Raw genomic sequence first — 56,805 nt, 5'->3', positions numbered from 1 at the left:
CGGCGAAATGGGCCGAGAAGTGCTCCACGATGACGCGGTCGATGCCGTTGTCGGACAGCGATTGCAGCTTGTCGCGCAGGTTGGCGATGCGGGGCGGGGCTTTCGACAGGTCGCCGGCCTTCTGTGCGAAGAATTCGCGCGGGTGCGGTTCGAAGGTCATCACGGCCGCTTCCAGCCCGAGGCTGGTGGCGGCGGCGCGCACGCGGCCGAGCAAGGCCTGGTGGCCGAGGTGGACACCGTCGAAGTTGCCGATCGTGAGCGCGCAGGGCGCGCGCGCCGCTGCATTGGGTAGACCTCGAAATACCTTCATGGGAATATGGGGGAAACTGTCACTAAATGGAGGATTATACGGTTTGTTTGCCGTAGCCGACAGTTATCGAGGGAAATGCGGAGGCAAAGCATAAAAAAAGCGCTGGCCGGCGCGGGGCCGGACAGCGCTTGTGCGCATCGCAACGCCCGATTACATCGGGTGGTTGATGTTCAGGGTCCAGTAGCGGGCCAGGTCGGCGGTGCCGTCCTTGCCTTTGACCGTTTTCAGGGTGGCCAGCGCGGCAGGCTTCTTGCCGGCGATGGATTGGGCGATACCCTGGTGCAGCTTGACGGCGTCAGGATTCTTCGCGGTGCCCATCTTCACAGCCTGGTCCAGCAGCGCCAGGCCCTTGTCGGCCTTGCCCTGGGAAACCAGCGCATAGCCCATGTTGGCCAGCGCGTCGGCGTCCTTGTTCTTGACGGCTTCGGCTTCCAGCGTGGCTTGCTTGGCGTCGAACTCGGTCTGGGTCTTGGCGGCCAGGTCTTTCAGACGCTGGTGGCGTGCGGCGTCGGAGCCGGTGCCCAGCGCGCCTTTCTTGTAGCCCTGGTCGATGATCTTGATCGCTTCGGCTGGGTTACCCGCCTGCAGCGCCAGCTGGGACATTTCCATGTACTCGCCCGGCTTGGTCAACAGGCCGTTGGCCAGGCGCAGGCGCAGCACGTCCAGCGACAGCGACGACGAGAAGCCTGGCTTGCCCGATACGCGGTTCAGCAGGTCGGCCCAGTAGCTGGTCTTAGGATAGCCGCCGGCCAGTTTTTCCAGGGTCTGGACATAGCCTTCCTTGTCGTTCTGCTTGAGCTGGATGTTGGCCAGCATCTGCAGCGACGATTCCGAACCGGCCTTCGACGATTGCAGTTCCTTGGCAGCTTCGTTGAGCTTGCCGCTGATGTAGTAGGTCTGGATCAGCAGGTCGTGCATCTGGCCGTCGCTAGGATTGTCCTTGAGCGCGCGCTGGATCCAGGTGATGGCCTTCGGGTAGTCCTTGGCGCGGTAGTAGATGCCGGCCAGGGCCTGGGTGAATTTTGGTTGTTCGGCAGGCGACAGCTTGCCGGAGTTGATGACCGCTTCGAAGGCGCGGGCGGCCGTGTCGTTATCGCCTGCGGCCACAGCGGCCGAAGCGCGGGTGCGTTCGATCAGATAGGATTCGTGGGGCGATTTGCCACCGACAGCATCGGCTTCCTTGAGTTTAGCCAGTGCTTCTTTATTTTTGCCTGCCGCAGCCAGTTTCTGTGCTTCTTGCAATGGTTTGCCGATTTCAGCGCGCACCGCGTCGGCCGCGTAGGCAACCGAGGAAAAACCTGCCAAAGGAGCTGCTGCAGTAAAACCAATAGCGGCCATTACCAGGCCGAGATGAGCGAGACGAAACTTGGTCATGGGTAAGTTTTCTTTCATCAAAATGCGAAATAGGCAGGAATGGTCCTGCCTATCGTTGAACATAGAACTGATTATTGGAACTGTTCGTTGCCGACCAGGCCAATCTTGGTCACGCCCAGACGCTGGGCCGCGGCCATCACGCCTGCCACGACTTTGTACGACACCAGCTTGTTCGGACGCAGATGCACTTCCGGCTGGTCAGCTTGCGCTGCGACATCGGTCAGTTTCGCTTCCAGGGTGCCGCGGTCGGGAACGACAGCGTTATCCCACAGAATCGTACCGTCGAAGTCGACGTCAATCGTGATGACCACAGGTTCCTTGACTGGCGGCGGCGGGGTGCCGACCGGCATGTTCAGGTTGACCGAGTGGTTAGCCTTTGGAATCGTAATGATCATCATGATAATCAGCACCAGCATCACGTCGATGAGGGGCGTCATATTCATTTCCATCATTGGTTCCGGGTCCGCGCCACCGCTGGCTGGGGAGCCGACATTCATACTCATGGTGTTTCCTTTTAAGAAGGGCAGGCCTGGGCTCCAGGCCTGCGATGCACTATCGGGGATTAACCCTTATCAGGCGGTTCGGTGATGAAGCCGACCTTCTGAATACCAGCGCGCTGGGTAGTGTAAATAACCTTGCCGATTGCTTCGTAGCGTGTTTCTTGGTCGCCACGAACATGTACTTCTGGCTGAGGCAACTTAACTGCTTCCACCTTCAGAAAATCGAACAACTCATTCGCGTCGCGCATTTTCTTCTGATTCCAGTAGATGTCGCCATCCTTGCTTACAACGATGTTGACATCTTCCGGCTTGGTCTGAATAACCTGGTTGGCTTCTTCTGGCAGCTTGATCTTGATCAGCTTCAGAACAACCGGGCTCGTGATCAGGAAGATAATCAGCAGAACCAACATGATGTCCACCAGGGGCGTCGTGTTGATTTCTGACATGACTTGATCTTCGTCTCCGCTATCGGAGCCTACGGACATCGACATGATTAATTATCCAATCTTTTTAGCGCCGGCGGCACGGCCAGCTTCGCTGGTGGACATAGCGCCCGAGATCAGTACCGAGTGCACGTCAGCGGAGAACGAACGCACGTCTTCCATGGCCGACTTGTTACGACGCACCAGCCAGTTGTAACCCAGAACGGCAGGAACTGCAACGAACAGACCGAAAGCGGTCATGATCAGCGCTTCACCCACTGGACCTGCGACTTTGTCGATCGATGCGTTACCCGACATGCCGATGGCGATCAGTGCATTGTAAATACCCCAAACGGTACCGAACAGACCGATGAACGGTGCGGTCGAACCAACGGTTGCCAGGAACGACAGGCCGTCTTGCAGACGCGATTGAACTTTGTCAACAGCGCGCTGGATCGACATGGTCACCCAGGTCGACAGGTCGATTTGTTCCAGCAGGGCGCCGTCGTGGTGCACGGTGGCCTTGGTGCCGGTTTCAGCGATGAAGCGGAATGGCGAGCCGTCTTTCAGGGCAGCCGAACCAGCGGCGATCGACGATGCTTTCCAGAACTTGGCCGAGGTTTCTTTCGACTGCTTGAAGATCTTCATCTGGTCGATCAGCTTGGTGATGATGATGTACCACGAACCCATCGACATCAGCGACAGGATGATCAGGGTGCCGCGCGATACGAAACCACCGTTCCAGACAGCTTCGAAGCCGTATGGATTGTCCACTTCTTCTTTGCCGCCCTTGGCAGCTGGAGCTTCTGCTGCCGGAGCTGGTGCGGCTGCCGCATCCGCTGCTGGAGCGGCTGCTGGTGCCGAAGCGGCGGCCGAGGCTGGCGCGTCAGCGAAGGCTGGGGCGCTTACCAGGGCGGTGGCTGCGGTCACGGAAAACAGCACAGCGGCCAGTACAGCGGACAAACGGGTATTCTTAAACATGCTTCCTCCAAATTGATAAAATAATCAGATCGCTGAACGTAATGACAACGAAAATTACTAAGTGAGACGCTACTGCCGCCTCGGTTTTACTCCAGCGTCCAGACGTATTGCATCTGCATCCACGCTTCCGTCGGTTTCCCGTCGGTCAGACCCGGTTTGAATCGGCATTTGCTGATCCCGTTAACCGCGGCCTTGTCCAAGTCCCTAAAGCCACTGGATTTGACGATTTTGGAATCGGCGACGTGGCCGTCGGTTCCAATCAAGAACGATAACGTGACCGTACCGGTTTCTTCGTTACGCAGGGAGGATTTTGGCCACTCCGGTTTTGCGCAAGTGCTGAAGTCAGCAACAGCAGCTACGTTCACCGATTTGGCCGGTCCCGGTGGCGCTGCCGGTGGTGCTGGTGGCGCTTTTTGCAGTTCGTTCGTCGCAGGCTTCACGTTGGTCGCGTTCGCGATCGTGTTTTGCGGCGGCGGAGGCTGCTGCACGTTCACCTCAACTGGCGGGATGAATGGCGGTGGTGGCGCTTTCATCTCTGGCGGAGGTGGTGGCGGTGGGAGTTCTTTCGGTGGAGGAGGCTTGACCTCCTCAATGATCTTGGTCTCCACTGGTGCGATCATCTTGCTCACCAGACGTTTACCCAAGCCCGTCACGATCCCATAAGCAACCAGGAGGTGCAACAAAACGACAATGGTAATGCCTGTAAAGTTCTTCCCGGTGCTTTTCTCGTTGTGCGTGAAATTCATGCCTGCTTTCTCCAATACCAACTCTTTTTTGTTGCTACTAAACCCCAAAATGGCGACACAAAACAACAGCCGCATCCGGGACGTCGGCGAATTATACATACGAATTCTTGATTTTACATAGAATTTTCATCCCTAAAACCGGTTAAATTTCATAGGGTTTTCCTATGCCGCAGCGCACTCTTTGCACCGTTCTAGCTCAATTTGCAAGACTCCCCGGCGCAATTTTGGGGCGAGACGCACCACGACATTACTTAGTTTTCCCTTAAGCCCAAAAACGGAATATTATGTACGTAATTTTACTACGAACAATTGATAATTTGGTCGCAAATGTTTCTTTGATGAAATTCTTGCGAGCAAGCCTCTACAAGCAGTGGCAAAAAATTGTTGACTTTTGCGCTGCGTCATGCTTTGGCTAAAAAAACCGGGGCCAGAGCGGCTTCTCTGACCCCGATTCATCCCTTGCAAGAGCCATGCCCGACCGCGGCAAAAGCCCTATATATATGTTGCTCAGCTTCCGCGCGCCCGTTTCTCCCGTTTGACCTCCAGCGTACTGACGATCTCGCCGTTCGGCGCCACGGTTTCCAGGTGCACGTCGAAGCCCCACAGCCGCGCCACGTGCTTGAGCACCTCGCCGGCCTGCTGGTTCAGCGGCCGCCGCTGGAACTGCGTATGGCGCAGCGTGAGCGCGCGGTCGTCGCGGGTATTGACCGACCACACCTGGATATTCGGTTCGCGGTTGCCCAGGTTGTACTGCTCGGCCAGCTGTTGGCGGACGTAGCGGTAACCCAGGTCGTCGTGTATGGCGGAGATTGCCAGTTTTTCGTTGTTGTCGTCGTCCAGTACCGCAAAGAAATGAAAGTCGCGGATCAGCTTAGGCGACAGGTACTGGGCGATGAAGCTTTCGTCCTTGAAATTGCGCATGGCGAAGTCGAGCGTCTTGTGCCAGTCGCTGCCGGCGATGTCCGGGAACCATTCACGGTCCTCGGGCGTCGGGTGCTCGCAGATGCGGCGGATGTCGGTCATCATGGCGAAGCCCAGCGCGTACGGATTGATGCCGCTGTAGTAGGGGCTGTTGACCGGCGGCTGGTACACCACGTTGGTATGGCTCTTCAAAAACTCCATCATGAAGCCGTCGCCCACCACACCCTCGTCGTACAACTGGTTGAGGATGGTGTAGTGCCAGAAGGTGGCCCAGCCCTCGTTCATCACCTGGGTCTGGCGCTGCGGGTAGAAGTACTGCGAAATCTTGCGCACGATGCGCACCATCTCGCGCTGCCAAGGTTCCAGCAGCGGCGCGTACTTCTCGATGAAGTACAGCAGGTTTTCCTCGGGCTCGGGCGGGAAGCGCGGCGCGGCCTTTTCCTCCTCCTCTTCCTCGCGCCGGGGCAGGGTGCGCCACAGCTCGTTGATCTGCGACTGCGCGTAGGCTTCGCGCTCCTTCTGGCGCGCGCGCTCCTGTGCCATCGACAGCTTGGCCGGGCGCTTGTAGCGGTCCACGCCGTAGTTCTGGATCGCGTGGCAGGAGTCGAGCAGCAGCTCGACCGCGTCGATGCCGTGGCGCTGCTCGCATTCGGCGATGTAGTTCTTGGCGAACACCATGTAGTCGACGATGGCGTCGGCGTCGGTCCAGGTACGGAACAGGTAGTTCCCCTTGAAGAAGGAGTTGTGGCCGTAGGCCGCGTGCGCGATCACCAGCGCCTGCATGGTCAGGCTGTTCTCCTCCATCAGGTAGGCGATGCAGGGATTGGAGTTGATGACGATCTCGTAGGCCAGCCCCATCTGCCCGCGCTTGTAACCCTTTTCGGTCGACAGGAAGTGCTTGCCGAACGACCAGTGGTTGTACGACACCGGCATGCCGACCGAGGTGTAGGCGTCCATCATCTGCTCGGCGGTGATGATCTCCAGCTGGTTGGGATAGGTGTCCAGCCCGAACGCCTCGGCGACGCGGCGGATTTCCTGGTGGGCCTGCTCGATCAGTTCAAACGTCCACTCCGACTGCTCGGGCAGGGCGCGCGGATGGCGCGGCTTTGGTGTCATGTCGTTCATGGCTCGGCTGCCTATTTCGGCTGTTTCTTGAACAGTTCACGGAACACCGGATAGATGTCGGCCGGCGTGACTATTTTCTGCATGGCGAAATGCGGGTGATGATTGGGGATCTGCGAGTACTGCTCCCACAGGTTCTGCGGCGGCCCGTCGGTGATCTCGACATAGGTGTAGTACTGCACCTTGGGCATGATGGTGTTGACCAGCAGCTGCCGGCACAGCACGGAATCGTTGTCCCAGTTGTCGCCGTCGGACGCCTGGGCCACGTAGCTGTTCCAGCTGCCGCCGCCGTAGCGCTCCTCGATGATCTTGTCGAGCAGGTGCAGCGCCGACGACACCACGGTGCCGCCCGACTCGCGCGAGTGGAAGAATTCCTCCTCGTTCACCTCGGCCGCGGCCGTGTGGTGGCGGATGAACACCACGTCGATCTTGTCGTAGGCGCGCTTGAGGAACAGGTACAGCAGGATGAAGAAGCGCTTGGCGGTGTCCTTGCGGGTTTCGTCCATCGAGCCGGAGACGTCCATGATGCAGAACATCACCGCCTGCGTCATCGGCTTGGGCACCTTGATGCGGTTGCTGTAGCGCAGGTCGAACGGGTCGATGAAGGGGATGGCCAGCAGCCGCGTGTGCAGATGGTGGATCAGCTTCTTGAGCTCCAGCACGCGCGGCGCGTCCAGCGGCGCGCCTTCCAGCAGCAGCTCCTCCAGCTCGCGCTCGGCCTCGATCACGCGCTTGCGCGAACTGCCGCCGACCGCGATGCGCCGCCCCAGCGCGCCGCGCAGCGAACGCAGCACGTGGATGTTGGACGGCGTGCCCGACATATTGTAGCCGGCGCGCTGGTTCTTGAATTCGGTGGTGGCGGTCAGCTGGGTCTTGACCAGGTTGGGCAGCTCCAGGTCTTCGAAGAAGTAGTTCATGAATTCTTCGCGCGAGAGCTCGAAGATGAAATCGTCCTCGGTCAGCTGGTCGCTGTTGCCGGCCTTGCCGCGGCCGGCGCCGCCGCCGCCCTTGGGCCGGTTGATCAGGTCGCCCTTGAGGTATTCCTGGTTGCCGGGGTTGATGGTTTCCCACACGCCGCCATGGGCGTGGCCGAACGAGGGCTCGCCCACGTCCTTGACCGGGATGGAGACTTTTTCGCCGTTCTCAATGTCGGTGATGGAGCGGCCTTTGATGGCACGTCCCACCGCGTCCTTGATCTGGGCCTTGTAGCGCCGCAAGAAGCGCTCGCGGTTGACCGCAGACTTGTTCTTGCCCTGCAAACGTCGGTCGATGAGGTAAGTCAAAAGATGCCTCCTGCTGCTATTGGTCGGCGCCGCGCCGCCACCGCCTTATGCGGGGCGGCGCGCAATGCTACTTAAGACGACTTCCTCACACGCAAATACCATTCGCACAGCAACCGCACCTGCTTGGCGGTATAGCCTTTCTCCACCATGCGGGCGACGAAGTCGGCGTGCTTGTTGGCGTCTTCGGCGCTGGCCTTGGCGTTGAACGAAATGACCGGCAGCAGTTCCTCGGTGTTGGAGAACATCTTCTTCTCGATCACGGTGCGGAACTTCTCGTAGCTGGTCCAGGCCGGATTCTTGCCGCCATTGTTGGCGCGCGCCCGCAGGCCGAAGTTGACGATCTCGTTGCGGAAGTCCTTGGGATTGGAAATCCCGGCCGGCTTCTCGATCTTCTCCAGCTCGTTGTTCAAGGACTCGCGGTCGAAGCTCTCGCCGGTGTCGGGATCGCGGTATTCCTGGTCCTGGATCCAGAAGTCGGCGAAGGTGACGTAGCGGTCGAAGATGTTCTGGCCGTATTCGGAATACGATTCCAGATAGGCGGTCTGGATTTCCTTGCCGATGAACTCCACGTATTTCTGCGCCAGGTGTTCCTTGATGTACGAGAAGTACTTCTGCTCGGTCTCGGGCGGGAACTGCTCGCGCTCGACCTGCTGCTCCAGCACGTACAGCAGGTGCACCGGATTGGCCGCCACCTCGGTGTTGTCGAAGTTGAAGACCTTGGACAGGATCTTGAACGCGAAGCGGGTGGACAGGCCGTTCATGCCCTCGTCGACGCCGGCGTAGTCCACGTACTCGTGCATGGACTTGGCCTTGGGGTCGGTGTCCTTGAGGTTCTCGCCGTCGTACACCAGCATCTTGCTGAAGATGCTGGAGTTCTCCGGATCCTTCAGGCGCGACAGGATGGCGAACTGCGCCATCATGCGCAGGGTTCCGGGCGCGCACGGCGCCTGGTACAGCGAGGAGTTGGCGATCAGCTTGTCGTAAATCTTGATCTCGTCGGTCACGCGCAGGCAGTACGGCACTTTGACGATGTAGATACGGTCAAGGAAAGCCTCGTTGTTGCGGTTGTTCTTGAAGGTCTTCCATTCCGACTCGTTCGAGTGCGCCAGGATGATGCCGTCGAACGGAATCGCGCCGAAGCCTTCCGTGCCCTTGTAGTTGCCTTCCTGCGTGGCGGTCAGCAGCGGGTGCAGCACCTTGATCGGCGCCTTGAACATCTCGACGAATTCCATCAGCCCCTGGTTGGCCAGGCACAGGCCGCCCGAGTAGCTGTAGGCGTCGGGATCGTCCTGCGAATAATCTTCCAGCTTGCGGATGTCGACCTTGCCGACCAGCGAGGAGATATCCTGGTTGTTCTCGTCGCCCGGCTCGGTCTTGGAGATGGCGACCTGCTTGAGCACCGACGGATAGCGCTTGACCACGCGGAACTGGTTGATGTCGCCGTTGAATTCGTGCAGGCGCTTGACGGCCCACGGACTGGGGATGTTGCGCAGGTAGCGGCGCGGGATGCCGTAGTCTTCCTCGAGGATCACGCCGTCCTCTTCCTCGTTGAACAGGCCGAGCGGCGATTCGTTCACCGGCGAGCCTTTCAGGCAGTAGAAGGGTACATGCTCCATCAGCGACTTGAGCTTCTCGGCGATCGACGATTTGCCGCCGCCGACGGGACCGAGCAGATACAGGATCTGCTTGCGTTCCTCCAGCCCCTGCGCGGCGTGGCGGAAGTAGGACACCACTTGCTCGATCACTTCCTCGGTGCCGTAGAACTCGCGGAAAGCCGGATATATCTTGATGACCTTGTTCGCGAAGATGCGAGACAGCCGGGTGTCGTTGCGGGTATCGACCAACGTCGGTTCGCCAATGGCGGCCAGCATGCGTTCCGGAGCGCTGGCGTAGGTGAGTCGATCTTTTTTGCAAAGTTCGAGATATTCCTTCATGGACATCTCTTCTTCTTTGGTCCGTTCGTACCGTGCGGCGTAGTTGTCAAAAATGGTCATTTGGATGTCCTTTAATGTAAACCTGCTTGTCACGGGTCACCGGCAGTTCGACTGCCCTGGCCCTGGTCCGTGCATACCCTTTCCGTTTTTATTTTTCTTATCACCAGCTTCTTTTTTGTGGCGCGGATTGCCCGCGCCGGTGAGCTGGCTTTATCGCCGGTTGGCGGCTTTTATGTGTTGGTCGTAACGCTTCTTACGTCTATGAAATTGATTATTGCGCTATTGGTGCTGGAAGTCAAAAGATATGTCGCAATATGCTTAATACTCTTTCGTAAATCATTGATTTTAAAGGTTATTTTTGCGAAAATTTGTGTCCTTTTCGCGGTTTTCAAGGTGTTTTTTCATGCGCGTTTATGCCACAGTATCACGCTTGCACGCGCCGTGCTGATCGCGCTTCAAACGGATAAATTCTGCCGCAACTTGGCCGCTGCTGTCGCACTCTCGCGGCATGCGCTAAGATGCGTTGATCCAGCTAACTGTCAGAGGAAAAAAGAATAATGTTGAACGAACAATTGCGCACGGTGCTGCAGCAGATGCCGAAAGCCGAACTGCACATCCACATCGAAGGATCGCTGGAGCCGGAGCTGATCTTCGCGCTGGCCCAGCGTAACAACGTCAAGCTGGCCTACGGTTCGGTGGAGGAGCTGCGCGCCGCGTACGCGTTCACCGACCTGCAGTCCTTCCTCGACATCTACTACGCCGGCGCGAGCGTGCTGTTGCAGGAGCAGGACTTCTACGACATGACCGCCGCCTACCTCAAGCGCGCCGAGCAGGACAATGTGCGCCACACCGAAATCTTCTTCGATCCGCAGACGCACACCGCGCGCGGCGTGCCGATCAAGACCGTGATCGACGGCATCCACCGCGCCTGCCAGGACAGCCCGGTCAGCGCCACGCTGATCCTGAGCTTCCTGCGCCACCTGTCGGAGGAGGACGCGTTCGCCACGCTGGAGGAGGCGCTGCCTTACCGCGACAAGTACATGGGCATCGGGCTCGACTCGTCGGAGGTCGGCAATCCGCCGGAGAAGTTCGCGCGCGTGTTCGCCAAGTGCCGCGAGCTGGGCTTCCATCTGGTGGCGCACGCGGGCGAGGAAGGCCCGCCGGCGTATATCGAAACCGCGCTCGACGTGCTCAAGGTCGAGCGCATCGACCACGGCGTGCGCTGCCTGGAGGACGCGGCGCTGACGCAGCGCCTGGCGCGCGAGCAGATCGCGCTGACGGTGTGTCCGCTGTCGAACGTCAAGCTGTGCGTGTTCGAGCGCATGGAGCAGCACAACCTGCTGCAGCTGCTGGACGCCGGCATCGTCGCCACCGTGAACTCGGACGATCCGGCCTACTTCGGCGGCTACATGAACGCCAACTTCATCGCCACCTTCGAGGCTTTGCCATTGGGCCTGTCCCACGCGCAGCGCCTGGCGCGCAACAGCTTCTCGGCGGCCTTCCTGCCGGCCGGGCAGAAGCAGAAGTTCCTCGATGAAGTCGACGCGTATTTCGCCGCACTGTAGAAGACCCCCATGCTCAAACTCGCCTTGAAGATGACGGCGCGCGACTGGCGCGCCGGCCAGTTGCGCTTTCTGCTGATCGCGCTGACGGTGGCGGTGGCCGCCTTGTCCGCCACCGGCTTCTTCATCGACCGCCTGCGCAGCGGCCTCGATCGCGACGCCCACCAGCTGCTGGGCGCCGACGTCGTCGTCAACGCCGACCTGCCGGTCAATCCGGCCTGGCGCGCGGAGGCCGCCAGGCGCGGCCTGCTGATGACCGACACCGTCGGCTTCCCCAGCATGGCGCAGGCGGGCGAGGGCGAGCAATCGACGTCGCTGCTGGCGTCGTTGAAGGCGGTCGGCCCCGGCTATCCGCTGCGCGGCCAGCTGAAGATCACCACCGATCCCGAACAGGCCGAGCAAAGCTACGGCGCTGCCGCCAACGGCGTGCCCGCGCCGGGCACCGTGTGGATCGACGCCGGCCTGCTGGGCAGCCTGAAGACCACGGTCGGCGGCCGCATCAAGCTGGGTGACCAGAGCTTCACGGTGGCGCAGCTGATCGCCTCCGAGCCGGATCGCGGCGCCAACTTCCTGGCCTTCGCGCCGCGCGTGATGTTCGCGCTGGACGACCTGGCCGCCACCAATTTGATCCAGCCCGGTTCGCGCGTGTCCTACCGCCTGCTGGTGGCGGCGCCGCCGTCGCTGCAGAACGGCGCGGCCGTCGCCACGGCCTACGAGCAATGGCTGCAGGCGCAGATCAAGCAAAACAATATCAAGGGCGTGCGCGTCGAGTCGCTGGAAAACGGCCGGCCCGAAATGCGCGCCACGCTGGACCGCGCCGACCGCTTCCTGTCGCTGGTCGGCCTGCTGTCGGCGATGCTGGCGGCGGTGGCCGTGGCGATGGCCGCGCGCCGCTTCATGCAGCGCCACCTGGACGCCTGCGCCATGCTGCGCTGCCTGGGCCTGACGCAGAACGAAGTCACGCTGATGTATCTGACCGAATTCCTGATGGTCGGCCTGGCCGGCAGCCTGATGGGAGTGGCGGTCGGCTTCGGCGGCCATTACGTGCTGTTGGAGGTGCTGGGCAAGCTGGTCTCGGCCAGCCTGCCGGCGCCGACCATCTATCCCGCTCTGCAGGGCGTGGCCACCGGCATGCTGCTGCTGGCCGCGTTCGCGCTGCCGCCCATCCTGCAGCTGCGCAAGGTGCCGCACAACCGCGTGATCCGCCGCGAGCAGGACCCGCCGCAGGTGGCGGCGCTGGCCACCTACGGCCTGGGCCTGGCCGGCTTCGTCGTGCTGCTGCTGTGGCAGGCGGGCGACGCGCAGCTGGCGCTGTACACGGCGGCCGGCTTCCTCGGCGCCTTCGCGCTGTTCGGCCTGGTGGGCTGGGGTGCGCTGGCCGCGCTCAAGCCGCTGCGGCGCGCGATCAACCACCAGAGCTGGCGCTTCGCCATCACCTCGCTGCAGCGCCGCCCCGGCGCGACCGTGGTGCAGATCGTCTCGCTGGCGCTGGGCATGATGGCGCTGCTGGTGCTGACCGTGGTGCGCGGCGACCTGATGACGGCCTGGCGCAACGCCACGCCGCCGGACGCGCCCAACCGCTTCATCATCAACATCCAGCCGGAGCAGGCGGCCGACATTGGCCAGCGTTTGCGGGCGGCGGGCGTGAGCTACGCGCCGCAGTATCCGATGATACGCGGGCGTTTGACCGCCGTGAACGGCAAGCCCGTCACCGCCGACACCTACACCGAGGACCGCGCCAAGGGCCTGGCCGACCGCGAGTTCAACCTGTCGACCATGGCGGCGATGCAGGCCGAGAACAAGATCAGCGCCGGCCGGTGGTTCGCCGACAAGCCGGGCGCGCCGGAAGCGTCGGTGGAGGAGGGCATCGCCAAGACGCTCAAGTGGAAGCTGGGCGACAAGCTGCGCTTCGACATCGCCGGCACGCCGGTGGACGCCACCATCACCAGCCTGCGCAAGCTGGAGTGGGGCTCGATGCGGGTCAACTTCTTCGTCATCATCAACCCGGCGGCGATGACGGAAGTGTCGCAGAGCTGGATCACCGCCTTCCACCTGCCGCAAGGGCAGGGCGCGCTGATGAACGCCCTCACGCGCGACTATCCCAACCTGACCATCGTCGATGTCGGCGGCCTGCTGCGGCAGGTGCAGGCGGTGCTGGACCAGGTGGTGACGGCGGTCGAGTTCCTGTTCGTGTTCACGCTGGCCTCCGGCGTGCTGGTGCTGTACGCGGCGCTGATGAGATCGCAGGACGAGCGCACCCGCGAATCGGGCCTGCTGCGCGCGCTGGGCGCGACCCGCCGGCAGCTGTCGCAGGCGCAGCTGATCGAGTTCTCGCTGGTGGGTGCCTTGTCCGGCGTGCTGGCGGCGAGCGGCGCGGCGGCCTTGGGCTGGGCGCTGGCCACCTACCAGTTCAAGTTCGCCTGGAGCTTCAGCCCCGCCGTGTGGCTGGTGGGCCTGGTGGCGGGCGCGCTGTGCGCCATCGCCGGCGGCTGGCTGGGCCTGCGCAACGTGCTGCGCCAGCCGCCGCTGCAGACGCTGCGCGAGGCCTGAAGCTTAGGCCGCGATGGTGTCCAGCGCCGCCCGCTCCTTGAGGAAGTCGGCGTAGGAGTAGGGCTGCTGGTCGAAGTAGTGCGGCGGCAGGTCGAACAGCGCCCAGTAGTAGGTCTCGCGCCCCTGGCACACGCGCGGCGCCGCGCAGTAGCGGTGCCAGTTGTCGCCGACGCGGCGCGAGTACATGCCGTCGCCGTCCGGGTCGGAGAAGAACGGCAGCACGCGCCGCTCCAGCAAGGCATCCATCAACGACGGCGGCGCGTCGCTGTCGCGCGCGATCTCGTACTGCGCATACATCCCCTGTTCGGTTTCTATCATCATCAGGCTGGCCTTGCCGTGCTTGTCGAGGAACAGGATGCCGGTCGGATTCGGGAAGATGTAGTGCTCGACGAAGCCCATGCTGGCGCTCAGTTCCTGCACCAGCCGCGCCAGCGCGGGGTCGCCCAGGAAGTGGTAGTTATGCAGCAGCACCAGCTCGCGCAGCGTTTCGGACTGGGTGTCGAAGTAGTCGCGCTGCAGCGCGGCGATCTCGAGCTCCAGGATGTCGAGCGCGTGGTCGTCGCTCTTCTTGATGTAGCGGTCGATCAGGCCGCGGTTGAAGGCGCTGACGGCGATCTTCTCGTCGGCCGCGCCGGTGAACAGGATCTTCTTGCACGGCAGGTGCGCCACCGCCTCGCAGAATTCCAGCCCGTTCATCTGCGGCATCGAGTAGTCGACCACCAGCACCGACGGCGTCTCGAAGCGGTGGCGCTGCTGGCCGATGCGGTAGATGCGTTCCAGGTCCAGCGCCACGTTGCATTGGTCGGCCGGCAGGTTGTGCATGTCGAAGTTGACGTGCAGCGGCACACAGCCCGATTGCGGTTCCCTGCGCAGCCATTGCAGCGCGGTGGTGGTGTCGTGGAAGGTCTGGCTGGCCAGCATCGGGTCGAGCTGGAACGACAGGCTGCGCAGGAAGGAGTCGCTGTCGTCGACCAGCACGGTCAGCGTGGGATGGGAATAAACGGGCAAATGCATGTGTCACCTCGGTATGGGCTGCTGCTGGGGAAATTCAAGAATAAAAATGGCGTACGCGCCCTCGCGCGATACGCACCGGATGTTGGCGCTCCACGCGTGCATGATCTCCTCGCACAAGGCCAGGCCGATGCCGGCGCCGTTGTGCGGCGGATGGGAGTAGAAGCGCCGGAAAATCATCGGCATCTGCTGCGCCGGGATGCCGCAGGCGGTGTCGATGAACAGGAGCCGCGGCGGCGCGTGCGCGCCGTCGACCACGATGCGCACGCGCCCCTTGCCGGCGCGCTGCACGGCCTTGAGCGCGTTGCGCAACAGGTTAAGCAGGATCACCACCGACAGCTCGGTCTGGCCGGCGAAGGTGAAGTTGCGCCGCACTTCCAGCGTCACCAGTTTCTGCTGGGTGGCGTTGGAGAACGGGTAGCGCTTGAGCACCGCCTCCACCACGCCCTCCATCGTCACCTTTTCGACCGGCCGCAGGTTCTGCCGCACCGCCGTGGCGCTGAGCAGGAACAGGTCGATCATGTGGTTCATGTGGCGCACCTCGAACTGGATGCGCGCCAGCGCGTCGATGGCGCCGAGGCGGTCCTCCTGCGTGCGGCTGCCGGCGTCGGCGTACATGCGCAGCAGGCCGCGCACGTTGGCGTCGACGCTGGTGAGCGGCGTGCGCAGCTCGTGCGCGACGGTGGCCAGGCCGGCGCCCAGGCCGGCCAGCTTCTCCTGCGCCAGCACCTGACGGCTGATCTTGGCCACCGACAGCACGGCGATGGTGAACAGGTGGATGGGCAGCTGCTGCAGCACCTGGCTGCTGAGCAGCGTGTCGCCTTCGCCCAGCATGGCGACGGCGGTGCAGGCCACGCTGGTGCCGGTCAGATAGGCCGTCATCGCCAGGCTGGTGTCGAAATGGAACAGCACCACCAGCCCGATCAGCAGGGACTCGCTCCACACGCCCGAGGCGTGGTTCATCAGGAACATGAAGGTGAAGAAGAACGGGAAGATGTAGCTGAGCGTCACCAGCAGGTACAGGTGCAGCATGCGGCGGCTGAACTGGCGGGCGAACAGGCCCAGCGCGCACAGCAGGATGCCGAGCAGGCGCAGCGACAGCGATTCGTATGCCTGCGGGAAGAAGCTTTGCCAGATCACGTAGTACAGCGGCATGCCCACCGTGCCGATGCTCGCCAGCAGCAGGACGCGCACGGTCGCATGGTCCTCGCGGCCATGGTAGTGCAACAGCGACTGGACCAAGCCGTGCTGCCAGCGCTTCCAGCGTTCTTGCAGGGTTTGCGTCATGGTGAGATTGACATTTATCAAGGTCCCATGATCGCCTGAAATTACAACGAGCTTCTGCATATCAAAACAATAATTGATCAGTATCAATCACTGCTTGTTTTTTTGGCCTCAAGGTTGGCATCGGACTCATAAAAAAACAACCATTTCCAAAACGACGAAAGGAACCTGAAAAATGTCCAAAGCGATTGCTCAAGATCATGGCCGCACCCCTGTTTTTGCCACGCCGGCTGAACAACACATGCCCGATTTCGTGACCCGGCGCATGGACGAACACTATGTCACCCGCATCGAACAACTGTTGGGCGGCGAACATCCGCACGCCTGGCAGCCCACGCCGGCCGGCGCGGTCTTCCTGGCGGGGAACGACTACCTGTGCCTGGCCGGCGAGCCGGCGCTGATGGGGGCGCAGATGGCGGCGCTGGCCTGCAGCCAGGGCGAGCTGCTGATGTCGGCCGTGTACCTGCAGGAGGGCAGCGCCCAGCACCGGCTGGAACGCAAGTTCGCCTGCTTCATGGGGGCGCAGGACGGCATCGTGGCGCAATCGGGCTGGGCCGCCAACGTCGGCCTGGTGCAGACGCTGGCCGCGCCGGGCATCCCGGTCTACCTGGACATGCAGGCCCACGCCTCGCTGTGGGAGGGCGTGCAGTCGGCCGGGGCGACGCCGCTGCCCTTCCTGCACAACGACATGGAGCATTTGCAAAAGCAGCTGGCGCGCCACGGTCGCGGCCTGATCGTGGTCGATGCGCTGTACAGCACCAACGGCAGCGTGGCGCCGTTGCGCGAGCTGGTGGAGATCGCCGAGCGCAGCGGTTGCCTGCTGATCGTCGACGAATCGCATTCGCTGGGCACGCACGGCCCGCGCGGCGCCGGCCTGGTGGCGGAGCTGGGCTTGAGCGAGCGGGTGCACTTCCGCACCGCCTCGCTGGCCAAGGCCTTCGCCGGGCGCGCCGGCTTCATCACCTGCTCCAGCAAGTTCAAGGGCTACTTCCTGTCGGAGTCGCGCCCGGCCATCTTCAGCTCCTGTCTGCTGGGCCACGAGCTGGCGTGGTTCGACGCCGCCATCGATTTCGTCGCGGCCGCCGACGACCGCCGCGCCGCGCTGCGCGCCAACGCGCTCGAGGTGCGCGAGGAGCTGAGCGCGCTGGGCTACAACGTCAGCGACGGCAGCGAGCAGATCATCGCACTGGAGCCCGGCCCGGAGCCGAAGACGCTGGCGCTGCGCAAGATGCTGGAGTGGCGCGGCATCTACGGCGCCATGTTCTGCGCGCCGGCCACGCCGAAGAACCGCTCGCTGGTGCGGCTGACGCTCAATTCCGGCCTCGATCGCATGCAGTTGTCGCGCATCGTCCAGGCCTGCGACGACATCCGCGCGGAGGCCGACCTGGAGAACTGGTCGTCGACACGGCGCCTGCGCCGGCTTGCCCTGGTGTGACGCCGGCGTTTCGCCGCCGGTGCGCTATCATGGAGGTTATGACTGAATCCCGAACTCTCTATGAAGTAATCGGCGGCGAATCGCGCGTGCGCGAGATGGTCGACCGTTTTTATGACCTGATGGAACTGGAGCCGGAGTTCGCGCTGCTGCGCGCCGCCCATCCGCCCACGCTGGACAACGCGCGCGAGCGCCTGTTCATGTTCCTGAGCGGCTGGATGGGCGGGCCGGACCTGTACATCGAAGCGCACGGCCATCCGCGCCTGCGCATGCGGCACATGCCGTTCGCTATCGGCACCCAGGAGCGCGACCAGTGGCTGCGCGCGATGGCGTGGGCGATGGAGGACGTCGGCATCGACGAGGCGCTGCGTTTGCGGTTGATGGAATCCTTCTATCAAACCGCCGACTGGATGCGCAACAAGCCCGATTGACGCCATGACCCAGACCGAATTCTATGTGCTGCTGGCCGCGATCGCGGCCGTTCTCGTTTTGCAGGCGCTGTCGCTGCTGCGCGCTCGCGGGCAGGCCGGCGGCGGCGATGGCCTGGCCGAGCGCATCGAGCGCGTCGAGCGCGAGGTGCGCATGCAGTTGCAGACCACCGCGCAGGCCACGCACGCGGCCAGCGTGCAGCAGTTCGAGGCCATGCGCCGGCAGCTGGAGGCGCAGGGACTGGTCGGCCGCGATGAGCAGGGCCGCAGCCTGAAGCTGTTCGCCGACAGCATGAACCAGAACCTGGCGCGGCTGACCGAGTCGAACGCCGCGCGCATGCAGGAGGTGCGCGCCACGCTGGAGGCCAAGATCAAGGATCTGCAGGCGGACAACGGCGCGCGGCTGGAGGAGATGCGCAAGACCGTCGACGAGAAGCTGCATGCGACGCTGGAGGCGCGCCTGAGCGCCTCGTTCCAGCAGGTGTCCGAGCGCCTGGAGCGGGTGCACCAGGGCCTGGGCGAGATGCAGCAGCTGGCGCTGGGCGTGGGCGACCTGAAACGGGTGCTGACCAATGTGAAGACGCGCGGCACCTGGGGCGAGGTGCAGGTGGAGATGCTGCTGGAGCAGGTGCTCACGCCGGAGCAGTACGCGAAGAACGTCGAGACCATCGCCGGCAGCGGCGCGCGGGTGGAGTTCGCGCTCAAGCTGCCGGGCCAGGTGGAGGGCGGGGCGCCGGTGTGGATGCCGATCGACGCCAAGTTCCCGAAGGAGCAGTACGAGCGCCTGCTGGACGCGGCCGACCGCGCCGACGCGGAAGGCGTGGCGCTGGCCGGCCGCGAGCTGGAACGCGCGGTGCGCGGCGAGGCCAAGACCATCTCGGAAAAATACGTGTCGCCGCCGCACACCACCGATTTCGCCATCCTGTTCCTGCCGACCGAGGGCCTGTACGCGGAAGTGATGCGTCGTCCCGGCCTGGCCGACGAGCTGCAGCGCGTGAACCGCATCAGCATCGCCGGGCCGTCGACCTTGTCGGCGCTGCTCAACAGCCTGCAGATGGGCTTCCGCACGCTGGCGCTGGAGAAGCGCTCGTCGGAGGTGTGGCAGGTGCTGGGCGCGGTGAAGACGGAGTTCGGCAAGTTCGGCGACGTGCTGTCGGCCACCAAGCTGGCGCTGGAGCGGGCCGCCAAGAACATCGAATCGGCCGAGACGCGCAGCCGCCAGATGGCGCGCAAGCTCAAGACGGTGGAGGCGCTGCCGAGCGAGGCGGCGCAGCTGCTGCTGGGACCTGAAATCGACAAAAATGATCTCGACATAGACTAGAACGGAGCCCGCCATGCATGGTCGCACTCTCGATTTTTCCACGATCGGCAAACCAGCCGTCCTGCGTAACAAGATCGTCAGCGCGGCCGACGCGGTCGGCCTGATACGCGACGGCGACACCATCGCCACCGGCGGCTTTGTCGGCGTCGGCTTCGCGGAGAACATCGCGGTGGCGCTGGAGCGGCGCTTCCTGTCGGCCGAGAGCGGAGGCCATCCGCGCGACCTGACGCTGGTCTACGCCGCCGGCCAGGGCGACGGCAAGGAGCGCGGCCTGAATCACTTCGGCCACGAGGGCCTGCTCAAGCGCGTGGTCGGCGGCCACTGGAGCCTGGTGCCCAAGCTGCAGCAGCTGGCCATGAGCGGCAAGATCGAAGCCTACAACCTGCCGCAGGGCGTGATCAGTCAGCTGTTCCGCGACACCGCCGCCGGCAAGCCTGGCCTGCTCACGCACGTGGGCCTGGGCACCTTCGTCGATCCGCGCCACGGTGGCGGCAAGATCAACGCCCGCACCACCGAGGAGCTGGTGGAGCTGCTCACGCTGGGCGGCAAGGAATACCTGTTCTACAAAGCGCAGCCAGTACACGTGGGGATCATCCGCGGCACCACGGCGGACGCCGTCGGCAACATCACGATGGAGCGCGAGGCGCTGACGCTGGAGGCGCTGGCGATCGCGATGGCCGCACACAACTCGGGCGGCATCGTCATCGTGCAGGTGGAGCGCATCGCGGAGCGCGGCACGCTGCATCCGCGCCAGGTCAAGATTCCCGGCATCCTGGTCGATTGCGTGGTCGTCGCGGAAAAGCCCGAGTATCACATGCAGACCTTCGCCGAGCCGTACAACCCCGCCTATTCGGGCGAGCTGCGCGTCCCCTTGTCGGCGGTGGCGCCGATGCCTTTGACGGAGCGGAAAATCATCGCCCGCCGCGCGCTGATGGAGCTGCGGCCGAACAATGTCGTCAACCTCGGCATCGGCATGCCGGAAGGCGTGGCGGCGGTGGCGGCGGAGGAGAAACTGCTCGACCTGGTCACGCTGACGGCGGAGCCGGGCGTGATCGGCGGCATGCCGGCCGGCGGCTTGAACTTCGGCGCGGCCACCAACGCCGACGCGGTCATCGACCAGCCCTACCAGTTCGACTTCTACGACGGCGGCGGTTTGGACGTGGCGGTGCTCGGGCTAGCGCAGGCCGACCGCCACGGCAATCTGAACGTCAGCAAATTCGGCAGCAAGCTGGCCGGCGCGGGAGGCTTCATCAACATCAGCCAGAACGCGCGCAAGGTGGTGTTTGTCGGCACCTTCACGGCGGACAAGGGCGCGACACGCAAGTTCGTCGATGAGGTGGAGCACCGCACCTACAGCGGCGAGTACGCGGCGCGGCGCGGGCAGGAGGCGCTGTTCATCACGGAGCGTTGCGTGATGCGGCTGGTGCTGGACGGCGGGGCGTCGGCGCTGGAGCTGATCGAGATCGCGCCCGGCGTGGACCTGGAGCGCGACATCCTGGCGCACATGGATTTCAAACCGGCCATCAGCGCGCAGCTGAAGGTGATGGACGCGCGCATCTTCGCGCCGCTGGCGATGAACTGGCGCACCGATTTCCTGGCGCTGCCGCTGGGGCAGCGGTTGGTGTACGACGCGCAGCAGGAGCTTTTCTTCGTCAACTTCGAAGGCTTCGAAGTGAGCGACACCGAGACCATCGCCGAGATCTGCGCGCTGGTGGCGGAGCGCCTGGCACCGCTGGGGCGCAAGGTGCCGGCGGTGATCAACTACGACAACTTCTCGATCGCGCCGGAGCTGATGGACCAATACGTGGAGTCGGTGAACCAGCTGGCGGAGCGCTACTACAGCAAGGTGACGCGCTACGCGCACAGCACCTTCATGCGCGCCAGCCTGGGGCGCGCCTTCCGCCGCATCGAGAAGGACGCCGCGCTGTTCACCAACTCCGCCGAGGCGCTGCTGCGGCTTCAGGAACCCTGAGTCCGTATTTATACTTGTTTGTGCGTGTTTGTTTACACTTTGCGCCCAAGTGTGTACACTTTTGCGCATGAAACGTGAAAACCTCCTGCTGCAAGAGCGCCACGACCTGATATTGAAACAATTGCAGGCCGACGGCCGCGTGATTGCTTCCGTGCTGGCGCAGAACCTGAACGTCACCGAAGACACAATACGGCGCGACCTGCGCGACCTGGCCGCCGCCGGCTTGTGCCAGAAGGTGTATGGCGGCGCCGTACGCATCGCCGCCGCGCCGGAAAGCGGCACGCTGACCCAGCGCCTTGGCCGCGAGCAGTCCGGCAAATCGCGCCTGGCCACGGCCGCCGCCACGCTGGTGAAACCGGGCAGCGTGATCTTCCTCGATGCCGGCTCCAGCAACCTGGCCATCGCCGACGCCCTGCCGAACGCGCCGCTGACGGTGCTGACCAACGCACCGTCGATCGCGGCGCGCTTGCTGGACAAGCCCCACCTGGAGCTGATCATGATCGGCGGCCGCGTCAAGCAGGGTCTGGGCGGCAGCGTCGGCGCGACCGCGCTGCGCGAGGTGGAGCTGCTGCGGCCCGACCTGTATTTCATCGGCGCCTGCGGCGTCGATCCGCAGGCGGGCATCACCGCGGTCGACTTCGAGGAGGCCGAGTTCAAGCGCCGCCTGGCCGCGCAGAGCAAGTCCACCGCCGTCGTCGCCACCGCCGCGAAACTGGGCGCGGTGGCGTCCTTCCTGGTGCTGCCGATCGCCCAATTGACGCATCTGGTGGTCGAGCGGGAGACCGATGCGCGATTGATGGATGTCTATTCCGCAGCCGGCACCCGCCTGCTGCGCGCCCAATAAGGAAAACCGCCCGATGACCACCGCCTTGCAACAGCGCGTTTCCACCCGTCTGGCCTTCCTGGTTGCCGGCATGGCGATGTCGGCCTGGGCGCCGCTGGTGCCGTTCGCGCAGGCGCGCACCGGCGTGGAGCCCGGCCAGCTTGGCCTGCTGCTGCTTTGCCTGGGCATAGGCTCGCTGCTGGCGATGCCGGTGACCGGCGTGATGGCCGCGCGCTTCGGCTGCCGCCGCGTCATCCTGTTGTCCGGTTTCGGATGCTGCCTGTTGTTTCCCTTCCTGGCGATGGCGCCGTCGGCGTGGTCGCTGGCGCTGGCGCTGTTCCTGTTCGGCGCGGCGATAGGCACGCTGGATGTGGCGATGAATATCCAGGCCGTGATCGTCGAGAAGGAGTACGGCGGCGCGCTGATGTCGGGCTTTCACGGGTTGTTCAGCGTGGGCGGCATCGTCGGCGCCGGTGGCATGACGCTGATGCTGTGGGCGGGGCTGGACCTGGTCGTTTCGTCGGTGGTGCTGGCGGCGATCGTGGCGCTGGTGCTGGCCTGCGCCGCCCCGCACCTGCTGCGCGACCCGGCGCCGTCGGAGCGCGATGCTCCCTTGTTCGCGATGCCGCGCGGGGTGGTGGTGCTGATCGGCGCCTTATGCTCGCTGGTGTTCCTGGCCGAAGGTGCGGTGCTGGACTGGAGCGCGGTCTTCCTGACCAGCGGCGGCGGCTTCACGGCGGGGCAGGGCGGCCTCGGATACGCGGCCTTCGCGGTGGCGATGACGGTGGGGCGGCTCAATGGCGATAAGCTGGTGCATCGCTGGGGAGGCGGGCGCTTGCTGCTGCTGGGCGGCCTGTGCGCCGCGCTGGGATTCCTGACCGTGGTGTGGGCGCCGTCGCCGTGGATCGCGCTGGCCGGCTTCGCGCTGATCGGCACGGGCGCGTCGAACATCGTGCCGGTGCTGTTCAGCGCCGCCGGCAATCAGCGGGACATGCCGGCCAGCCTGGCGATCAGCGCCATCACCACCATCGGCTATGCGGGCATTCTGGCCGGGCCGGGACTGATAGGATTCGTGGCGCACGCGTTCGGGTTGCAGTTGGCGTTCGCGGGGCTTGCCTGCGGCATGCTGCTGGTGGCGGCCAGCGCCGGCATGGGCGTGGCCGCGCCGCGCGGCGAACGCGCTGGCTAACGGCTGCATAGCGGCTGCTTAGCGGCTGCTCAGGCGTTCCAGCCGCAGGCGGTGGCGCTCGTCGGTGACGCTGCGCGCCGCCAGGTAGACCGCCAGCGTGACCGACACGCCGCTGCCGCCGGCCAGCAGGAACATCAACAGGATCTGGTAGCGCACCGCGTCCATCGGGTCCATGCCGGCGAGGATCTGGCCGGTCATGATGCCGGGCAGGGTGATGATGCCGGCGGCCGACATCTGGTTGATCAGCGGGATCAGTCCCTTGCGCACCGATTCGCGTATCAGCGGCGCCAGCGCCTCGTTGCGGGTGGCGCCTAGCACCAGCTGCGCTTCGATGGCGTTGCGCGAGTTGACCACGCCGCCGTAGAAGGTGTCCAGTCCCAGGCTGGCGGAATTGAGCACGTTGCCCAGCACGATGCCGATCAGCGGGACCGCGTACTGCGGCTCGTACCATGGCGTGGGATGCAGCACCGTCAGCAGCGCCAGCACCACGGTGGCGATGCTCGACAGGCCGACGCTGGCGGTGGACAGCCACACGCCGGGCCAGCCGCGCAGGCCGTGCGCGGGCCGCGTGGCCACTTCGCGCGCGGCGGCCACGATCATCAACAGCGCGACCGCCAGCGTGGCGGCGGGGGAGGCCAGCGCGAACACCCAGCGCAGCACCAGTCCGACCAGCAGCAGCTGCACCACCATGCGCGTGGCGGACCACAGCAGCTTGCGCTGCATGCGCAAGCCAAGGTAAGCGGAGATGCCGGCATTGAGCAGCACCAGCGAGGAGGCGATCGCCAGGTCGGCGGCGCCCGGCTGGATCGGTGTCATGCCTGCGCTCATTGCGAGGCTCCGTTTTCGGTGAGGCGGCGGTCGCACATCGTCATGGCGCGCTGGCCCAGCGTTCGCGCCTGCGATTCGGAGTGCGTGACCAGCACGATGGATAGTCCCGCCGCCAGTTCCTTTTGCAGCAGCTGTTCGGTGGCGGCGACGGCGGCCGGGTCCAGCGCGGCGGTGGGTTCGTCGAGCAGCAGCACCTGCGGTTTGCAGGCCAGCGAACGTATCAGCGCCATGCGCTGGCGCTCGCCGGTGGAGAGGCGGCCGATGTCGCTCTCCAGCAGCGCCGGCGACAGGTCCAGTTGCGGCAGCAGTTTGCGCACGCGCTCCATCTGATCAGGTTTGAAGTGCGCGCCGGCGGTCGGCAGCCACCACGCCGCTTCGGCCGGCTGGTAGACCACGGCGGCGCGCCATGCTGGCGCGCTCATTCCGGCACGCGGCTGTCCGTTCAGCAGCGCCTCGCCGGTGTTGGGATCGAGGTCGCACAGCATCCGCAGCAGCAGGCTTTTGCCGGCGCCGGACGGGCCGGAGATGGTCAGGCATTGGCCCGCTTCCAGGTCGAAGGAAAACGGACCTGCCAGCGGCGATTGCAGGTTGCGGATGCGCAGGCGGGGCTGGCGCATCGGCCTAGACCAAGCCGTCGAACAGCAGCACGTCGACCATCTCGCCGGCGGCAACGCTGGCCTGCGCCTCGCGCAGCACGACGATGCAGTTCGCCTCGGTCATCGAGCGCAGGATGCCGGAGCCTTGCGCGCCGGTCAGCCGCACCTGCGGTTCGCCGCCCACGCCGGCGCTGACGATGCCGCGCTGGTATTCGGTGCGGCCGGGGCGTTTGCGGATCGCTTCGGTGCAGCGGGCCTGCATCAGGGGCAGCGACGATTGCGCGCCCATCATGCGCAGCAGCGCGGGTCGGGCGAACAGGTAGAACGACACCATCACCGCGACCGGATTGCCGGGCAGGCCAAACAGCCAGGCGCTGCCTGCCTCGGTTTGGATCTGGCCGAAGGCGAGCGGACGGCCGGGACGCATCGCCAGCTTCCAGAAGGCGACGTCGCCGATGCGGCCGAAGATGTCGCGCGTGTAGTCGGCCGCGCCTTCGGAGACGCCGCCGGAGGTGATGATGGCGTCGGCCTGCGCGCTCGCTTCGCGCAGCGCCGCTTCCAGCGCGGCCGGGTCGTCGCGCACGATGCCCATGTCGATGATCTCGCAACCGAGCCGCGTGAGCATGCCGAACAGGGTGTAGCGGTTGCTGTCGTAGACGCAGCCTTCATCGAGGCTGTCGCCCAGCGAGCGCAGTTCGTCGCCGGTGGAGAAGAAGGCCACGCGCAGCTTGCGCTGCACCGCCACTTCGCCGATGCCGAGCGAGGCCACCAGGCCCAGGTCGGCCGGGCGCATGATTTTTCCCTTGGCCAGGGCGATGCCGCCGGCCTTCAGGTCTTCGCCGGCGAAGCGGCGGTTGGCGCCGGTGCGGATGGCGCCGTGCGCGATGGTGACGCTGTCGGCGCCGATGTGGGCGGCCAGTTCCTGCGGCAGCACGCTGTCGCAGCCGGGTGGGATGGCGGCGCCGGTCATGATGCGGATGCATTCGCCGGCCTGCGGCGCCTGCGTGCACGGGCGGCCGGCGTAGGCGATGCCGATTACTTTGAAGGTGGCGTCGGGCGCGCTGGCTGCGGGCAGGTCGGCGCCGCGTAGTGCGTAGCCGTCCATGGCCGAGTTGTCGTAGGCTGGCACGTTGATCGGCGAGATGATGTCTTCGGCCAGCACGCGGTCGAGGGCTGCGCGCAGGGGCAGCGTTTCGGTGGCGGCGATGGGTGCGATGCGCTCGCAGATGATGCGTTGGGCTTCGGCGACTGGCATCGCATCGGGTTCGGTGGACGACGCGGCGACAGGTGCCGGCGCGCGCTCGTGCTGCTGCAGCTCGGCCAGCGTGTTGATGTTGCGGAAGGCGTCGGCGTCGTCGAACATCACTTCGGCCACGCGCAGCGATTTGTACCAGCTCTCCATGCGGCGCGCGCCGGTGGCCAGGTAGGCGTCCAGCTGCGGCAGCAGGCTGGCCTTGAGCAGCGCGAACACCGGATGCAGCTGGCGTTGCGGCTCGCCGCCGTCTTCGGATTCCATGGTCACGGCCAGCGCGACGTCGGCGTCCTGCGCCTGCATGGCCGCGTGCAGGCGTTCGGCCAGGTCGGCCGGCAGGAAGGGCGAATCGCAGGGGGCGGTGAGCAGCAGCTCGGTGGGGCAGTACTGCAGGCCGATCTGCAGGCCGGCCAGCGGGCCTTCGAAGCCGTCCAGGTAGTCCGGCAGCACCGGCGCCTCGCCCGCCACCGTCTGGTACTGCGGCAGGTTGCGGTTGGCGTTGATGACGATGGTGGCCGCTTGCGGCGCCAGGCGCCGCATCACATGCTCGACCAGCGTGGCGCCACGGAAGGGCTGCAGGCCCTTGTCGACGCGGCCCATGCGCGTGCCGCGGCCGCCCGCCAGTATCAGTCCTGTGACCTTGCTCTTCAAATACAAACTACCCTCCGATGTAAGACATTTCCACCTTGTTGGCGCTGCGTTGCAGGCCGTCGGTATTGTTGGTGCGCAGCTCTGAATAGCGGTCGCCGCGCGCGCGCCACAGGTGCGCCAGCACGGTGGCGATTTCCTCGTCGCTGCGGCCGTCGCGCAGCAGGGCGCGCAGATCGTGGCCGCCGCTGGCGAACAGGCAGGTGTACAGCTTGCCCTCGGTCGACAGGCGCGCACGGCTGCAGTCGCTGCAGAAGGCCTGGGTGACGCTGGAGATCAGGCCGATCTCGCCGCCGCCGTCGTCGTAGCGCCAGCGCGCGGCGGTCTCGCCGGGGTAGTTGGCGCCCAGCGGCGTCAATGGCATTTCGGCGTGGATGCGGCGCACCACTTCGGACGATGGTATCACCTCGTCCATTTTCCAGCCATTGGAGGCGCCCACGTCCATGTACTCGATGAAGCGCAGGATGTAGGGCGTGTGCCTGAAATGGCGGGCCATCGGCAGGATTTCCTGGTCGTTCATGCCGGCCTTGACCACCATGTTGATCTTGATCGGGCCCAGGCCCACTTGATGTGCCGCATCGATCCCGCGCAGCACGTCGTCGACCGAGAAGTCGACGTCGTTCATGCGCTGGAAGGTGGCGTTGTCGAGCGCGTCGAGCGAGACGGTGATGCGCTGCAGGCCGGCGTCCTTGAGCGATTGCGCCTTGCGCGCCAGCAGCGAGGCGTTGGTGGTCAGCGTCAGGTCTAGCGGCTTGCCGTGAACGGTCTTGAGTTCGGCCAGCATGGCGACCAGCCGTTCGAGGTTCTTGCGCAGCAGCGGCTCGCCGCCGGTCAGGCGGATTTTCTCGACGCCGTGGGCGATGAAGGTTTTCGCCAGGCGGGTGATTTCCTCGAACGTCAGCAGCGAGGTGTGCGGCAGGTATTGGTAGTCGTTGTCGAACACCGCCTTGGGCATGCAGTAGACGCAGCGGAAGTTGCAGCGGTCGGTGACGGAGATGCGCAGGTCGTGCAGCGGGCGCGCCAGCTGGTCGCTGAGCAGGCCGGTCGGCGTTTCCAGGATCGCGGGGACGGCGGGCGGCGCGGGGCGCTGGCTGGCCATCATGATTATTTTCTCTGCCATGACTCTACAATCTTGCTGTTTTTGAAATGCGGGGCGACACTCGGACGACTACAAGAAGCTACGATAGCACGCCGCCGCCAACTCGGTGGGGCGGGGCTCCATTAAAAAAGCCCCGCCGGCCTGAACGCGCTCAAGAGCGCGCCCGGTGCCGGCGGGGCTTTGGGTGTTGCTGTCCGCTGCGATTAGCGGCGGGTGTCCACCTGGACCAGCGGTTCGTCATTTTGCGGCGGCAGCGGCTTGCGTTCGCGCGGAACGCGTGCCGGTGCGACGGCCTTGGCGGCTGCTTCCTGGGCGGCGCGCAGCTTGGCCGGATCGGTGGCTGCCAGCGTCAGGCCGGCGGAGCCGAGCACGGCTTGCAGGTCGATCGGGGCCGATGGCGCTACCGGCGCCGGGGCGGGCGTAGGTGCTGGCGCTGCGGCGACCGGTTCGGCTACCACTGGCGCTGCGACGACTGGCGCAGGAGCCGGCGTTGGTGCGACTGGCGCTGCGACGACCGGCGCGGCTTCCGCCACGACAGGGGCGGCAACTTCAGCCACGACGGCCGGGGCTTCCACCACGACCGGCGCTTCGACCGGCGCTGCGGGTGCTTCGACCGCGGCAGCTACTGGCTCGGCGACGACAGGCGCGGCTTCCACCACAGGCGCTGCGGCAAGGGCTGGCGTTTCCACAACTGGGGCCGGTTCCGGCGCCACCACGGCGGCGACTACTGGCTCGGCGGCTGGTGCTTCGGCGACCACCGGTGCGGCGGCAACTGGCGCTTCCACGGCCGGTGCTGCCACTGCGACGGCTGCTTCCACTGCTGCCGGGGCGACTGCAGCCTCGGCTGCTGCGGCTGCTGGTGCGCTGAAGCTCAGGGCGATCTGCTCGCCTTGCTCGCCGGCTTCACCTGCTGCCGATTCCTGGCCTTCCGCGCCTTCCACACCTTCGGCGCCGTCACGGTCGCGGCGATTGCGGTTGCGGCCGCCACGACGGCGACGACGACGCGGTTCTTCACCGTCCATCGCTGCTTCGTTTTCCTCGCCTTCCGGGCCGGTGCTCGGCGCGGTTTTCAGGATGCTGGTCGCCGCTTCGGTCACCGGGCCGGTCGACGGCACGCCGACGTTCAGCGCCAGTTCTTCAACCTTGGCTTCGACTGGTGCCTTGTCGGCGCGTGGTTCGCGTGGAGGACGTGGCGTGCGCTCGGCGCGCTCCGGACGTTCTGGACGTTCCGCGCGTTCGCGTGGCGCCTGGCCTTCCGCTGCCTGGTTCTCACGCGGTTCGCGCGGCTCGCGCGGTGGACGCGGTGGGCGTGCCGGACGGCCGTTGGCGTCGACTGCCTTCGCCTCGTCCGCTGCCGGACGGGCTGCGCCTGGTTCGCGCTCTTCGCGCTCGCCGCGGCCGGCGCCCTTGCCGTTACGGTTGCGACCGCGCGGACCACGCGGGTTGCGGTCGCCACGGTCGCCGGACGGCGCCTTGACCACGATGGTTGGCTGCTGCGGCAGGGCCGGCGTTTCCGGCTTGCCGGTGAAGAAGCTGATCAGCTTGGCGAAGAAACCTTGCTCGGCTGGCGCAGGCGTTGGGGCCGGCGCTGGCTTGATGACGGTTTCGGTCGGCTTGCGCTCGACCAGCGGTGCAGGCTGGTCCGGGGTGATGGTCTTGACCATGGCTTCCTGGCGCGGCTTGGCTTCTTCCTTCTGGCGCTTGCTGTAGGCCATGTCGGTTTCGGCTTGCTCGGCCAGCGAGTAGCTCGCCTGGCTGTCTTCCAGACGCGGATCGTCGTGCTTGATGCGCTCGAGCTTGTAGTGCGGGGTTTCCAGGTGCTTGTTCGGCACCAGGATGATGCTGATGCGGTGGCGGGTCTCGATCTTGAGCACTTCGCCGCGCTTTTCGTTCAGCAGGAAGGCCGCCACGTCCACCGGAACCTGCACGTGGATGGTGGCCGAGTTTTCCTTCATCGCCTCTTCCTGGATGATGCGCAGGACTTGCAGGGCCGACGATTCGGTGTCGCGGATGTGGCCGGTGCCGGAGCAGCGCGGGCAGGTCACGTGCGAGCCTTCCGACAGCGACGGACGCAGGCGCTGGCGCGACAGTTCCATCAGGCCGAAGCGGGAGATCTTGCCCATCTGGACGCGGGCGCGGTCGTGGTGCAGCGCGTCTTTCAGGCGCTGTTCGACTTCGCGCTGGTTCTTGGCCACTTCCATGTCGATGAAGTCGATCACGATCAGGCCGCCCAGGTCGCGCAGGCGCAGCTGGCGGGCCACTTCCTCGGCCGCTTCGCAGTTGGTGTTGAAGGCGGTGGTTTCGATGTCCGAGCCGCGGGTGGCGCGGGCCGAGTTGACGTCGACCGAGACCAACGCTTCGGTGTGGTCGATCACGATGGCGCCGCCCGATGGCAGCGGCACGGTGCGGCTGTAGGCGGTTTCGATCTGGTGTTCGATCTGGAAGCGGGAGAACAGCGGCACGTCGTCGCTGTAGCGCTTCACGCGGTGCACCATGTCCGGCATCACGTGGCTCATGAACTGGTGAGCCTGCTCGTAGATGTCGTCGGTGTCGATCAGGATTTCGCCGATGTCCGGCTGGAAGTAGTCGCGGATGGCGCGGATGACCAGCGACGATTCCTGGTAGATCAGGAACGCGCCCGAGGCCGACTTGCCGGCGCCTTCGATTGCGCGCCACAGTTGCATCAGGTAGTTCAAGTCCCACTGCAGCTCGTCGACGTTGCGGCCGATGCCGGCGGTGCGGGCAATCACCGACATGCCTGGCGGCAAGTCCAGCTTGTCCATGGTTTCGCGCAGTTCCTGGCGCTCCTCACCTTCGACCCGGCGGGAAACACCACCACCGCGCGGGTTGTTCGGCATCAGTACCAGGTAGCGGCCGGCCAGCGAGACGAAGGAGGTCAGGGCGGCGCCCTTGTTGCCGCGCTCTTCCTTTTCCACCTGGACCATGATTTCCTGGCCTTCGCGCAGCGCTTCCTTGACGGAGGCGTTGCGGACGTCCACGCCTTCGCGGAAGTAAGTGCGTGCTACTTCCTTGAATGGCAGGAAACCGTGGCGATCTTCGCCGTAGCTGACGAAGCAAGCTTCCAGCGACGGCTCGATCCGGGTGATCACGCCCTTGTAGATGTTGGATTTGCGCTGTTCGCGGCCGGCGGTTTCGATGTCGATATCGATCAGTTTCTGACCGTCGACGATCGCTACGCGCAGTTCTTCTTGCTGCGTAGCATTAAACAACATGCGTTTCATTTTTATAAACTCCGCGACCCGTAGGTCATCTCTGTGCCGCTCGGTTTCTTACGACCGAGGCGGCGTGGTACAGGGATATACGCGAGAATTAATGTGATTGCGGTGGGTATGCCCATCCTGTGCGGCGCAGAAACGCGAACGAAAAGGTCCGCGTTGCGGCCGCAACTGGGCGCATGAGGTCGATCGACATGCCGAGTGCTCGCATCACCTGCAATTCATCCATGCGGCCCCTGACGGACGGCAGAGAAATGCAGGCGGTGAGCAACGTCGTTGAGAGCCAAATCCTATCCAGGCTTACGTACTACAAGTATTGCAACTTCGGTAACCAGGCTTGTTTCAGCCTTCCGTCGAGCTTGCAGCAAAGCATGGGGTCCGGCGAAAACGGCAAGCGTTATCAACTTCATCAACCGGCCAGCTCGACTCTAGACCAAGCTGGCCGGACTTTATCCTTACAATCCAACCATATTAATTCAGCATCCCTGCTGACATCCGATTACAACAACGGTGCAACCTTGATTCCGGCAGGGGTGGTGCGTATACATTTTTTCCTCTGAATTTGCAATTTGGCGAGGCCAGTGGAGACGCCCCTGTGTAAAATGTGCTTTTATTCTTACACTTGCCGCAGATTGAACCGCAGCGAAACAATTATATATTCAAAATGAAGGACTTAGAGAGATTTCTGGGAAGACAGAGCAAATGAAGATGCAAAATGATGTTGTTCCCCCTTCAACCCCCGTTCCGCTGCAAGCACAATTCGTCACAATTACTGAAGAAGAAGCCGGTCAGCGCATCGATAACTACCTGTTGCGCGTTTGCAAAGGCGTGCCGAAAAGTCACGTCTATCGTATCCTGCGTTCGGGCGAAGTGCGGGTAAACAAGGGGCGTATCGATCAAATGTACCGTTTGGTACAGGGTGATGTGGTCCGTATTCCGCCGGTGCGCATTGCGGAGAAGGCCGACACCACCCACGTGCCGGCGGCCGAATTCAAGGTGATTTTCGAGGATGCCCACCTGCTGGTGATCGACAAGCCGGCCGGCGTGGCGGTGCACGGCGGTTCCGGCGTGTCCTTTGGCGTGATCGAGCAGTTGCGCGCGTCCCGCCCGGACGCCAAGTTCCTGGAACTGGTGCACCGGCTGGACCGCGATACCTCGGGTTTGTTGTTGCTGGCGAAAAAGCGTTCGGCGCTGACCAGCCTGCACGAGCAGATGCGCGACGGCCATACCGACAAGCGCTACCTGACGATGGTGGCGGGTGACTGGAAAAACGCGCGCCAGCATATCAAGCTGCCGCTGCATAAATACACCACCGCCGACGGCGAGCGCCGCGTGGCCGTGCAGGCCGAGGGCATGCCGTCGCACACGGTGTTTACGTTGCTGAAGAAATTCAAGGACTTCGCCCTGCTGGAAGCCGAGTTGAAGACCGGACGCACCCACCAGATCCGCGTCCATCTGTCATCTTCCGGCTTCGCCATCCTAGGTGACGATAAATACGGCGATTTTGCCTTGAACCGCGCTTTGTTGAAGGCCGACGCCACGCGCGGCGCGCTCAAGCGCATGTTCCTGCACGCCCATCAGATTACGTTTACCCATCCAGATTCCGGCAAAATCATGACGCTGAATGCGCCATTGGCCGCCGAATGTGAGCGATTCTTGGTAAGCTTGGGGAAACCTCTTAACTAATCGCAAATATTACTGAAGGAGCCGGCCTGCGGCAGCAGGCCGGAACACATGGCAAGAAAGCAATTTGATTTAATCGTCTTCGATTGGGATGGAACGTTGATGGATTCAACGTCAACGATCGTCAAGTGCATACAGGCGGCGGCCAGGGACCTGTCCCTGCCGATACCGCGCGACGACGTTGCCGCCCATGTGATCGGCCTCGGCCTGCATGAGGCCATGCAGGCGGTGCTGCCGGAGATCGACCCATCGTACTATCCGCGCATGGTGGAGCGTTACCGCTATCATTTCCTGTCGCGCGACCACGAGCTGACCCTGTTCCCCGGCGTGCACGACATGCTGACGGAGTTGTCGCAGAACGGCTATTTCCTGGCGGTGGCCACCGGCAAGAGCCGGGTGGGCCTGAACCGCGCCATGAACGATGTCAAGCTGCTGTCCATGTTTGACGCCACCCGTTGCGCCGACGAAACCTTCTCCAAGCCGCATCCCGCCATGCTGCAGGAGCTGACGCGGGAGTTGGGCCAGGATATGCGGCGTACCGTGATGATCGGCGATACTTCGCACGATCTATTGATGGCGAACAATGCCGGCGCGTCCGCCATCGCGGTCCAGTACGGCGCGCATCCGGCCGACCAGCTGGCCGCCTGCAATCCGCTGTACTCGGCCGTCACGGTGGCCGAGCTGCACCATTGGCTGAGCGAGAACGCATAATGGCCGGCGAGGAAATTTTGGTCTGCGCCGCCGACGCGGTGCTGGAGGGCGGCAAGGGCGTGCGCTTCCTGGTCACCGCCGGCGGCGACGACGGCACCGGTTTCGTGGTGCGCTACGGCGGCAAGGTGTACGGCTACCTGAATCGCTGCGCCCATGTGCCGATCGAACTGGACTGGGCCGAAGGCGAGTTCTTCGAGTCCAGCGGCTTGTACCTGATGTGTTCCACCCACGGTGCGATTTATGTACCGGAAAGCGGCTTTTGCGCCGGCGGGCCGTGCAAAGGCGGCCGTTTGCGCCCGATCAGCGTGGTGGAACGCGATCAGCAGATTTTCTGGCAACCGGATGACTACGTGCGCCCCGCGCGCGCCTGACCTGTAACAAGACGAGAACTATGAGCGATAACACTAGCGAAAATGGCGGCAACGGCGCCGAAAAACCGGTATCTCCTGTGCCTCCCAAGGCCACAGTCGCCGCCTCCAGCTGGGAGCGCGAAGTGCTGGAAAAGCTGGTGTTCGCCACGCTGAAGGAGCAAAAGGCGGCGCGCCGCTGGGGTATCTTCTTCAAGGCCGTGACGCTGCTGGTGGTGGTGGTCGGGCTGAGCGCCTACCTGGACATCAGCTGGACCGGCTCGGAAGAAACCCTGGGCCGCCACACGGCCTTGATCGAGATCGACGGCGCGATCGAGTCCGAAGGCAGCGGTGCCGCCTCGGTGGTGATCCCGGCGCTGAACAAGGCGTTTTCCGACAGCGGCTCGGTGGCGGTCGTGATGCACATCAATAGTCCCGGCGGCAGCCCGGTGCAGGCCGGCATGATCGTCGACGAAATGGTGCGCCTGCGCAAAGGCTATCCGGCCAAGCCGCTGTACGTGGTGGTGGACGAGATCTGCGCGTCCGGCTGCTATTACATCGCCGCCGGCGCCGACCGCATCTATGTCAACAAGGCCAGCATCATCGGCTCGATCGGCGTGCTGATGGACGGCTTCGGCTTTACCGGCATCATGGAAAAAGTCGGCGTCGAGCGCCGTCTGCTGACGGCCGGCGAGAACAAGGGTTTCATGGACCCGTTCAGTCCGCTGACGGAAAAGCACAAGCAGCACGCGCAAACCATGCTTAACGAGATCCACCAGCAATTCATTCAGGTGGTGCGCAGCGGACGCGGCAAGCGCCTGAAGGAAACGCCGGACATGTTCTCCGGCCTGTTCTGGACCGGCGCCAAGTCCATCGACATGGGCCTGGCCGACGCCTTCGGCACGGTCGACAGCGTGGCGCGCGACGTGGTCAAGGCCGAAGACATCATCGATTACACCCAGCATGAGGGCTTGCCGGAGCGGGTGCTGAAGAAATTCGGTGCGGCGATGGGCGCGGGCGCGATGAAGTCGGCGGTGGACAACGTCAAGCCCAGCCTGCGTTAGGCGCCGGGGCAGGCCGGCTGGCCGTTAGTCGCAGTGATAGCATCTGTGGACTAGCGATTAACATTATCAATCCAGCCTTATTCCTGCTTGCATATCTGACTTGGTGGGCTATAGTGGTGTTGTAGTTCTTTCCAAGGGGGGCCGATATAAACAGTTTATCTTGTTGTCAGCACGATCTTGTTCAGTTTGATGGAACTACTCAGCTGCATCACTGATGCGGAGTTGAGAGAATTTCGATTCCTCGTAATGAGTCCTGTGATGGGACTGAAAACAGCGGCGCAATGCCGCTGTTTTCAATTGTGGCCTCGGTTTGCGCGAAGCCGCCGGCGTCCAGCCAGGCCAGGAAGTGGGCCTGCCGGTCGGCATGCCACTGGTCCCGCGCGCAGCAGGGCTCCTCGGCGGCAGGGATGTGGCTGCGGCAGCGTGCCAGCAACACCTCGGTTCTATGCATGGCGGCCTGTTCTTGCGCCGCTGTCGTCACGGTGAGTAAGGTAGACATGGTGAAGTCCTGCTGAGCATTCCTAATGCATTAGGCGGATTCCTAACGCGGTTTTCAGTTTATCAATGGAATCGTTACGGGGCTTGATATGCATCAAGGAATTCACCGCCCGGCGCAGATGCTGCGGCGCGGCAGGAGCCGCCTTCCCGCTGTCACCGGCATCCTGTAAAATCCGGCCATGAGTAAACTATCCCTAGACCGCATCCTGCAATCGCAGGGTTACGGCACCCGCAAGTATTGCCGCTCCCTTATCGAGGACGGCGAAGTCAGCATCGGCGGCGTCGTGCATGACAATTACAAAGCCAGCATCGAGACCGATGGCCTGGTGCTGACCATCTTCGACGAGGAATGGGTGTATCGCGAACACCTGTATATCGCGCTCAACAAGCCGGCCAACTTCGAATGCTCGCGCAAGCCCAGCCACCATCCGGGCGTGCTGACCTTGCTGCCCGAGCAGTTCAGCTGGCGCGAAGTGCAGCCGGTCGGCCGGCTCGACCATGACACCACCGGCATGCTGCTGATGTCGGACGATGGCCCGTTTATCCATGCACAATCGTCGCCGAAGCGGCATGTGCCGAAGATTTACCAGGCCACCACGCAGGAGCCGGTCACCGACGAACTGGTGGCGCAATTGCTGTCGGGCGTGCAGTTGCACGACGAGCCGGCGCCGCTGGCGGCGCAGACCTGCATCAAGCGCGGCGAGCATCAGCTGGAAATCGTGCTGGAGCAGGGCAAGTATCACCAGGTCAAGCGCATGCTGGCGGCCGCCGGCAACCATTGCAGCGCGCTGCATCGCTCGGCCATCGGCACGCTGACGCTGGAGTCGCTGGGCATCGCCGAAGGCGAATGGTGCTACCTGACGCCGGAGCAATTGGCCTTGCTGGCGCCGTCCGCATGAAGCTGGCGACGCTGAGGGACGGCACCCGCGACGGCCAGTTGATGGTGGTGTCGCGCGACCTGAAGACGGCGCAGCTGGCCGACGGCGTGGCGCGCACCCTGCAGCGCGCTTTGGACGATTGGACCTTCATCGCACCGCAACTGGAGGCGATCTACCAGGATCTGAACCAGGGGCGCGCCCGCCGCAGCTTCGATTTCGAGCCGGCAAACTGCATGGCGCCGCTGCCGCGCGCCTTCCAGTGGGCCGACGGTTCGGCCTACGTCAACCACGTCGAGCTGGTGCGCAAGGCGCGCGGCGCCGAGCTGCCGCCGTCGTTCTGGGAGGATCCGCTGATGTACCAGGGCGGCAGCGACGATTTCCTCGGCCCGACCGACGACATCGCACTGTTCCGCGAGGAATGGGGCATCGATTTCGAGGCGGAAGTCGCGGTGATCACCGACGATGTGCCCATGGGCGTCACGCCGGACCAGGCGCACCAGCGCATCCGTCTGCTGATGCTGGTCAACGATGTGTCGCTGCGTAACCTGATTCCGGACGAGCTGGCCAAGGGCTTTGGCTTCGTCCAGTCCAAGCCGGCCACCAGCTTTTCGCCGGTGGCGGTCACGCCGGACGAGCTGGACGACGCCTGGAAGGGCGGCAAGGTCCATCTGCCGCTGCTGTCGACCTGGAACGGCAAGCTGGTCGGCAAGCCGCAGGCAGGCGTGGACATGGTGTTCAACTTCCCGCAACTGATCGCCCACCTGGCCAAGTCGCGCAATGTGCGGGCCGGCAGCATCATCGGCTCGGGCACGGTGTCCAACAAGGATGCCAAGCGCGGCTATTCCTGCATCGCCGAGCAGCGCTGCCTGGAGACGATCGCCGGCGGTGCGCCGGTCACGCCGTTCATGGCCTTCGGCGATACCATCCGCATCGAAATGCTGGGCGCCGACGGTAAATCCGTGTTCGGCGCCATCGAGCAGCGCGTCCAGCAGGCGGGCGCGGCGAAATTGCCGTAAGGAATCTACGAGCAGGCCCGGAAATACCGCCGTATTCCGGCGATGGCCTGGTCCCGCCGCGGCCGATAATGGCACGGTCGAGATAAACCCCGCAGCAGGCAGATTTCCATGGCAGAAGACAGCGACGCAGAAAAGACCGAACCCGCGTCACCGAAGCGCCTCGAGCAGGCGCGTGAGGAAGGCGACGTTCCCCGCTCGCGGGAGGTGGCGACGTTTACCGTGCTGATGGCAGCGGGCGCCGGCCTGTGGATGACCGGCGACGGGCTGGTCGGCCAGTTGCATTCCGCCCTGGTGTCCGGCCTGACGCTGAACCAGGAGCAGATCTTCGATGCCGATATCCTGCTCAAGCGCATCGGCGTGGACGTGGTGCGGGTGATGTTGGCCTGCCTGCCGCTGGGCATCGCCGTGATGATCGTCGCGCTGGCCTCGCCGCTGCTGGTTGGCGGCTGGCTGTTCAGCGGCAAGGCGGTCGCGCCCAACTTCAACAAACTCAACCCCGCCAACGGCCTGGGCAATATGTTCTCGTCCAACTCGCTGGTCGAACTGTTCAAGGCCGTGGCCAAGGCGCTGGTGGTGGGCCTGGTGGCCTGGCTGGTGGTGATGAAGCAGAAGGACGCCGTGATCGGCCTGGCGGTCGAGCCGCTCAAGCTGGGCACAGTGCATCTGCTGAACATGCTCGGCAGCAGCTTCCTGTTCATCGTCGGCGCGCTGGGCCTGATCGCCGCCATCGATGGGCCTTACCAGATGTGGCACTACGCGAACAAGCTGAAGATGACCCGCCAGGAGCTGATCCAGGAATCCAAGGAATCGGACGGCAATCCGCAGATCAAGGCCAAGATCCGCCAGCTGCAGCGCGAGATGGCCAAGCGCCGCATGATGGCCGACGTGCCGACCGCCGACGTGGTGGTGACCAACCCGACCCACTACGCGGTGGCGCTCAAGTACAGCGACGGCATGCGCGGCGCGCCTAAGGTGGTGGCCAAGGGCACCGACGAGGTGGCGGCCAAGATCCGCGAGATCGCCCGGGAACACAAGGTGACGATGCTGGAGGCGCCGGCGCTGGCGCGCGCGCTGCACAAGCACACCGAGATCGGCGACGAGATTCCGGAGGCGCTGTACTCGGCCGTGGCCGAGGTGCTGGCCTATGTGTTCCAGCTGCGCCTGTTCAGCAAGGGCGGCGGCAATCGGCCGGATATACCGAAGACGCTCGATGTGCCGCCTGAGCTCGATCCGCTCAACCCCGCATCGCAAAAGAAGAAACCCGACTTGAATAACGGAGCACCCGCATGAACGCCCTGAGCAACCTGAAACTGCCGCCCTGGCTGCAAGGCCTGGCCAACAGCCGCAACAAGAGCAGCCTGGCCGCGCCTATCCTGATCATCATGCTGCTGGCGATGATGGTGCTGCCGTTGCCGGCCTTCGTGCTCGACATCTTCTTCAGCTTCAACATCGCGCTGGCGGTGATCGTGCTGCTGACCAGCCTGTACACGGTCAAACCGCTGGACTTCATGGCCTTCCCGACCATCCTGCTGGTGTCGACCATGCTGCGCCTGTCGCTGAACGTGGCCTCGACCCGCGTGGTGCTGACCGAGGGCCACACCGGCGCCGACGCCGCCGGCAAGGTAATCGAGGCCTTCGGCCACTTCCTGATCGGCGGTAACTACACGGTCGGTATCGTGGTGTTCATTATTTTGACGATCATTAACTTCACCGTGGTGACCAAGGGTGCGGGCCGTATCGCCGAGGTGGGCGCGCGCTTCGCCCTGGATGCGATGCCGGGCAAGCAGATGGCGATCGACGCCGACCTCAACGCCGGCCTGATCGGCGAGGCCGAGGCCCGCAAGCGCCGCAGCGAAGTGGCGCAGGAGGCGGAGTTCTACGGCGCCATGGACGGCGCCAGCAAGTACGTGCGCGGCGACGCCGTGGCAGGCATCCTGGTGACGGTGATCAACGTGGTCGGCGGCCTGCTGGTCGGCCTGCTGCAGCACGATCTGACCTTCGCCGACGCGCTGAAGAACTACACCTTGCTGGCCATCGGTGACGGCCTGGTGGCGCAGATTCCTTCGCTGGTGATTTCCACCGCGGCCGGTATCGTGGTGTCGCGTGTGGCCAGCGAGCAGGACATCGGCACCCAGGTGGTGGGGCAGTTGTTCGCCAAGCCGCAGGTGCTGTACATCACCGCCGCCATCATCGGCGGCATGGGGCTCATTCCCGGCATGCCCAACCTGGTGTTCCTGTTGCTGGCCAGTGTGCTGGCCGGCTCGGCCTACCTGATGACGCGCAAGGTCGAGGCCGGCAAGACCGCCGAGGTGGCGGCGGCGGAAGCGGGGGGCGCGTCGCCGGCCGCCGCGCCGGAGCAGGAGGAGGCCAGCTGGCAGGACATCATGCCGGTCGATACGCTGGGCCTGGAGGTGGGCTATCGCCTGATCCCGCTGGTGGACAAGACGCAGGGCGGCGAGCTGCTCAAGCGCATCAAGGGCATCCGCAAGAAGTTCGCGCAGGAAGTGGGTTTCCTGGCGCCGCCGGTGCACATCCGCGACAACCTGGAGCTCAAGCCGTCGGCCTACCGCATCACGCTCAAGGGCGTGGAGGTGGGCACGGGCGAGGCGTTCAACGGCCAGTTCCTGGCGATCAATCCGGGCATGGCCAGCGGCACCCTGCCGGGACTGGTGACCACCGATCCGGCCTTCGGCCTGCCCGCCACCTGGATCGACGCCAATCTGCGCGACCAGGCGCAGGGCATGGGCTACACGGTGGTCGATGCCGGCACAGTGGTGGCGACGCATTTGAATCACCTGATCACGACCCACGCGTCCGAGCTGCTGGGCCGCGCCGAGGTGCAGTCGCTGCTGGACCATCTGGGCAAGGATGCGCCCAAGCTGGTGGAAGACCTGGTGCCGAAGATGGTGTCGCTGTCGACCCTGCAGAAGGTGTTGCAGAACCTGCTGGCGGAAGGCGTGCACATCCGCGACATGCGCTCCATCATCGAGACGCTGGCCGAGCATGCCGTGCATACGCAGGACCCGAGCGACCTGACCGCGCTGGTGCGCATTTCGCTGGGCCGCGCCATCGTGCAGCAGCTGTTCCCCGGCGCCAGCGAGTTGTCGGTGATGACGCTGGATAACCGTCTGGAACGCTTGCTGATGCAGGCGCTGGCGGCCAGCGGGCCGGACGGCGCGGGCATCGAGCCGGGCCTGGCCGACACCATCGCGCAGCAGGCGCAGCAGGCGGCGCAGCAGCAGGAGGCGCTGGGCTTGACGCCGGTGCTGCTGGTGCCGGGGCCGCTGCGGGCCTTGCTGTCGCGCTTCCTGCGCCGCGCCTTGCCGCAGCTGAAGGTGCTGTCGCATGCGGAGATCCCGGAGACCAAGACGATCCGCGTGACGGCGCTGGTGGGGCAGCAGCCGGCGTAAGTTTGAGCGGATCGCGGATGCGTCCGTGCGGGCGGCCTAGACTGCTCGCATGGATGCCGACGATTTCGATACGCCGTGGAAGGAAGTGGTCATGCACCATTTTCCGGAGTTCATGGCGTTCTACTTTCCCCTCGCGCATGCCGCGATCGACTGGTCGCGGCCGCATACTTTTCTCGATCAGGAATTCGGCGCGTTGACGCGCGACGCCGAGCTGGGCAAACGTCTGCTCGACAAGCTGGTCAGCGTGCATCTGCATGACGGCAGCGAGCAGTGGGTGCTGGTGCATCTGGAGGTGCAGGGCTGGCGCGATGCGCGGTTTGCCGAGCGCATGTTTGTCTACAATTATCGGGTCTATGATCGCTACCAGCGGCCGGTCGCCAGCCTGGCGCTGCTGACCGATGGCGGTGCGCGCTGGCGGCCCCGATCGTTTGGCTATCGGCTGCTGGGCTGCGAGATGCGGATCGAATTTCCGGTCGTGAAGCTGCGCGATTTTGCCGGTCGCATGGAGGAACTGCGGGCGCATCCGAATCCCTTTGCGCTGGTGACGATGGCGCATCTTCAGGCGCGGCAAACCAAGGGGAATGCCCATCGGCGGCGCATCGCCAAATGGCGGCTCACCAAGCTTCTGTATCAGCGTGATTGGGACAAGCAGCGTATCATCAATTTGTACCGGGTGATCGACTGGATCATGCGCCTGCCGGAGGGATTGGAGGCGCGCTTGCGATCCGGGATGTTGCAGATTGAAAGGAGGAAGGCCATGACGTATTTGTCTTCTATCGAACGTATTGGAATGGAAATTGGCAGGAAAGAGGGCTTGAAGGAAGGCTTGAAAGAAGGGCGGCAGGAGGGCCTGCAAGAGGGGCGGCAGGAAGGCAAGCAAGAAGGTAGGCAAGAAGGGTGGGCCGAGGGGCTCACGATGGTTCTGACTCAACGCTTCGGCCCGCTGGATGCGCCAGTGCTGTTGCGCATCGCCGAGGCTGATGTGCCGCAGCTGTCCACATGGGCACGCAACTTTGTCGACGCTACCTCGCTGGACGAGGTTTTCCGCAGCAATTAAGCCGCCTCGGCCGCAATGGCGAAATGCGGCCCATTTGCCCCCTTGTTCCTCGGATCGTTTCCAGAGTGCATCGTCAATAATGGCACTGTCAGAGTAAAGGCGTCTCATCCGGAAGACGCGCTGCTCGACTTAGACTCCTGAGAGCCGGCCATGAACGTCAAAAAATTTACCGCACCGACTTCCCGCGAGGCGCTGCGCAAAGTCCGCGAATCGCTCGGCCCCGATGCCGTGATCCTGTCCAATCGCCAGGCCGACGGCGGCGTTGAAATCCTCGCGCTGGCCAACGACGATGCCGCCTCGCTGGCCATGCCGGCGCCGCATTCGCCGATGGCCGAGCCGGCGCCGTCGCTCGACCTGACCACCGCCGCGCCGCATGGCCGTGCCGATCAGCGTCTGGAGCCGCGCCTGGAACAGCGCATGGAACCGCGCTTCGAATCGCATACCCCGACCCCGGCGCCAGCCGCCCTGCCAGCGCAACCGGTGCGCCGCGTGGTGGCTTCCGCCTCGTCGTTCGCCAGCGCCACCAAGGCCGCGGCCGCAGCGCCTGCGCCGGCCAAGGCCCTGGTCGACGCCGAGCAGATCGCCGCCATGGTGAGCGCCGCCGTCGCCAGCGCCAAGCAGAACGCCGCCGCCGAGATGCAGGGCATGATGAGCGAAATCCGCGCCATGCGCGGCATGATGGAAACCCAGCTGGCCGAAATCTCCTGGGGCACCACGCAGGCGCGCGAGCCGCAGAAGGCCGCCGTGCTGCGCGAGATGCTGGCGGCCGGTTTCTCGGCCAGCCTGGCGCGCTACCTGATCGAAAAACTGCCGGCCAACCGCGACGCCGCCGACAGCCTGCGCTGGATCAAGAATGTCCTGACCCGCAACCTGCAAACCATGGCCAACGAAGACGCGTTGATCGAGCAGGGCGGCGTGTTCGCGCTGGTCGGCCCGACCGGCGTCGGCAAGACCACCAGCACCGCCAAGCTGGCCGCGCGCTGCGTGATGCGCCACGGCCCGGACAAGCTGGCCCTGATCACCACCGACGCCTACCGTATCGGCGCCCACGAGCAGCTGCGCATCTACGGCAAGATCCTCGGCGTGATGGTGCACTCGGTGAAGGACGAGGCCGACCTGCGCATCGCGCTGAAGGAACTGAAGAACAAGCACACGGTGCTGATCGACACGGTCGGCGTCAGCCAGCGCGACCAGATGGTGACCGAGCAGGTCTCGATGTTGCAGGGCGCCGGCTCCGACGTCAAGCGCCTGCTGTGCCTGAACGCGACGGCCACCCAGGAAACCTTGAACGAAGTGGTGCGCGCCTATCAGGGCAGCGGCCTGGCAGGCTGCATCATGACCAAGCTCGACGAGGCGGCCGCCATCGGCAACGTGCTCGACGTGGTGATCCGCCAGAAGCTCAATCTGTTCTACGTGTCGAACGGCCAGCGCGTGCCGGAAGACCTGCACCTGGCCGATCCGGCCTACCTGATCGACCGCGCTTTCAAGTTGAAACGCGACGTCGTCAACACCCAATACCTGGACGCCGAACTGCCTCTGCTGATGAGCAACGGCCAGAACGAACCAGCGATGCGCGAGGTGCACCTTGGCTAATTTCGATTTCGACCAGGCGGAGGGACTGCGCCGCATGCTGGCGGGGCCGCAGCCCCGCATCGTCACCTTCCTGTCGGCCACGCCGCAGGACGACAAGGGCGCCATGCTGGTCAACCTGGGCGCCTCGCTGGCGCGCGCCGGCAACGACGTGCTGCTGGTCGACGCCTGCGCCAGCGCCCACGGCGTGGCCTCGCGCCTGGGCGTGGACGGCGGCGCCAGCCTGCTCAACGTGGCGCGCCAGGAGTGCGCCCTCAACCAGGTGATCCACCAGGTGCCGCAAGGTTTCTCTGTGGCGTCGATGACACGCGGCGTGCCGCGCAGCGGCCCGGACGAGACGCGCCGCCTGGCCAAGGCCTTCGACGTGCTGGCCAAGCAGACCGGCATCGTCATCGTCGACGGCGAGTTCGACGGCGTGGCCTTCCCGGTGCCGGTCATGGCCAGCTCGGAAATCGTGGTCCAGGTATCGAATAGCGCTACCTCGATCAAGGCCGCGTACAGTATGATCAAGCGCCTGAATCAGGAGCTGGGACGGCGTCCGTTCGGAATTCTGGTCACCGGGGCTTCCGAATCGGAAGCAAAGGTGGTATACGATAACATGGCACAGGCAGCCAGCCGATACCTCGCGGTGAACCTCGTTTCGATGGGATCGGTGCCGGCGGACGAATACCTGCAGCGCGCCGCACGCTTGGGGCGTGCGGTGGTCGATGCGTTTCCGCTGGCCGGGGCTTCGGTCGCGTTCCGTCAACTGGCGGGCCGCTTCGCGCTGGCCGGCTCGCCATCTTTCCGTTAAGGGAGCATGATAATTTTAGCGCTTAATCAATAATAAACAGGCTATGTACACGGTCAAAGGGAAAGTGGACAAGGATTCTTTGCTGACGGAGCACATGCCGTTGGTGAAGCGCTTGGCCCACCACATGAAGGCGAAACTGCCGCCCAGCGTCGAAGTCGACGATCTGGTGCAAGCCGGGATGATCGGCCTGCTCGACGCCATCAGCCGTTACGAGGACACCCATGGCGCCCAGTTCGAGACCTACGCGGTGCTGCGCATCCGCGGCGCCATGCTCGACGAGCTGCGCAACAGCGACTGGCTGCCGCGCTCGATGCGCCAGAACATGCGCAAGATCGAGACCGCGATGAGCACGCTGCAGCAGCGCCTGGGCCATCCGCCGACCGAGTCGGAGGTGGCCAAGATGCTCAAGCTGTCGCTGGCCGACTATCAGGAAATGCTGTCCGACGGCGGCGGCCACCAGCTGGTGTATTACGAAGATTTTCACGACGACGACGGCAACGACAGCTTCCTCGACCGTTACTGCTCGGACGAGGAGAGCGATCCGCTGCGCTCGCTGTTGGACGGCGACTTCCGCCAGGCCGTGATCGACGCCATCGACGCGCTGCCGCCGCGCGAGAAGATCCTGATGGGGCTGTACTACGAAGAGGAGCTCAACTTGAAAGAAATCGGCGCCGTGATGGGCGTATCGGAATCGCGCGTATCGCAGCTGCATACGCAGGCCGTGGCGCGGTTGCGCGCCTCACTTCGGGAGCGGTCTTGGACTGGGCCAGCGTAGCCGGGGTGCTGCTGGCGCTGGCCGGCATCGTCGTCGGCCAGTCGCTCGAGGGCGGCAAGATCGCCTCGCTGCTGCAGCCGGCCGCGTTCGCGATCGTGGTGATCGGCACCTTCGGCGCGGTGATGCTGCAGACCCGCTTCAAGACTTTTCTGCGCGGCGTGCGCATGCTGCGGCTGGTGTTCGCGCCGCCGGCCGACACCCGCGCCGTGCTGGCGCGCGACATCAACGCCTGGAACCTCGCGGCGCGCCGCGACGGCCTGCTGTCGCTGGAGCGCTACATGCTCTCGTCCAAGGACCAGTTCAACACCAAGGGCCTGCGCCTGATCGTCGACGGCATCAATCCCGACAAGCTGCGCCAGATCCTCGACACCGAAATCACCGCCTACGAAACCGAGGAGCGCCAGGCGGTGCGCATCTGGGAGTCGGCGGCCGGCTATTCGCCCACCATCGGCATCCTGGGCGCGGTGCTGGGCCTGATCCACGTGATGGAGAACCTCACCGATCCGAGCAAGCTGGGTTCGGGCATCGCGGTGGCCTTCGTGTCGACCATCTACGGGGTCGGCCTGGCCAACCTGTTCTTCTACCCGATCGCCAACAAGCTCAAGGCCATCGTCACGCAGGCCGTGCACCAGCAGGAGATCGCCGCCGCCGTGTTCTACGACATCGCCACCGGCGACCACACGCGCGTCATCGACGAGCGCATCGCCACGCTGATGCGGGAACACTGACATGCTGAACCGCCGCGCGCGCAGGAAGTTCGACGACGAGCCGGAGAACCACGAGCGCTGGCTGATCTCCTACGCCGACTTCATCACGCTGCTGTTCGCCTTCTTCGTCGTCATGTATGCGATTTCGGTGGTCAATATCGGCCGCTACAAGGTGCTGTCGGTCGCGCTGGGGGACGCCTTCGGCGGCGCCGGCTCGGCCAAGCCGGTCACCACTGAGGTGCCCAACCTGCCCATCCCCAATCCCAATTTGCGCCGCCACGCCGAACTGCTGCGCAAGGAAAAAACCCAGATGACCAAGCTGGCGCAGGACTTGTTGTCCACGCTGGCGCCGCTGGTCAAGGAGGGCAAGGTGCGCGTCACGCAGAACAGCCGCGGCGTCAGCGTCGAGATCAACGCCTCGGTGCTGTTCGATCCGGGCGACGCGCGCCTGACCAGCGAATCGACCGAGGCGCTGCGCGCCGTGGCCGGCCTGCTCAAGAACGACGACCACAATGTGCAGGTGGAGGGCCACACCGACAACCAGCCGATCCGCAACGCGCTGTTCCCGTCCAACTGGGAACTGTCGGCGGTGCGCGCCAGCAGCGTGGTGCGGCTGTTCATCGACGCCGGCGTGGCGCCGGGACGGCTGACGGCGGTGGGCTTCAGCTCGAACGTGCCGGTGGCGTCGAACGACAATCCGATCGGGCGCGCGCGCAATCGCCGCGTGGCGGTCACGATCTTGTCCGGTATCCCGGATACGGTGACGGAATTGCCGACGCAGGCGCCGGCCCAGCAATAGATAAAATTGGATCAGCCGGCCAGGAATCCGCGGCTGCGGGGCAGGGTGGTGGACAGGCCTCCAGGGCCGTAGAAATTGTTGGCGCCGGCCGATTGCGGACGCAGCGCCTGCAGCGCGCCTTGCGTGTGGCCCATCTGCTTGTTGATCAGCATGCCGTTGATGCGGTTCAGTTCCTTGGCTTCGCGCGCGTGGTGCTGCAGCGCCTGCCACAGGGCGGTGGCTTCGGCGGCGTCGGCGCCGCAGGAGGCGGCCCAGGCATCCATGCCGGCTTCCTCGGCCGGGTAGCCGGCCTTGCCCAGGGCGCGGTGGCGCTGGGCCGACAACAGGGTCATCTGCGTGACCAGTGCCGATTTCTTGGTGGTGACCGCCGTCAGGCCGTCGATTTCCGCCGCCACCAGGTGTTGCTGCTCCTGCTTCAGGACGCCCAGCAGGGTCGTCATGATCTGTTCTTCTTCACGCAGGCTGTTCAGCGGGGTAGCGGTTGACATGGTAAGACCTATCGTTTGCGAGAGTGCAGCAGATCCTTGACTGTATCCAGCAAGCCATCCGCCACTTTTTCCGAGTTGACCTGGAACTGACCGTCGGCAATCGCCAGCTTGATGCGCTCGACCTTTTTGGTATCGAACACAGCGTTGGCGCCGCCGGCCGCACTGGCCGCCAATGCCTGGCCTTGCGGCGACAGGCGCACATTGTCCGACGTTGCGGGTGTCGCCGGGGCGGCCGCCTTGTCCGCGCCGCGCGCGGTCGAGGTGGAAGCCGGGGACGACGACGGCAAGCCGGTCGTGCTCTTCAATGTATCGTTGATTTTCACAGCATTATCCTTCTCTGGTAGGAGTACGAAACTCCGGGATCTGAGTCTATAACGGCGGCCGCGCGCAAAACTTTAGCGTTGCTTTACCGCAAGATCCCCGGCGTTCCGTCAAAACGCCACCTCCACCAGTCCGCCTGCCTTGGCGATGCCGGTGATTTGTTGCCCACCGGAAGTTTTTACCTGGACTACCTGGCCGTCGCCGGCCGTGCTCATGGCGCGGGCTTCGGCCGAGACGCTGAAGCCGTTGCCGCTGGAAACCAGCCGCACCAGTTGCCCGGATTGCACCACCGGCTTGCTGCGCAGCGTATCGAGGCGCAGCGGGGTGCCCGGCGGCAGTGAAATATTGGTGCTGCGGCCGATCACCTGGCCCATGTCGGTGGCGATGCCGGCCGGCAGCGCGGTCAGGTCGCCCTTCAGGGTCACCAGCTGGCCGGCCTCGATGGCCTGGCCCTGGGCCAGCGGGGCGGCGCTGGCGATGTACTCGCCCACCACGGTGACCGTGGCTTGAATATATACCGTCCAGGCCGCCGGTGTCGCACAGCGCACGCCGACCGTGGTCTTGCCCCAGGCGCGCGCGCCGGGCATGAAGAAGGCTTGCGGATCGGGGCAGGCGGCTAGGTTCATGCGCGGGTCGATGGCGCCCACGGTGACCGTCACCTGGCCGGGCAGGCCGCCGCTTTGCACCTGCAGGAATTGTTCGACGCTGCGCTTGAGCGCGGCGGCGTCCTGGCGCAGCGCTTGCTGGGCGTGGGCCGCAGGCAGCAGGGCCAGCAGGGCGGCAGTGATGAGCAGTCGTTTCATGGCGTGTTAGTCCCCTTCAATATTGCCATCATAGTCTGGCGGTCTGGACTTGAAGCCTTGAATAGGACCGAAAAGCAGTGGCTTATCGCCCGATGGTTACAGCCGGCAACTCCGTATCATCGATCCTGTCATAACAAGTTCGTCCATTGGGAGCTGCCATGGTTGGGAAACTCGACGATTACCTGCGCTTTAACGAAGCCGCGCTGAGCCTGCGCTCTCAGCGGCAGAGCGTGCTCGCCTCGAACATCGCCAACGGCGACACGCCCAACTACAAGGCCCGCGACATCGATTTTTCCAGCGCCATGCAGGCGGCGCTGGACAAGGCCAGCCCCAGCGCGAACGCCACGCTCAAGACCACCGCCAGCAAGCATTACCCCAACCCCCTGCAAGACGGCACGACGATGGCGGATGGCACGCCGCTGCTGTACCGCGGCGTGGTGCAGGGCGCGGTCGACGGCAACACGGTCGACATGGATGTGGAACGCAACCAGTTCGCCGACAACGCCATCCGCTACGAGGCTGGCATCACCGCAATCAACGCCCAGATCAAAACCATGATGGCGGCGATACAGGGAGGTAGCTGATCATGTCGCTGTTTAATATTTTCAATGTTTCAGGTTCGGCCATGAGCGCCCAGGCGCAACGGCTCAACGTGGTGGCGTCCAACCTGGCCAACGCCGACAGCGCCACCAGCGCCAGCGGCGAGGCCTACCGCGCGCGCCAGGTGGTGTTCGAGGCCACCACGCCGACCGACGGTGGGGCCTCCACCGGGGTGCGGGTCAAGCAGGTGGTGGAAGACCAGTCGCCGATGAAGCAGATGTACGACCCCAAGCATCCGATGGCCGACGACAAGGGCTATGTGACCATGCCCAATGTGAACGTGGTCGACGAAATGGTCAACATGCTGTCGGCCTCGCGCTCCTACCAGACCAACGTCGAGACCATGAACGCGGCCAAGACGCTGCTGCTCAAAACCCTGACCATCGGCCAGTAATCTTTAAGAGGCAATCATGACTATCAGCGCAGTGATCGACACGCCAGTGGCGGCCCCGGTCAACACCACCAACAACACCAGCACCAAGGCCACCGACGACGTCGGCGCGGACCAGGACAAGTTCATGAAGCTGCTGGTGACGCAGCTGAAGAACCAGGATCCGCTGAATCCGATGGACAACGCGGCCATGACCAGCCAGCTGGCCCAGCTGTCGACGGTGACCGGCATCAACAAGGTCAACGCCACGCTGGAATCGCTGCGCACCGACCAGGCCGCGTCGCAGTCGCTGACCGCGACCAACCTGATCGGCAAGGGCGTGCTGGTAAAGGGCGCCGGCATCGATCTCTCGACCAGCACCGACAGCGCCGGCAAGACCACCAGTACCAGCGTGTTCGGCGTCGACCTGGCCTCGCCGGCCGAGAGCGTGACGATCTCGATCCAGGACAAGAGCGGCGCCGTGGTGCGCACCATGAACATGAAGAGCACCGACGTCGGCACCTACCCGATCACCTGGGACGGCACCACCGACGCCAAGACCACCGCGCCGGCCGGCAGCTACACCTTCACGGTGAAGGCGGTCAGCGCCGGCAAGACGCTGACCGACTCGACCGCGCTGCAACTGGCGGCGGTGGCCAGCGTGTCGACCGGCAGCGGCGGCGTCAAGTTGAATACCTCGCTCGGACAGTTCGCGATGTCCGATGTTAAAGAAGTTTTGTAACGCAGTTCACACGTCATACCTAGCATAGGGGAATACCATGTTCCAACAAGGACTTAGCGGCCTGAACGCAGCATCCAAATCGCTGGACGTCATCGGCAACAACATCGCCAACGCCAGCACCGTTGGCTTCAAGGGCTCGCAGGCGCAGTTTGCGGACCTGTACGCCAACTCGCTGAACGGCGTGTCGGGCAACAACCCGGGCATCGGTGTGACGACCGCCAAGCTGGCCCAGCAATTCACGCAGGGGAATATCGAGACCAGCAACAATCCGCTGGACATCTCGATCAACGGCGGCGGCTTCTTCCGCGAGGTGGTGAACGGTGCGGTGCAGTACTCGCGCAACGGCCAGTTCCACGAAGATAACACCCACACGCTGGTCAACGCGCAGGGCGCGGTGCTGACCGGCTACCTGTCGAACGCGGCCGGCGTGATCCAGCTGGGCGCGCCGACCCCGCTGACCCTGGACAAGTCCGACCTGACGCCGGTGCAAACCACCACCGCCAACTTCCAGCTGAATCTGAGCTCGGCGGAGAAGGTGCCGGCCACGATCCCGTTCGACGCAGGCGATCCGACCAGCTACAACAAGCAGACCGTGCTGAACGTGTTCGACAGCCTGGGCACCTCGCACATCATGACGACCTACTACGTCAAGACCGACGCCAACACGTGGGACGTGTACGCGGCGGCTGACAACAAGGAAATCGTTTCCGGCAGCGTGGCTGCGGCGATCAACATCGACCCTACTGTGAAGACTGCCCGCAGCGCCTATAACGACGCGGTGCGCGCGACCCCGCCGGACCCCGCCGCCATCGCCGCAGCTGCGTTCACCTATGCGCAAGCTGCGCACGATTCGATGGCTGCGGCGGCTGTGGTGCCACCGGCCGCCGCCTCGCCGGCGCAGTTGGCCGCGCTGGATGCCGCGATGACCGCGCTCGATCCAACCGGCAGCAATTCGATCACCGGCATGACGCCCGATCAGATCAACGCCAAGCTGGCCGCCGCCATCACCGTGCCCGCCGTCAAGGCCGGTACGCTGCTGTTCAGCAAAACCGGCGTGCTGGACCCCGAGGCGATGGCCTTGATGCAACCGACGCCGCAAACGCTGCCGTTCAACATCAGCCTGCCGATCTTCCCCGATACCGGCTCCCAGCAGCCGATGGTGGTCGCCACCACGTTCGACAAGACCACCCAGTACGGCAGCGTCACCAACGACCTGGGCTCGGTGCAGAACGGTTACTCGGCCGGTTCGTGGCAGCGTTACGCCATCGACGCCAACGGCGTGATCCTGGGCCAGTACAGCAACGGCAAGTCGCGTCCGATGGGGCAGATCGCCATGGCCAACTTCGCCAGCGTCGACGGCCTGACGCCGCTGGGCAACAACGCCTGGGCGGAAAGCTCGGCCTCCGGCACGCCGCAGGTCGGGGTGCCGAACGCCGGCTCGATGGGTTCGCTGCGCGCCAGCTCGGTCGAGGTGTCGAACGTCGACCTGACGGCCGAACTGGTCAACATGATCACCGCGCAGCGCGTCTACCAGGCCAATGCGCAGACCATCAAGACCGAGGATTCGGTGCTGCAAACCCTGGTCAACCTCCGATAATCGAGTAAGCCATGGACCGCCTGGTTTATACCGCGATGACAGGGGCGCGGCACGTGATGGAGCAGCAAGCCACCGTCGCCAACAACCTGTCCAACGCCACCACCACCGGCTTCCGCGCCCAGCTCGATACGTTCCGGGCGGTGCCGGTGGTGTCGGAGGGCTTGCAGACGCGCGCCTTCGTGGTCGATTCCACGGTGGGCGCCGACATGCGCGCCGGCCCGATCCAGACCACCGGCCGCGCGCTGGACATCGCGGTGCGCGACCAGGGCTGGATCGCGGTGCAGTCGGCCGACGGTTCGGAGGCCTACACCCGCAACGGCAGCCTGAAGGTCAGCGAGAACGGCCTGCTGCAGACCACCAGCGGGCAGACGCTGGTGGGCGACGGCGGCCCGATCGCCATTCCGCCCGACACCACGGTGATGGTGGCCGGCGACGGCACGGTCAGCACCATCTCCACCGATTTCAAGCCCGGCCCGGCCAACGTGCTTGGGCGGATCAAGCTGGTCAACCCGGACCCCAAGGGCCTGGTGCGCGGCGACGACGGCCTGTTCCGGCAGGTCAGCGGCACGCCGGCCGAGAACGACCCGGCGGTGCGCGTGGTCGACGGCGCGCTCGAGGGCAGCAACGTCAATCCGGTCGATTCCATGGTCAACATGATCAGTCTGGCAAGGCAGTTCGAGATGCAAATGAGTTTGCTGAAGAACGCCGAGAATAACGCCGCAAAAGCCACCCAGATCCTCGCTTTGAGTTGATGCCCTCTCCCGCATAATGGTTGCGTGGGATGAGTAGCTGTCGCTTTTGACGGCTCCCGTCCAAGCAACGGGAGAAGCATCATGATACGTTCACTGTGGATCGCCAAGACCGGCATGGAAGCGCAACAGACCGCGCTCGATGTCACGTCCAACAACCTGGCCAACGTCAGCACCAACGGCTTCAAGAAGTCGCGCGCGGTGTTCGAGGATCTGCTGTACCAGAACATCCGCCAGCCGGGCGGGCAGTCGTCGCAGCAGACCAATCTGCCGTCGGGCATGCAGCTGGGCACCGGCGTGCGGCCGGTGGCGATCGAACGGGTGCACACCCAGGGCAATCCCCAGTCGACCGGCAACGACAAGGACTTGATGGTCAACGGCAACGGCTTCTTCAACGTGCTGCTGCCGGACGGCACCACCGCCTACACCCGCGACGGCTCCTTCCAGCGCGACAACAACGGCCAGATGGTCACCTCCAGCGGCTTCGTGCTGCAGCCGGCCATCACCATCCCGATCACCGCGCAATCGATCACCGTGGGCCGCGACGGCACCGTATCGGTCACGCTGCCGGGCCAGGTGGCGCCGCAGCAGATCGGCAGTATCCAGCTGTCGACCTTCATCAACCCGACCGGGCTGGAGTCGAAGGGCGAGAACCTGTACGTGGAGACCGGCGCCTCCGGCAATCCGCAGACCAACACGCCGGGCACCAACGGCACCGGCGTCATCCTGCAGGGCTATGTGGAAACCTCGAACGTCAACGTGGTCGAGGAGATGGTCAATATGATCCAGACCCAGCGCGCCTACGAGATCAACTCGAAGGCCATCACGACCTCCGACCAGATGCTGGCCAAGCTGTCGCAGATGTAAGGAGATGATCATGAAATACGCCATCACCATCGTCGCCGCCGCAATCGGCCTGAGCGGCTGCATGACCACCCCGACCTCCATCGTGCAAATGCCGATGACGGCCCGCCCGCTGACCAGCGAGCAGCAGCAGGCCGCGCCGACCAACGGCGCGATCTACCAGAACGCCGCCTTCCGTCCCATCTTCGAGGACCGCCGCGCGCGCCACGTGGGCGACGTGCTGACCCTGGTCATCACCGAGAAGACCTCGGCCGTGAAGGCCGGCGCCAGTTCGGGCAACAAGTCAGGCAGCGTCAGCGCCAGCGTGCCGCATCCGCTGCAATCGACCTTCGGCGCCACGCTCAGCGCCAACAACGCCAGCAAGTACGCCGACGGCGACAACCAGTCGGCCAGCAACACCTTCACCGGCACCATGGGCGTGACCGTAGTCGAGGTGCTGGCCAACGGCAACCTGATCGTGGCAGGCGAGAAGCAGGTGGCGATGAACAAGGGTGTGGAGTTCATCCGCTTCTCCGGCATGATCAATCCAGACAATATCGCCACCGGCAACACGGTGCAGTCGACCGCCGTGGCCGACGCCAAGGTCGAGTACCGCACCAACAGCCAGATCGACCGCGCCGAGATGGCGTCGATGGCGTCGCGCTTCTTCCAAAGCCTGTTACCTTTCTGATGGCCATCATGGACAGCACTCAATCGATCAAGCGGGGCGCGCGCAGGCTGGCGGCGTTGTCGCTGGTGGCGGTCTCGCTGCTGGCGCAGCCGGTCCACGCCGAGCATCTGCGCGACCTGGTCAGCATCGCCGGCGTGCGGCAGAATCAGCTGATCGGCTACGGCCTGGTCGTCGGCCTGGACGGCAGCGGCGACCAGACCACGCAAACCCCGTTCACCGTGCAGAGCGTGGTGTCCATGCTGCAGCAGCTGGGCGTGAACCTGCCGCAGGGCACCTCGCTGCAATTGAAGAACGTGGCCGCCGTGATGGTGACGGCGTCGCTGCCGCCGTTCGCGCAGCCGGGCCAGACGCTGGACATCACGGTCTCGTCGATGGGCAACGCCAAGAGCCTGCGCGGCGGCACGCTGCTGATGACGCCGCTCAAGGGCGCCGACGGCCAGGTCTACGGCATGGCCCAGGGCAATGTGCTGGTGGGCGGCGTGGGCGTGGCGGCCGGCGGCGCGGGCGGCAGTTCGCTGACCGTCAACCACCTCAGCGTGGGCAAGATTTCCGGCGGCGCCACGGTCGAGCGCGCGGTCGCCTCCAGCCTGGGCGAGGGCAACTTCATCAAGCTGGAATTGAACACCGCCGACTTCGCCACCGCCAGCCGCGTGGTCGAGGCGATCAACGACAAGTACGGCCCCGGCATCGCGTATGCGCTGGACAGCCGCGTGATCCGCGTGCAGTCGCCCAGCAGCAGCGACCAGCGCGTGAGCTTCATCGGCACCTTGCAGGACATGCAGGTCAACCCGGCCGAGCAGCCGGCCAAGGTGATCATGAATGCGCGCACCGGCTCGGTGGTGATGAACCGCGCGGTCACGCTCGACACCTGCGCCATCTCGCACGGCAACCTGTCGATCTCGGTGACGGCCGATCCGCAGATCAGCCAGCCCAATCCGCTGTCGGGCGGGCGCACCGTGGTCGCGCCCAACCAGCAGGTGGGCATCAAGGCCGACAGCGGCAAGGTCATGCTGGTCAAGGGCGGCGCTTCGCTGGCCGACGTGGTCAAGGCGCTCAACGCCATCGGCGCCACGCCGCAGGATCTGCTGGCCATTTTGCAGGCGATGAAAGCGGCCGGATCGCTGCGCGCCGAACTGGAAATCATCTAAGCAGGTGCCGCCATGACGAGTCCCAACACCTCCAACGACCTCAGCAGTAAGTTCGCCCTTGACCTCAAGGACATGGGCAGCCTGCGCCAGTCGGCCAAGGCCGGCAGCCCGGAGGCGCTGAAGACGGCGTCCACGCAGTTCGAGGCCATGTTCGTCAACATGATGATGAAGAGCATGCGCGACGCCACGCCGCAGGACGGCATGATGGACAGCCAGCAGACCAAGATGTTCACCACCATGCTGGACCAGCAGACCAGCCAGAATATCGCCAAGAAGGGCATCGGCCTGTCGGACATGCTGATACGCCAATTGTCCAAGACCGCCGACAAGCAGGCGCTGGCGATCGGCAACGAGGCCGGCGACACCGCCAGCGGCGCCAACGGCGGCAGCTTCGGTGGGCTGTCCAGCCTGATGGACGCCAAGCTGCAGCGCGCCATCGCGGCGGCCGGCGGCGCCGGCGCGGCGGGCTCGGTGGACGACAACAGCGCGGTGCCGGCCACGGTCAAGGGCAGCCAGGCGGCGCACGTGCGCAGCTTCCAGCAAAAGCTCGGCGCGGACGCCGAGGAGGCCAGCCGCGCCACCGGCATCCCGGCCAAGTTCATGCTGGGCCAGGCGGCGCTGGAGAGCGGCTGGGGCAAGCGCGAGATCAAGGGCCGCGACGGCAGCAACAGCCACAACCTGTTCGGCATCAAGGCCGGCGGCGACTGGAAGGGCAAGGTGGTCGAGGCCACCACCACCGAATATGTCAACGGCAAGGCGCACACCAAGGTCGAGCGCTTCCGCGCCTACGACAGCTACAGCGACAGCTTCAAGGACTACGCCAAGCTGTTGGCCAGCAATCCGCGCTACGAGAAGGTGCTGGCCAGCGCGGGCGACGCCAGCAGCTTTGCGCATGGCCTGCAGAAGGCCGGCTACGCCACCGACCCGAATTACGCGAACAAGCTGACCAGCATCATCAAGCGCTCGCTGGCCGGTTAATCAAGTTTTGCGGCGGGCCGCCGTTACCACCTTACAGATAGAGTAAAACATCATGTCCCTTCTCAGCATCGGCAAAAGCGGTTTGTTGGCGGCCCAGGTAGGTCTGTCGACCACCGGCAACAACATCACCAACGCTGGTGTGGCGGGATACAGCCGCCAGGCCGCCATCCAGTCCGACACCGCGACCCAGGACCAGGGCTTCGGCTTCGTCGGCAGCGGCACCGAGGTGTCGGCCGTGCGCCGCTACTACGACAACTTCCTCGCGGTGCAACTGCGCAATGCCGAGTCCAACCAGGCCTCGCTGGACGCCTACACCAAGCAGATCAGCCAGATCGACAACCTGCTGGCCGATCCCACCGCCGGCCTGTCGCCGGCGCTGCAGGACTTCTTCAACGGTGTGCAGGACGCCACCTCGAATCCGGCCTCGGCCGCGTCGCGCCAGGCCATGCTGTCGACCGCCAGCTCGCTGGCCTCGCGCTTCCAGGGCTTGAGCGCGCGGCTGACGGAAATCTCCTCCGGCGTCAACGGCCAGATCACGTCCAACGTCGGCGAGATCAATTCCTACGCCACCCAGATCGCCGCGCTGAACAACACCATCGCCGGCCTGAGCACGGACGGCAAGGCACCCAACGACCTGCTGGACCACCGCGACCAGATGCTGACCGAGCTCAACAAGCTGATCAAGACCACCGTCATCCCCGGCGACAACAACACGCTGACGGTGGAATTCGGCACCGGACAGCCTCTGGTGGTGGGCAACAAGGCTTTCCAGCTGGCGACTTCCACCTCGCCCACCGATGTCAGCCGCGTCACGGTCGGCTACCAGTCCGACAACGGCGCCTTCAGCGCCTTGCCGGACAGCGTGCTGACCGGCGGCCAGCTGGGCGGCCTGGTCTCGTTCCGCGACACCACGATGGACCGCGCGCAAAACTCGCTGGGCCAGATCGCGGCCGGGCTGGCGGTCAGCTTCAACGCCCAGCACGTACTGGGCCAGGACCAGAACGGCGTGCTCGGCACGCCGTTCTTCGGCCCGATCAACGCGTATATCGGCGTCAACAGCCACAACTCGCCGGTCAGCACGGCCAGCGTCAGCGCGGTCGTCACCGACGCCAGCAAGCTGACCGCCAGCGACTACAGCGTCGACTACGACGGCACCAATTTCAACGTCACCCGCCTGAGCGACGGCCAGGTCACGCAGATCAACCCTTTCCCGCAGGCGGTGCCGCAGACCATCGACGGCGTCGACTACACGATCACCGGCGCGCCGGTGGCCAAGGACAACTTCCTGGTGCGGCCGACCTACAACGCGGCGCATGACTTCAA

54 protein-coding genes (2 of these 54 running past the window's edge) are annotated in these 56,805 nt (G+C 64.5%); 34 read left to right on the top strand and 20 right to left on the bottom strand.

Annotated elements, in window-relative coordinates; translation table 11 throughout:
- The 9 genes from AC07WS_RS07010 to AC07WS_RS06970 form a co-directional block, all read right to left on the bottom strand.
- Positions 1-310, bottom strand: the start of a protein-coding gene (locus tag AC07WS_RS07010; protein ID WP_494728349.1) for a bifunctional riboflavin kinase/FAD synthetase. Its footprint begins 674 nt before the window's first position; 310 of the gene's 984 nt are visible here — the first part of the coding sequence; its start codon is at positions 308-310; the stop codon falls past the left edge of the window.
- Positions 311-460: 150 nt separating this feature from the next.
- Positions 461-1,648, bottom strand: coding sequence for a tetratricopeptide repeat protein (locus tag AC07WS_RS07005; protein ID WP_494728931.1), 1,188 nt, complete (start codon positions 1,646-1,648; stop codon positions 461-463).
- A gap of 107 nt (positions 1,649-1,755) precedes the next feature.
- Positions 1,756-2,187, bottom strand: a complete 432-nt coding sequence (locus AC07WS_RS07000; protein WP_217431213.1) for an ExbD/TolR family protein — start codon at positions 2,185-2,187, stop codon at positions 1,756-1,758.
- 59 nt (positions 2,188-2,246) lie between these two features.
- Entirely contained in the window at positions 2,247-2,675 is a 429-nt protein-coding gene (locus AC07WS_RS06995) for an ExbD/TolR family protein (RefSeq protein WP_161082812.1), read from the bottom strand.
- Between the two features lie 6 nt (positions 2,676-2,681).
- Entirely contained in the window at positions 2,682-3,587 is a 906-nt protein-coding gene (locus tag AC07WS_RS06990; RefSeq protein ID WP_199538690.1) for a MotA/TolQ/ExbB proton channel family protein, read from the bottom strand.
- Positions 3,588-3,673: 86 nt separating this feature from the next.
- On the bottom strand, positions 3,674-4,333 hold the full coding sequence (locus tag AC07WS_RS06985) for an energy transducer TonB (protein ID WP_117011680.1): 660 nt from the start codon (positions 4,331-4,333) through the stop codon (positions 3,674-3,676).
- A gap of 507 nt (positions 4,334-4,840) precedes the next feature.
- Positions 4,841-6,379, bottom strand: a complete 1,539-nt coding sequence (locus AC07WS_RS06980; RefSeq protein WP_494728348.1) for a SpoVR family protein — start codon at positions 6,377-6,379, stop codon at positions 4,841-4,843.
- Positions 6,380-6,390: 11 nt separating this feature from the next.
- Complete coding sequence (locus AC07WS_RS06975; RefSeq protein ID WP_494728347.1) at positions 6,391-7,659, bottom strand: YeaH/YhbH family protein; 1,269 nt, start codon at positions 7,657-7,659, stop codon at positions 6,391-6,393.
- Positions 7,660-7,730: 71 nt separating this feature from the next.
- On the bottom strand, positions 7,731-9,653 hold the full coding sequence (locus tag AC07WS_RS06970; RefSeq protein ID WP_161082808.1) for a PrkA family serine protein kinase: 1,923 nt from the start codon (positions 9,651-9,653) through the stop codon (positions 7,731-7,733).
- Between the two features lie 69 nt (positions 9,654-9,722).
- On the opposite strand from AC07WS_RS06970, the gene AC07WS_RS06965 reads away from it, so the two are divergent.
- Genes AC07WS_RS06965 through AC07WS_RS06955 form a run of 3 tightly spaced genes read left to right on the top strand, consistent with a single transcriptional unit; the run spans position 9,723 to position 13,705 of the window.
- Positions 9,723-10,151, top strand: a complete 429-nt coding sequence (locus AC07WS_RS06965) for a hypothetical protein (protein WP_494728346.1) — start codon at positions 9,723-9,725, stop codon at positions 10,149-10,151.
- On the top strand, positions 10,151-11,158 hold the full coding sequence (locus AC07WS_RS06960; RefSeq protein ID WP_494728345.1) for an adenosine deaminase: 1,008 nt from the start codon (positions 10,151-10,153) through the stop codon (positions 11,156-11,158). Before AC07WS_RS06965 ends, AC07WS_RS06960 begins: the two co-directional genes overlap by 1 nt.
- 9 nt (positions 11,159-11,167) lie before the next feature.
- Positions 11,168-13,705 (top strand): ABC transporter permease, encoded by a 2,538-nt coding sequence (locus AC07WS_RS06955; protein WP_494728344.1) that lies wholly within the window; start codon positions 11,168-11,170, stop codon positions 13,703-13,705.
- 3 nt (positions 13,706-13,708) lie between these two features.
- Here AC07WS_RS06955 and AC07WS_RS06950 read toward each other — a convergent pair whose 3' ends face one another.
- Positions 13,709-14,719 (bottom strand): response regulator, encoded by a 1,011-nt coding sequence (locus tag AC07WS_RS06950; protein WP_494728343.1) that lies wholly within the window; start codon positions 14,717-14,719, stop codon positions 13,709-13,711.
- Between the two features lie 3 nt (positions 14,720-14,722).
- Entirely contained in the window at positions 14,723-16,003 is a 1,281-nt protein-coding gene (locus AC07WS_RS06945; protein WP_494728342.1) for a sensor histidine kinase, read from the bottom strand.
- A gap of 238 nt (positions 16,004-16,241) precedes the next feature.
- Between AC07WS_RS06945 and cqsA the strand changes: the two genes are divergently transcribed.
- From cqsA to AC07WS_RS06915, 6 genes are all read left to right on the top strand, one after another.
- The gene (gene cqsA, locus AC07WS_RS06940; protein ID WP_494728341.1) at positions 16,242-17,435 is read left to right on the top strand and encodes an alpha-hydroxyketone-type quorum-sensing autoinducer synthase; all 1,194 of its coding nucleotides are present in this window, start codon (positions 16,242-16,244) and stop codon (positions 17,433-17,435) included.
- Between the two features lie 29 nt (positions 17,436-17,464).
- Entirely contained in the window at positions 17,465-17,863 is a 399-nt protein-coding gene (locus tag AC07WS_RS06935) for a group II truncated hemoglobin (protein ID WP_152839288.1), read from the top strand.
- Positions 17,864-17,867: 4 nt separating this feature from the next.
- A complete protein-coding gene (locus tag AC07WS_RS06930) occupies positions 17,868-19,181 on the top strand; it encodes a DNA recombination protein RmuC (RefSeq protein WP_494728340.1) in 1,314 nt (437 codons plus the stop codon).
- Positions 19,182-19,194: 13 nt separating this feature from the next.
- A complete protein-coding gene (locus AC07WS_RS06925; protein WP_494728339.1) occupies positions 19,195-21,153 on the top strand; it encodes an acyl CoA:acetate/3-ketoacid CoA transferase in 1,959 nt (652 codons plus the stop codon).
- A 67-nt stretch (positions 21,154-21,220) separates the two neighbouring features.
- Positions 21,221-21,997: a DeoR/GlpR family DNA-binding transcription regulator gene (locus AC07WS_RS06920; RefSeq protein WP_494728338.1), complete on the top strand. Its 777-nt coding sequence runs from the start codon at positions 21,221-21,223 to the stop codon at positions 21,995-21,997.
- A gap of 13 nt (positions 21,998-22,010) precedes the next feature.
- A complete protein-coding gene (locus AC07WS_RS06915) occupies positions 22,011-23,165 on the top strand; it encodes an MFS transporter (protein ID WP_494728337.1) in 1,155 nt (384 codons plus the stop codon).
- A gap of 18 nt (positions 23,166-23,183) precedes the next feature.
- On the opposite strand, the gene AC07WS_RS06910 is transcribed toward AC07WS_RS06915, so the two are convergent.
- From AC07WS_RS06910 to AC07WS_RS06890, 5 genes are all read right to left on the bottom strand, one after another.
- Complete coding sequence (locus AC07WS_RS06910) at positions 23,184-23,981, bottom strand: ABC transporter permease (RefSeq protein ID WP_494728336.1); 798 nt, start codon at positions 23,979-23,981, stop codon at positions 23,184-23,186.
- An 8-nt stretch (positions 23,982-23,989) separates the two neighbouring features.
- Positions 23,990-24,610: an ABC transporter ATP-binding protein gene (locus AC07WS_RS06905; protein WP_494728335.1), complete on the bottom strand. Its 621-nt coding sequence runs from the start codon at positions 24,608-24,610 to the stop codon at positions 23,990-23,992.
- A gap of 4 nt (positions 24,611-24,614) precedes the next feature.
- Positions 24,615-26,498 (bottom strand): molybdopterin molybdotransferase MoeA, encoded by a 1,884-nt coding sequence (gene moeA / locus AC07WS_RS06900; RefSeq protein ID WP_494728334.1) that lies wholly within the window; start codon positions 26,496-26,498, stop codon positions 24,615-24,617.
- Position 26,499: 1 nt separating this feature from the next.
- Positions 26,500-27,609 (bottom strand): GTP 3',8-cyclase MoaA, encoded by a 1,110-nt coding sequence (gene moaA, locus AC07WS_RS06895; protein WP_494728333.1) that lies wholly within the window; start codon positions 27,607-27,609, stop codon positions 26,500-26,502.
- A 182-nt stretch (positions 27,610-27,791) separates the two neighbouring features.
- Complete coding sequence (locus AC07WS_RS06890; protein ID WP_494728332.1) at positions 27,792-30,830, bottom strand: Rne/Rng family ribonuclease; 3,039 nt, start codon at positions 30,828-30,830, stop codon at positions 27,792-27,794.
- A 173-nt stretch (positions 30,831-31,003) separates the two neighbouring features.
- Here AC07WS_RS06890 and AC07WS_RS06885 point away from each other — a divergent pair, with 173 nt between their 5' ends.
- The 5 genes from AC07WS_RS06885 to AC07WS_RS06865 all read left to right on the top strand — a co-directional run bounded on the left by AC07WS_RS06885 (position 31,004) and on the right by AC07WS_RS06865 (position 34,629).
- Positions 31,004-31,384, top strand: coding sequence for a hypothetical protein (locus tag AC07WS_RS06885; RefSeq protein ID WP_494728331.1), 381 nt, complete (start codon positions 31,004-31,006; stop codon positions 31,382-31,384).
- A 142-nt stretch (positions 31,385-31,526) separates the two neighbouring features.
- Positions 31,527-32,510, top strand: coding sequence for an RluA family pseudouridine synthase (locus AC07WS_RS06880; protein ID WP_494728330.1), 984 nt, complete (start codon positions 31,527-31,529; stop codon positions 32,508-32,510).
- 48 nt (positions 32,511-32,558) lie between these two features.
- Entirely contained in the window at positions 32,559-33,218 is a 660-nt protein-coding gene (locus tag AC07WS_RS06875) for an HAD-IIIA family hydrolase (RefSeq protein WP_494728329.1), read from the top strand.
- A complete protein-coding gene (locus AC07WS_RS06870; RefSeq protein ID WP_494728328.1) occupies positions 33,218-33,589 on the top strand; it encodes a Rieske (2Fe-2S) protein in 372 nt (123 codons plus the stop codon). Before AC07WS_RS06875 ends, AC07WS_RS06870 begins: the two co-directional genes overlap by 1 nt.
- Positions 33,590-33,609: 20 nt before the next feature.
- Positions 33,610-34,629: a S49 family peptidase gene (locus AC07WS_RS06865; protein WP_494728327.1), complete on the top strand. Its 1,020-nt coding sequence runs from the start codon at positions 33,610-33,612 to the stop codon at positions 34,627-34,629.
- Between the two features lie 208 nt (positions 34,630-34,837).
- Here AC07WS_RS06865 and AC07WS_RS06860 read toward each other — a convergent pair whose 3' ends face one another.
- Positions 34,838-35,128 carry a hypothetical protein gene (locus AC07WS_RS06860; RefSeq protein ID WP_494728326.1) on the bottom strand — a complete coding sequence of 97 codons (291 nt, stop codon included), beginning with the start codon at positions 35,126-35,128 and terminating at the stop codon, positions 34,838-34,840.
- Between the two features lie 178 nt (positions 35,129-35,306).
- Between AC07WS_RS06860 and AC07WS_RS06855 the strand changes: the two genes are divergently transcribed.
- The 10 genes from AC07WS_RS06855 (at position 35,307) to motD (ending at position 46,152) form a co-directional block, all read left to right on the top strand.
- The gene (locus AC07WS_RS06855; protein WP_117011660.1) at positions 35,307-36,026 is read left to right on the top strand and encodes a pseudouridine synthase; all 720 of its coding nucleotides are present in this window, start codon (positions 35,307-35,309) and stop codon (positions 36,024-36,026) included.
- Positions 36,023-37,021 (top strand): fumarylacetoacetate hydrolase family protein, encoded by a 999-nt coding sequence (locus AC07WS_RS06850; RefSeq protein ID WP_494728325.1) that lies wholly within the window; start codon positions 36,023-36,025, stop codon positions 37,019-37,021. Before AC07WS_RS06855 ends, AC07WS_RS06850 begins: the two co-directional genes overlap by 4 nt.
- Before the next feature lie 108 nt (positions 37,022-37,129).
- Positions 37,130-38,311, top strand: coding sequence for a flagellar biosynthesis protein FlhB (gene flhB / locus AC07WS_RS06845; protein WP_494728324.1), 1,182 nt, complete (start codon positions 37,130-37,132; stop codon positions 38,309-38,311).
- Positions 38,308-40,431, top strand: coding sequence for a flagellar biosynthesis protein FlhA (gene flhA / locus AC07WS_RS06840; protein WP_494728323.1), 2,124 nt, complete (start codon positions 38,308-38,310; stop codon positions 40,429-40,431). The genes flhB and flhA overlap by 4 nt, the downstream gene beginning before the upstream one ends.
- Positions 40,432-40,480: 49 nt before the next feature.
- Positions 40,481-41,488 (top strand): RpnC/YadD family protein, encoded by a 1,008-nt coding sequence (locus tag AC07WS_RS06835; RefSeq protein WP_494728322.1) that lies wholly within the window; start codon positions 40,481-40,483, stop codon positions 41,486-41,488.
- Between the two features lie 150 nt (positions 41,489-41,638).
- Positions 41,639-43,081, top strand: a complete 1,443-nt coding sequence (flhF, locus tag AC07WS_RS06830) for a flagellar biosynthesis GTPase FlhF (RefSeq protein ID WP_494728321.1) — start codon at positions 41,639-41,641, stop codon at positions 43,079-43,081.
- Positions 43,074-43,871 carry a MinD/ParA family ATP-binding protein gene (locus AC07WS_RS06825; protein ID WP_494728320.1) on the top strand — a complete coding sequence of 266 codons (798 nt, stop codon included), beginning with the start codon at positions 43,074-43,076 and terminating at the stop codon, positions 43,869-43,871. Before flhF ends, AC07WS_RS06825 begins: the two co-directional genes overlap by 8 nt.
- Positions 43,872-43,914: 43 nt before the next feature.
- Positions 43,915-44,646, top strand: a complete 732-nt coding sequence (locus AC07WS_RS06820; protein ID WP_116990414.1) for an RNA polymerase sigma factor FliA — start codon at positions 43,915-43,917, stop codon at positions 44,644-44,646.
- Positions 44,628-45,374, top strand: coding sequence for a flagellar motor protein (locus AC07WS_RS06815; protein ID WP_494728319.1), 747 nt, complete (start codon positions 44,628-44,630; stop codon positions 45,372-45,374). Before AC07WS_RS06820 ends, AC07WS_RS06815 begins: the two co-directional genes overlap by 19 nt.
- A 1-nt stretch (position 45,375) precedes the next feature.
- Positions 45,376-46,152: a flagellar motor protein MotD gene (gene motD / locus AC07WS_RS06810; RefSeq protein ID WP_494728318.1), complete on the top strand. Its 777-nt coding sequence runs from the start codon at positions 45,376-45,378 to the stop codon at positions 46,150-46,152.
- A gap of 11 nt (positions 46,153-46,163) precedes the next feature.
- Here the strand turns inward: motD and AC07WS_RS06805 are convergent, their stop codons facing one another.
- From AC07WS_RS06805 to flgA, 3 genes are all read right to left on the bottom strand, one after another.
- Positions 46,164-46,640, bottom strand: coding sequence for a flagella synthesis protein FlgN (locus tag AC07WS_RS06805; RefSeq protein ID WP_494728317.1), 477 nt, complete (start codon positions 46,638-46,640; stop codon positions 46,164-46,166).
- A gap of 8 nt (positions 46,641-46,648) precedes the next feature.
- Entirely contained in the window at positions 46,649-46,963 is a 315-nt protein-coding gene (gene flgM / locus AC07WS_RS06800; protein WP_161082778.1) for a flagellar biosynthesis anti-sigma factor FlgM, read from the bottom strand.
- 108 nt (positions 46,964-47,071) lie between these two features.
- Entirely contained in the window at positions 47,072-47,764 is a 693-nt protein-coding gene (gene flgA, locus AC07WS_RS06795; RefSeq protein WP_494728316.1) for a flagellar basal body P-ring formation chaperone FlgA, read from the bottom strand.
- A 158-nt stretch (positions 47,765-47,922) separates the two neighbouring features.
- Between flgA and flgB the strand changes: the two genes are divergently transcribed.
- The 10 genes from flgB to flgK form a co-directional block, all read left to right on the top strand.
- On the top strand, positions 47,923-48,348 hold the full coding sequence (gene flgB / locus AC07WS_RS06790) for a flagellar basal body rod protein FlgB (protein WP_161089410.1): 426 nt from the start codon (positions 47,923-47,925) through the stop codon (positions 48,346-48,348).
- Between the two features lie 2 nt (positions 48,349-48,350).
- Positions 48,351-48,758, top strand: coding sequence for a flagellar basal body rod protein FlgC (gene flgC / locus AC07WS_RS06785; RefSeq protein ID WP_117011648.1), 408 nt, complete (start codon positions 48,351-48,353; stop codon positions 48,756-48,758).
- Between the two features lie 16 nt (positions 48,759-48,774).
- Positions 48,775-49,476: a flagellar hook assembly protein FlgD gene (locus tag AC07WS_RS06780; RefSeq protein ID WP_494728315.1), complete on the top strand. Its 702-nt coding sequence runs from the start codon at positions 48,775-48,777 to the stop codon at positions 49,474-49,476.
- 37 nt (positions 49,477-49,513) lie between these two features.
- Positions 49,514-51,073, top strand: a complete 1,560-nt coding sequence (locus tag AC07WS_RS06775; RefSeq protein WP_494728314.1) for a flagellar hook protein FlgE — start codon at positions 49,514-49,516, stop codon at positions 51,071-51,073.
- An 11-nt stretch (positions 51,074-51,084) separates the two neighbouring features.
- Positions 51,085-51,825, top strand: a complete 741-nt coding sequence (gene flgF / locus AC07WS_RS06770; protein WP_494728313.1) for a flagellar basal-body rod protein FlgF — start codon at positions 51,085-51,087, stop codon at positions 51,823-51,825.
- Between the two features lie 81 nt (positions 51,826-51,906).
- Entirely contained in the window at positions 51,907-52,689 is a 783-nt protein-coding gene (gene flgG, locus AC07WS_RS06765; protein ID WP_008451365.1) for a flagellar basal-body rod protein FlgG, read from the top strand.
- A gap of 10 nt (positions 52,690-52,699) precedes the next feature.
- On the top strand, positions 52,700-53,356 hold the full coding sequence (locus tag AC07WS_RS06760; RefSeq protein ID WP_494728312.1) for a flagellar basal body L-ring protein FlgH: 657 nt from the start codon (positions 52,700-52,702) through the stop codon (positions 53,354-53,356).
- Positions 53,356-54,504 (top strand): flagellar basal body P-ring protein FlgI, encoded by a 1,149-nt coding sequence (locus AC07WS_RS06755; RefSeq protein ID WP_494728311.1) that lies wholly within the window; start codon positions 53,356-53,358, stop codon positions 54,502-54,504. Before AC07WS_RS06760 ends, AC07WS_RS06755 begins: the two co-directional genes overlap by 1 nt.
- 12 nt (positions 54,505-54,516) lie before the next feature.
- Positions 54,517-55,482 carry a flagellar assembly peptidoglycan hydrolase FlgJ gene (flgJ, locus tag AC07WS_RS06750; protein ID WP_494728310.1) on the top strand — a complete coding sequence of 322 codons (966 nt, stop codon included), beginning with the start codon at positions 54,517-54,519 and terminating at the stop codon, positions 55,480-55,482.
- A 52-nt stretch (positions 55,483-55,534) separates the two neighbouring features.
- Positions 55,535-56,805 carry the 5' portion of a flagellar hook-associated protein FlgK gene (gene flgK, locus AC07WS_RS06745; RefSeq protein WP_494728309.1) on the top strand. The gene runs 685 nt beyond the window's last position, so only the first 1,271 of its 1,956 coding nucleotides appear in the window; its start codon is at positions 55,535-55,537; the stop codon falls past the right edge of the window.

Source organism: Duganella sp. GW821-FHT01E12 (assembly GCF_059422325.1).
Note: the sequence above shows the minus strand (reverse complement) of the source record. Positions and strands in the feature narration are given on the sequence as shown.

Bases quoted from the DNA above. Each gene is read 5' to 3' on its own strand.
- AC07WS_RS07005 (WP_494728931.1), bottom strand. From the start codon at position 1,648: ATGGCCGCTATTGGTTTTACTGCAGCAGCTCCTTTGGCAGGTTTTTCC.
- AC07WS_RS07000 (WP_217431213.1), bottom strand. From the start codon at position 2,187: ATGAGTATGAATGTCGGCTCCCCAGCCAGCGGTGGCGCGGACCCGGAA.
- AC07WS_RS06995 (WP_161082812.1), bottom strand. From the start codon at position 2,675: ATGTCGATGTCCGTAGGCTCCGATAGCGGAGACGAAGATCAAGTCATG.
- AC07WS_RS06990 (WP_199538690.1), bottom strand. From the start codon at position 3,587: ATGTTTAAGAATACCCGTTTGTCCGCTGTACTGGCCGCTGTGCTGTTT.
- AC07WS_RS06985 (WP_117011680.1), bottom strand. From the start codon at position 4,333: ATGAATTTCACGCACAACGAGAAAAGCACCGGGAAGAACTTTACAGGC.
- AC07WS_RS06980 (WP_494728348.1), bottom strand. From the start codon at position 6,379: ATGAACGACATGACACCAAAGCCGCGCCATCCGCGCGCCCTGCCCGAG.
- AC07WS_RS06970 (WP_161082808.1), bottom strand. From the start codon at position 9,653: ATGACCATTTTTGACAACTACGCCGCACGGTACGAACGGACCAAAGAA.
- AC07WS_RS06960 (WP_494728345.1), top strand. From the start codon at position 10,151: ATGTTGAACGAACAATTGCGCACGGTGCTGCAGCAGATGCCGAAAGCC.
- AC07WS_RS06955 (WP_494728344.1), top strand. From the start codon at position 11,168: ATGCTCAAACTCGCCTTGAAGATGACGGCGCGCGACTGGCGCGCCGGC.
- AC07WS_RS06950 (WP_494728343.1), bottom strand. From the start codon at position 14,719: ATGCATTTGCCCGTTTATTCCCATCCCACGCTGACCGTGCTGGTCGAC.
- AC07WS_RS06945 (WP_494728342.1), bottom strand. From the start codon at position 16,003: ATGACGCAAACCCTGCAAGAACGCTGGAAGCGCTGGCAGCACGGCTTG.
- cqsA (WP_494728341.1), top strand. From the start codon at position 16,242: ATGCCCGATTTCGTGACCCGGCGCATGGACGAACACTATGTCACCCGC.
- AC07WS_RS06935 (WP_152839288.1), top strand. From the start codon at position 17,465: ATGGAGGTTATGACTGAATCCCGAACTCTCTATGAAGTAATCGGCGGC.
- AC07WS_RS06930 (WP_494728340.1), top strand. From the start codon at position 17,868: ATGACCCAGACCGAATTCTATGTGCTGCTGGCCGCGATCGCGGCCGTT.
- AC07WS_RS06925 (WP_494728339.1), top strand. From the start codon at position 19,195: ATGCATGGTCGCACTCTCGATTTTTCCACGATCGGCAAACCAGCCGTC.
- AC07WS_RS06920 (WP_494728338.1), top strand. From the start codon at position 21,221: ATGAAACGTGAAAACCTCCTGCTGCAAGAGCGCCACGACCTGATATTG.
- AC07WS_RS06915 (WP_494728337.1), top strand. From the start codon at position 22,011: ATGACCACCGCCTTGCAACAGCGCGTTTCCACCCGTCTGGCCTTCCTG.
- AC07WS_RS06910 (WP_494728336.1), bottom strand. From the start codon at position 23,981: ATGACACCGATCCAGCCGGGCGCCGCCGACCTGGCGATCGCCTCCTCG.
- AC07WS_RS06905 (WP_494728335.1), bottom strand. From the start codon at position 24,610: ATGCGCCAGCCCCGCCTGCGCATCCGCAACCTGCAATCGCCGCTGGCA.
- moaA (WP_494728333.1), bottom strand. From the start codon at position 27,609: ATGGCAGAGAAAATAATCATGATGGCCAGCCAGCGCCCCGCGCCGCCC.
- AC07WS_RS06890 (WP_494728332.1), bottom strand. From the start codon at position 30,830: ATGAAACGCATGTTGTTTAATGCTACGCAGCAAGAAGAACTGCGCGTA.
- AC07WS_RS06885 (WP_494728331.1), top strand. From the start codon at position 31,004: ATGAGGTCGATCGACATGCCGAGTGCTCGCATCACCTGCAATTCATCC.
- AC07WS_RS06880 (WP_494728330.1), top strand. From the start codon at position 31,527: ATGAAGATGCAAAATGATGTTGTTCCCCCTTCAACCCCCGTTCCGCTG.
- AC07WS_RS06875 (WP_494728329.1), top strand. From the start codon at position 32,559: ATGGCAAGAAAGCAATTTGATTTAATCGTCTTCGATTGGGATGGAACG.
- AC07WS_RS06870 (WP_494728328.1), top strand. From the start codon at position 33,218: ATGGCCGGCGAGGAAATTTTGGTCTGCGCCGCCGACGCGGTGCTGGAG.
- AC07WS_RS06865 (WP_494728327.1), top strand. From the start codon at position 33,610: ATGAGCGATAACACTAGCGAAAATGGCGGCAACGGCGCCGAAAAACCG.
- AC07WS_RS06860 (WP_494728326.1), bottom strand. From the start codon at position 35,128: ATGTCTACCTTACTCACCGTGACGACAGCGGCGCAAGAACAGGCCGCC.
- AC07WS_RS06855 (WP_117011660.1), top strand. From the start codon at position 35,307: ATGAGTAAACTATCCCTAGACCGCATCCTGCAATCGCAGGGTTACGGC.
- AC07WS_RS06850 (WP_494728325.1), top strand. From the start codon at position 36,023: ATGAAGCTGGCGACGCTGAGGGACGGCACCCGCGACGGCCAGTTGATG.
- flhB (WP_494728324.1), top strand. From the start codon at position 37,130: ATGGCAGAAGACAGCGACGCAGAAAAGACCGAACCCGCGTCACCGAAG.
- flhA (WP_494728323.1), top strand. From the start codon at position 38,308: ATGAACGCCCTGAGCAACCTGAAACTGCCGCCCTGGCTGCAAGGCCTG.
- AC07WS_RS06835 (WP_494728322.1), top strand. From the start codon at position 40,481: ATGGATGCCGACGATTTCGATACGCCGTGGAAGGAAGTGGTCATGCAC.
- flhF (WP_494728321.1), top strand. From the start codon at position 41,639: ATGAACGTCAAAAAATTTACCGCACCGACTTCCCGCGAGGCGCTGCGC.
- AC07WS_RS06820 (WP_116990414.1), top strand. From the start codon at position 43,915: ATGTACACGGTCAAAGGGAAAGTGGACAAGGATTCTTTGCTGACGGAG.
- motD (WP_494728318.1), top strand. From the start codon at position 45,376: ATGCTGAACCGCCGCGCGCGCAGGAAGTTCGACGACGAGCCGGAGAAC.
- AC07WS_RS06805 (WP_494728317.1), bottom strand. From the start codon at position 46,640: ATGTCAACCGCTACCCCGCTGAACAGCCTGCGTGAAGAAGAACAGATC.
- flgA (WP_494728316.1), bottom strand. From the start codon at position 47,764: ATGAAACGACTGCTCATCACTGCCGCCCTGCTGGCCCTGCTGCCTGCG.
- flgB (WP_161089410.1), top strand. From the start codon at position 47,923: ATGGTTGGGAAACTCGACGATTACCTGCGCTTTAACGAAGCCGCGCTG.
- flgC (WP_117011648.1), top strand. From the start codon at position 48,351: ATGTCGCTGTTTAATATTTTCAATGTTTCAGGTTCGGCCATGAGCGCC.
- AC07WS_RS06780 (WP_494728315.1), top strand. From the start codon at position 48,775: ATGACTATCAGCGCAGTGATCGACACGCCAGTGGCGGCCCCGGTCAAC.
- AC07WS_RS06775 (WP_494728314.1), top strand. From the start codon at position 49,514: ATGTTCCAACAAGGACTTAGCGGCCTGAACGCAGCATCCAAATCGCTG.
- flgF (WP_494728313.1), top strand. From the start codon at position 51,085: ATGGACCGCCTGGTTTATACCGCGATGACAGGGGCGCGGCACGTGATG.
- flgG (WP_008451365.1), top strand. From the start codon at position 51,907: ATGATACGTTCACTGTGGATCGCCAAGACCGGCATGGAAGCGCAACAG.
- AC07WS_RS06760 (WP_494728312.1), top strand. From the start codon at position 52,700: ATGAAATACGCCATCACCATCGTCGCCGCCGCAATCGGCCTGAGCGGC.
- AC07WS_RS06755 (WP_494728311.1), top strand. From the start codon at position 53,356: ATGGCCATCATGGACAGCACTCAATCGATCAAGCGGGGCGCGCGCAGG.
- flgJ (WP_494728310.1), top strand. From the start codon at position 54,517: ATGACGAGTCCCAACACCTCCAACGACCTCAGCAGTAAGTTCGCCCTT.